This is a genomic window from Flavobacterium sp. UW10123 (genome assembly GCF_040538975.1).
Lineage (GTDB): Bacteria > Bacteroidota > Bacteroidia > Flavobacteriales > Flavobacteriaceae > Flavobacterium.
In genome coordinates, this window is sequence record NZ_JBEWQE010000005.1 from 230,686 (window position 1) to 288,356 (window position 57,671).

The window sequence follows — 57,671 nt, forward strand, 5'->3', positions numbered from 1 at the left end:
ATTTTTTGATAAGCACCTCCTTGAATTTTCATTCCTTCTGCAGCACTTGTTAAAGTCAAATTCCATCTGCGTAGATCCCAAAATCTAAAGCCTTCAAAACATAATTCTAATCGGCGCTCGTTTCTAATCAAATTTCGCATCGCAGATTGATCCGATTTAATAGATTCTAAGTACAAATCAGGCTGGCTTATTCCTGCTCTTTGTCTTAATGCCTGAATCACTTCGTAAGACGAAAATCCTGCAGAACCAGTAGCCAGCGGTCCCCATGCTTCATTTGCTGCTTCAGCATAAATTAAATACAGCTCTGTGTATCTCATACGTGGCTTATAGTGTCTTTGATTATTTATTCCGTTTGGATTTAAATTAACATCCTGGCGCAATAATTTTTTCATATAATAGCCAGTTCGTGTTGATGTACCTACTTTGTTTAGTGCGTCATTTGTGCTTCCGTCACTTGCTGTAGTAATTACTGTATTGTTTACACCCGCCGTAGCCTGATTTACTAAAATAAATTTCTGCAAACGTGGGTCACGATTGGCATAGGGATTTGCGGGATTGTAATTACTGGCTGGATTTGTAATAGGATATCCATTGGCCATAGGGAAAGCATCGACTAAATTTTGCGTTGGATTAACACGTCCTTTTCCAAAAAGTGTTGGTGGAAAATTATCACTCTCTAAAGTATTGCTTTCTGCAATATCCGATCTCCAGATTACTTCTTTAGGATTTACTCCTCCTCCTAAACTGCTCAATTCAGCCGCATTATTATACCAGTTCAATCCGTTTGCATCTATACCAGCAATTCCACCATTAAGATTTAGCAAATCCCCTGCATATTTAGCAGCGTTTTCCCAAGTAGTCGTGCTTCCAGAACTGAAGGCTGGACTCGCAGCCAATAGAGCCGCCTGAGCTCTTACAACTTGTGCAATTCTAGAAGACATTCTTTGTCTAGCATATTGCCCAAAAACACGATTATAATCTGCTAAATTATCATACCCAGGAGGTAAAGCCGTAGCATCTTCAAAATCTAATGGAAGCAATTCTACTGCCTTTGCAACATCTGCATATAATTGTTTCATGCAATCCTCAAATGAACTGCGGGCAACATTAAAGTTTGAAGTTGAAGTCTGAGGCTCTAATAAAACTGGAACTCCCAATAACTCACCATTAGATGCAACACCTGCATGCGCCTGCAATAAATAATACATGTAAAGTGCACGCAAACCATAAGCCTCGCCTTTTAAACGATTTTTAAACAATACACTAACATTCTCATCCTTTGCCCATTTTACTTTATCTGCTTCAGCAAGAAATATGTTCAGATATTGTATAGCGCTTTTTGAATTTGTCCATTGGTCTAATGGATTAAAATTGGCAGTCCACTGTCCTGTTGCTATTTTAAGGTAATTGCTATTGATGTCGTTGGTAACAGCATCATCTGTAGCCACATCATTAAAAGACCAAGAATTTCCTGGTAATCGTGTATAAGCATTTAAAAGAATTCCTTGGGCATATTCTGCTTCAGCATACATATCTTTCAATCCCCTGTTATTTTCTATAGCAGGTTCAATCAAGTCATCACAACTGCAAAAAACAAACACAATTGATATAAAAGTTAATAGTTTTATTTTTTTCATATTAATTAAATTAAGTGTTTCTAAAATTTAAAATAATGCTTTAAGACCTAGATTGAAATATCTCGTTTGCGGAGCACTGCCAATATTCAATTCCATATATTCTCTCTCTTTTGCCACTGTCAAAAGATTTGCTCCTAGTGCATAAACACTTAGACCATTAAAAAAAGTCTGACTCAGTGCTTTTTTTGGAAAATCGTATGTAATCTGAACCTTAGAAAGATCAATTCTATTGGTGCTGTAAATCCAGAAATCAGATGAGCGGTAATTATTGTCGCTATTCAATGACGTTAATCGAGGAAATGTTGCCGTATCTTTTGTTTCTTCTGTCCAACTGTCGCGAACATTTACAGAATATTTATCTTCTCCATCTATCCAGTAGTAAGAGTTGTTTTTCATACCATAAGCACCAGTCTGGCCCGTAATGATTGTAAAAAATGTAAAATTATTCCACTTAGCAGTAAAGTTAACGCCAAAAGTAAACGGAGCTCCGTTCCACCCAGCTTTACCTAAATAAACCTCATCTTTCACATCGATTATACCATCGCCATTCTGATCTTTATATTTAATATCACCTGGTTTAACTTGTCCAAAAGTCTGCGAAGGTGAGTTTTGAATATCATTAGCGTCTCTAAAGAAGCCATCATTTTTAAGTCCCCACAAAGCATCCAAAGGTTTGCCTTGTCTGTTTTGATAAGAGTCTTCATAAAGCTCCGCACGTTTAGAAGCTTCTGTATTTAAATAAGTTCCTGTAAAGCCAAGCGCTAAATCTACAGTTCCAACTTTTTTGTTAAATCTCAAATCAAAATCAAAACCTGTACGTTTATCATCATTATAATTGATGTAAGGAATAAATGAAGTGTTTGGCCAGCTTGTAGTGTAATAATTAGGATATAAACTTGCTGCTTGAATAATGTTTCCTTCAAATTTATTAATGAAAAAGTTACTGTTCAATGTTATTAATTTCTCGAAGAATGAACCTTCCATACTAAAGCTTATCTCTTTTCTTTTTGCGAAAGTAAGATTTAAGTTTTCCCCTCTTCTTGAGTCTGTACTTCTGTTAAGCGCACCATCTCTCCAGCTAAACCAAGCCCCGTCTGTCTGAGTATAGATACTCTGATATAAATAATAATTGTTTACGTCTAGATCTGTATTTAGAACACCTCCTGAAGCTGTCAATTTAAGATAATCGATCGTGCTTATGTTTTTCATAAACTCTTCTTCTGATAATTTCCATCCGACAGACATGGTTGGAGAAAATGCCCCACGGTTTCCTTCTGCAAATTTTGCTGAGTGAACATATGCTCCATTGAATTCTGCAAAATATTTTTGGTTAAAATTATAAGCTAAGTTCAATCCTAAATTAGCATTACTGGTTTTATGATAAACTTCAGATCTTGATTGCTGAAATCCTGAAGCTGTAAGCATAGCCGATACATTATTTTGCTCTTTTATTTTTTTCACATAATTAAATTGTCCTGAAAAAGCCACTGTTTGATCAAAAGCACTATTTCTAATATTCTGCACTCCAGATTTAGCATCTTTTCCATATTTTGTTAAAGAGCCTATCTGATCAAATCCTGCGTAAGTATTCCAATTTGCTTCATAAGTAGCATACAAATTATTGTAAGATTGATTATAAGAGGTAGCATAGTCTACAGCAAAATCAGTATGAAACGAAAGACCATCTAATAAATCTCCTAACTTCACATCAACACCTGTATTAAATTGGAACTGACGGCTTGTAAACGTATTATATCCACCAGCATAAATCGCTGCAAAAGGATTAGTTGGATTAAGCTGTGTACCGCCCAAAAGATATTGATTGTCTATTATATAATTACTGCTATTAGCAAGAGCCAATGTTGCCTTATCACCTGGTTCAATCATACTAATCGGCAACAAAGGACTGAACAGATGCGGTCTTAAAGTTGCTGCATTTTGCCAATAATCAGTATTAACTCCTCTTGTGTTTGAATAAATGGCATTAGCGCCAATAGTCGCAGAAATTCTATCATTAATACTGAGATCTACATTACCTCTAATATTAAATCTATTCATGTTATTTTTTGCGGCTTCACCGAAGTCTTGCAAAGGATCCTGTTGAGATAGAAAATTAACATTTGTAAAATATCTAGCTACTTTATTACCACCAGTAATTTCAACATTGGCATCATAGTTAAAATAAAACTTCTTTATGTATTCGGGTGCATAATAATTAACATTCGGATATCGGTATGGATTTTTCCCTGAAGCAAAATTATATATTGTTTCGTCTGAATATAAAGGGTCTAAACCATCATTAACCCTCGCTTGATTATAATACTGCATGTATTCTGCAGATCCAAGATATTTAGGAAGACTCTTCGGAATAAACACACCATTATCAAGTCTTGATGTAATTTGCTGTTTTTGAATTTTACCTTTTTTGGTTGTGATATAAAGCACCCCTTTAGCAGCTCGGCTTCCATAAAGTGCTACAGCAGATGCTCCCTTCAAAAAAGTAATCTGATCTATTTCGGTAGTAAGTACTGAATTTGCAGGTCTTGGAAAGCCATCTACCAATATCAAATCGCCTCCCATACCCCATATACTTCCATTAAATCCTCCAACAAGAGCCTGAACTCCGTCAAGACTATAAGTTGTATAATTTTTATCTATTATTTGAGGAACATTTATATAAGAAACACCTCCCATAAGATTTTGAGCATCTTCTTTTTTGAAGGCAATCTGTACTTGGTCTGCTGTTATGCGGCTAAGACTTAAATCATCTATTCCTTCAGAAGCTTTAACTGAAAGTGATTGATATCCTAGTGCCTGCACTAACAAATCTGCATCTGGTGTTACCGTAATCGAGTAACTTCCTGTAGCATCTGTTGTTATTGAAACATTATCTGCATTGCTTATTAAAGTTGCATTTTCAATAGGTTTGCCTTCTGCTCCAGTTATAATCCCTGTTAAATTTATTTTTTGATTATTTTGTGCAAGGATTTTAGCAGGTAACAAAGTTAATACTGCAAAACATAGCACTATTTTAAGCTGTATAAATTTCATTATTCTATATATTTTTTAGTTTATTAAAATAGTCTATGAACTACCATCCTGGATTTTGTGAAAACTCCATATACATATTTACGTCTGCATTTTTTAATGGCAGCCAATAATGTTTTTCAGAAAATTTTCTTTCTAATATTACCACCTCACGAATGTTAAGCACTTTATTCTGGCTCGGATTATTTACATCTAATGGACCAGCTCTATCAAATTCGATTGATTTCTTCAAAGTATATGGACTGTCAATTAAAAGCATCCAACGGCGCAAATCATTAAAACGATGTCCTTCAAAGCTTAATTCAACCGCACGTTCACGTCTTACCTCTCCAATAAATGCATCTAAACCACCTGTAAATACAGCTGCAACGTGTCCAACGCCGGCTCTGTCACGAATCACATTTATTGCATCAACAGCTGTTTTTGAAAATAGCGGATCTTTTCCTGCAGCACCCCCGTAACCTACAGCAGCAGCTTCTGCATACATGATATAGATATCTGACAAACGCATCCATGGAAGGTGGATATTAAGATTGTTTCCGTACCCAAAACCATCATCAAATTTATTGGCTGTTCTTGGAATGAATTTATACAACAGGTATCCTGTTCTGCTACCTGAACTTATATTTCTATAGCTTCCATCAGTATAAAGATTGGCATATCTGTTTTGTTCTTCGTTTGCAGGCATTGATCCTGTAACACATTTTACACCATCAAATACAATATCATTATAAAAACGAGGATCTCTTCCTTTCCAAGGATATTGGGGATCATATCCCGAATCTGGATCAGCTTTCGTAATATCTTTAATTGGCATTCCATTTGCCATTCCGTAATTGTCAACATAATTTGCTGTTGGCAAAAACTTCACATCCCCATCACATATTTGAGGAGCTGGCTGATATTGTTTTGAAGTTCCCCAGTTAGATCCGTTTGCTCCATAGTAAGGTCCTCTAAAAATGGCTTCTGTTGATCCAGGCATTCTCCAGTTACCTCCTGTTGTATAAAAATTATCACTGTATTTGTTAAATGGAACCAATTTATACTGAGATGCACCGCTTTCTGTTATAGTCAGAAGTTCAGCAAAAGCTTTCGCCGCTTTTTTACAATATTCAGCATCATACCCTGTATTACCCGTAGACACCTTATTCATTAACGGACTTCCTGCCCATAGATAATTTTTCCCTAAATATCCTAAAGCCATTATTTTATTAATACGCAGATCATTTTTTCCTAAAGTTCTTTTTCCAACATTAGTATCATCCCAATTCACTGGCAGTAAATCGGCAGCCTCTCTAAAATCGCTTCCTGCTTTATCGGCACATTCTTGATACGTAAGTCTTGGCAATTTTAATGGCTGATCACTCGGAAGCACTTGATCAATATATGGAAGTCCTCCAAAATACTGCATGAATTGAAAATGAAACCAGCCTCTAAAAAATAAAAGCTGCCCTTTTATCATTTTCTTTTCTTCCTCAGTATATTCAGTCATTTTATCAATGTTGGCCAGTCCTATATTAGTTTTACGTATTCCTGCCCAGCCTAATGTCCACAAATCTTTAGCAAAACGGTCGCTATTTGTGCTTACATTTCTTCTATTCATCCAGCCAGCTTGCCATCCATCAAAATCAGTCTGCCATCCCCAAAAATCTCCTTTATCTATTTTGCATACAAAATGAAAATCACGAGCCGTCGACTGAATTTCATCTTCTCCCCAATTCCATGAATTAGTCCAATAGGCATTTGTAAAATCAGGAACGCAGTGGTATAATTCTTCCGTAAAGCCTTGAAAATTTTCAAAATTTTTGAATGCTTCTTCTGAAGAAATATCAGAATCAGATGATTTTTCAAGATAATCCTCGCATGATCCCGAAATTAAAAGCACACTTAAAACAATGCTGTACTTTACTATAGTGTTTATATATTTTTTCATAATTCTCAGTTTAAAACATAATATTGGCTCCCAGATTAAATCGCTTTACAGTTGGATAAGCTCCTTGTGATGCCCATCCTGTTCCTGCAAAATTTGATTCTCTATCATCTGGCATTTTTGACCATAGATATAAGTTGTTTCCGTTGATATATACTCGTATGCTTTGAAGTCCTGCAGATTTTACCCATTTTGATTTTCCGTCAAATGTATAGGCAATCTCAGCATTCTTTAAACGCAGGTATGAGGCATCATACATATATCTGCTTCCATTATTAAAACCGCTTGCTGTAGATAGCCAGCGAGGCATTGGAGAATCGGCATTTGTATTATCTGATGACCAGTAGGATCCTTGGTCATAAACCACGTGATTCTGCTCAGATAAACTGGTTAAAACTACTTGTCTGGTAACATTGCTTACTCCATAAAACTGAACAAATGCACTGAAACCTTTCCAGTTTACTCCAAAAGTTGTGTTGTATGTGTTTTGAGGTGTTCCTGAATATCCAAAAGGGATATTATCTTTAGCATCTATAACACCATCTGCGTTAAAGTCTAGGATATTATAATTGCCCGGCAATTTTTGACCGTCATTTGTGCTATGAATAGTACTTGCATATAATTCATCCCATGTATTATAATAGCCATTGCTTACATATGAATAACTCTGTCCGATTGCTTTTCCTTCACCTTTTTGGTAATCTGGCAGTAATTCAGGATTATCAGCACTTATGATTTTATTTTTAGCATGTGTCATACTGGTATTCAGCCAAAGGTTTAAGCCACTTCCAAATGTATAGTTAAATTTAAGCTCCAACTCGAAACCTCTGTTTTGAACTTGCCCAAGGTTGGCAACAGGAGCAACTGCACCATAATAAGAAGGGATTGCTCTTCTAAAGCCATCTAGCAAGATATCTCTTCTGTCTTCACGATAAACATCAAAAGTTCCCGAAACGAGTCCTTTGAAAAAACCAAAGTCAACTCCAATATCACTCTTTTTAGCTACTTCCCAGTGAACATCAGGATTACCTACAGAAGCTTCCTTGTACCAAGTATACGGACTCTGTTCTGCAGCTTCGCCTGTAACTCCCATCAGTGCATTACCTCCATAGCCCCACTGCGACATATAAAGCCATCTTCCGTTAACGTTATCATCTCCAATTTCTCCATAGGTGGCACGTATTTTTAGTAAATCAAGAAATGATGCTGTTCCTTTCATGAAATTTTCTTTGGTAACAATCCAGCTTACCCCTCCAGAAGAGAAAAATGCAAAACGGTTTTCTTTATCAAATTTTTCCGATCCATTATAGGCTCCGTTATATTCTATAAAATATTTGTCTGCGTAGTTATAAGTGGTACGGAAAACCCAATCTTCTCTGAAATGCGGAATTTCACTCCCTGTCGCTGTCTGATATCTGTTAAAAAGCCCCAAAGCACCTATATCATGTTTCTGTGCAATTTTTGTATGATAATTTAATTGCAACTGATAAAAAAGGTTACGCACAGAAGCACCATTGTCTACACTTCCTGCACTAGGCGACCACTTAACACCTTCCTGAAAATCAAATCTGTTATTAAAGTCAAAACTGTTTTTGTAAAGCACTAATCCTGTATTTGGATCTATCCATTTCTGCTGAACATCATTATATAAATCGTTTACCCCTCTATTGTTTTCTACAAAAGTGTTATCAAGCGCAATCATTCCTTTAAAACTTAGTCCTTTAAGCACTTTATCTAAATTTTGTTCTAACGTAAAGTCGGTATTTAGCTTTGTATTGGTTACATACTGCACCCCACTTATGGCTAAATTCAAGACAGAGTTGGATGCCTTACCTTGATTTGGAGCGTAATATCCCCAAGAACCGTCTTCATAATAAGGCAGGAACACATCTGGAGCTGTTGAATAAGCCGCATCCCACATTGGATACTCACTTCCTGAAGCTCCCCACGGACTCTTCTTAACCCCATGAGAACCAGCAAGACCAACTTTAAAAACAGTACTTGGCGTAATTTGAAAATCTAAGTTACTTCTAACATTTAAGCGGTTATAACCATATCCAGCATCATATCCTCTATTATTGTTATACTTTTTAAAAAGATCCCCTTCGCTGACAAAATCGGCACTGGCAAAATACTTAACATATTTGGTTCCTCCACTTACGTTTAAACTTGCATTATAAGACATTGCATAATCTTTAAATAACGTTTTCTGCCAGTCAACATTTGGATAACGTTCAGCCTCAGCAGTATTAGCAGGAAATCTGTATTTATCAATTATAGCTTGGGGCAGATAATCGTTCCAGCTTGAAGGGCTTAAAGCCAATTCGTATTCAATAGCCCTGTTTTTAACCATAAGTGCATCATAAGCATCTAGTTTAGCAGGAAGTTCTGAAGGCACTTTTACGGTAGTATTTACTGTAGCTCTAATTAACGCAGCACCAGAACGGCCTCGTTTGGTGGTTATAAGAATTACGCCATTAGCACCTCTTACTCCGTAAACTGCAGTGGCAGAAGCGTCTTTTAAAACCGAAACAGATTCTACAGAAGTAATTTCGACACTATTCATTGATCTTTCTACCCCATCTACTAAAATAAGTGGCTGTGCATTGTTCCAAGTACTTGCACCACGAATGAAAAGCTGCGGATCTTCTTCTCCTGGCATTCCCGTACTTGCAGAAGTAATTAATCCTGGAACATTACCAGTCAAGGCGGCACCAATGCTGTTCACTCCTCCAGCACGTTCCAGCGTTTTACCAGAAACTTGAGCAATTGAAGCTACCAAACTTGCTTTTTTCTGTTTTCCATATCCCACAATAATTACTTCTCCCAAATCGGTCTGATCTTGACTCATTTCTGCATTAATTTCAGACTTACCTTCTACGGCTATCTCCAATGGTTTAAACCCTACACTTGTGAAAACCAAAACTGATTTTGATGATGGAACTTTTATTACATACTTACCATCTATATCAGTAACAGCGATTGCATTCGGCACGTTTTTTACGGCAACATTTACTCCTGGAATTCCCAAATGATCATTGGCAGAAGTTACACGTCCTGTTATTATAATTTCTTGATTAGTCTGGAATACTGCTTTTTCAAAAGGTTCCGCCTTCTCAGCAGCCTGCAATGCACCTGTAAACAAAAACTGAAACAAAACTCCCAAAGGCAGATACTTCAAGCCATTAAAAATTTCATGTAATTTTATTCTCATATTAATTAAGATGTTTGAACTAATTATTATTATTTATTTTCTACTAATTGATAAGCAGTTTAAAACCAGAAAATAATATCTACTGAAAAATAAAACTGCTTATAATTATCATTCCCTTCATGTTGAATTGTGAGCTATCATTTTTTACTAAAAAAATTCGTTACTAAAAATTTTAAAGATTTCCGTAAGTCTATTGGTGATTTGCAGCGTATTACAGTCTTTTAATGTTTAAAAGAATGTGAATTTTATGTTAACAAAAATATATAAAAAAATGAATCACACAACCGATTGTTTAAAATTATATTGATTATTATTTAAAAAAATACTTAAAATAAAATGCAATAAACATTTTTAAAGCAAAATATTAAATATAATTTATTTTAGAACGAGTTTCCATTAAAAACAATATCGGTTCTTCAACTAATTCTTAAAATCATTAACAATTGTATATTTCACACTTAATAATTAAAATAGTGAAGTGCTGTAAGTATATTATCACAATACTATCATAATATCAGTGCATTACTTCTGAAGTCCAGAACCCAACATCTAATAAAAGTCAATTTAGCATAAAAAAAACAACCGATTGTAATTATTTTATAGGTTTAAAAAGCGAGATATTATTTATAAAGAAAAGCCAGCTTAAAAGATAAGCTGGCTTTTATGAGAATGAATCAATAAAATGTATTAATTTGTGATTACTATCCCTCCATTTTTAGGTATTTGTATTTCTACTTCTTTGTTTTTGCTTATCATCAATGTACTCACTTTTCCGTTTAACTGATCATTGTCTGCAAAGCAATTTACCGCTGAGCCAGGATTAAGCATTTCTAACTTTACCTTTATTTTCAACTTCTTATTTTCACCATTAATTCCAGCGATATACCACTTTGCCCCTTTTCTTCTTGCTAAAACTACATATTTGCCTGGATATCCTTCCAAAAAGCGAACTTCATCCCATATGGTTGGCACTTCTTTCATAAATTTAATAGCCCAATCTGGAGCATCGTTTAAATTATTTGGTGCTAAGGCAAAATGCTGTACGCCGCTTTGAAAAAGCACCGAAACCGCTAAAGCAAATACATCAGAAGTCATTCTTTTTGAACCTTTATTTGCAATGTTATCACTATTATAGAATTTATTTAAAGCGCTTCCTCCAAAATCCATACTACCTACCACATTTCTAATAAAAGTATGTGTTGCTGCGTTTACAGCCTCATTATCACAGCTTTGCTGTCCAAAATGCAAGTTTTCACTTGCCAAAACGGCTTCACTTGATGCATAGTTTGGATACATACGTTCCCAACCACGGGGTAAAGTACAACCATGAAAAACAGCCATTATTCCAAATTCATTGGCATCTGTTAAAATATCTTCATACAATTTCATGGTAACCTGTTTGTCACCTCCAAAAAAGTCAACTTTAATGCCTTTAATTCCGATGCTTTTCATCCATGCCATTTCTTTTCGTCTGATGGCCGCATTATCCATCAATCCTCTCGGGCCTTGCGGAGCATCATTCCAATACCCATTTGAATTGTACCATAAGTAAAGTCCCACGCCTTTCTGTGCACCGTATGCTGCTAATTCTGCTATTTTATCACGGCCTATTTGAGTATCCCAAAGCGCATCAACTAGAATGGTTTCATATCCCATTGAAGAGCTAAAATCGATATATTGTTTTTGCACAGGAAACGTAGTGTTATTATCCATTTTGATAATCCAGCTCCAAGTTCCTTTTGTGTATTGATATTCTTTAGATGGCTCATACTTTGGCTTAACCAGATCAAACGGAATCGTGGTTTCCACTATCGGAGCAAGTGTTTCTCCAATTGTAATGGTGCGCCATGGCGTTTCTCCCGGAAGCGGAATTCCAGGCGAAGTTGTTCCGTTTCCGTTATTTTCACCTGGCATAGGAAATCCAATGGAATATAATCCGTTCTCATGCCCAATCAATCTGCTGGCGCAGTAGCCGCTGTCTACGCCTGTTTCAGAAATTAAGATCCATCCACTATTATTTACTTTAAATAGACATGGAAATGTATATCCATTTCCCCAGCCGTTTTTTCCAACAGCATCATCTAGCGTATATGAAGTCTCGTAACTTGGAGCTGTTTTCGCAAATCCTGTCATTGGATTACTTTGCGGACATAGAAATGTTGTAGTTCCTTTTGGCATCAAAAATCCCGAAACTTCTTCCTGAACCACGCAAGAAAGTGTTTCTTTCTGCGGATATACTTTATATTTAAATGCTAAATCATTATTGCTTACTCTAAAGATTATATCAACAGCTGATTTTCCATCTTTTGTGAACGAAAAAACAGCTTCGTTTGCCATATAATGCACGCTGCTTTTCTTGATGTTTCGCAGCTGATAAGATTCATCAATTTTATTCTGGACAGTATTTGCTTCCAAAGTTAATCCAGAACTAAAATCTCCCGCCGTTGTTTTTAAGCCTAATGGAGATTTTTCTATAAACGTTTTTTCATTGAACATTACACTATACTGAGGCATTCCGTTGTTTTCAGAAATGGATACGGCAAGTTTTCCGTCCGGACTTTTTACTACTGATTGGGCGTTTAGTTTAACAAAACTAACTAAACACAATAATATTATTTTTTTAAGATTCATAACCTTTTAAGATTTATCTTTTTGTTAATGATTGAACTCTTTTTACTGCAAGAAATAATTATGTAATTATTTAGAAAACATCCAATAATCAAAATACATAATCTTTTCAGTGGCATTTCCTTTATATATAAAATAAAGATCGTGCACTCCTGAAACTTTTTTGACATCTGTTGTAACCAACGCCCATCTGTCATTTCCTCCAGTCATAGGAACTTTTACTGTTCCTATCAATTCTCCATCTAAACCATCAAGTCTAATTTCCATTGATACATTTCCATTGTGCGTAGTACCTACACGAGCCGTAAATTTTGAAGCGCCCGATTCACGAAAATCAACATCTTTTACTTTAGTAAAAGCATTGTTTTTCATAGCTGTAATAAAAACGCCTACTTCTTTATTCTGCATTGATTTTACATCCCTAGACCAAGCTATCGTTTCTGCTTCTGACTTAGCGTACGGATTCAGAGTAGCGATTCCTTTTTTAATTCCTTCTGTCATATTCATTTCTTTAACTTTTCCATCAGAATTAAAAAACAATTCTTCAACAGCGACAGATCTTGTAAAACCGCTACCTCCCGGTAAAGCTCCATTATGATAAAAGAAATAGGTTTTTCCTTTAAAATCTACCACGCCAGGATGATTTGTAAAACTCTCTCCCTGTGTAGGCATTACAACTCCTTGGTATTTCCAAGGTCCAAGCGGACTTTTGCTTGTAGAATAACCTATATGTTCAGAAATAGGTCCTGCAGCAAAAAACAGATAATACAATTTGTTTCTTTTATAAAGCCATGGTCCTTCTTCATAAGTGGTAGGTCTACGCAGGTCTTCTTTTCCGGTACGCTTTCCAAATGATTCAATTGTGTTTGGAAATATTTTTACCTCATCGTTATAAGAAATCATATCTTCATTTAATTTCACATAATGGCAAACTGGATTTCCCCATAATAAATAAGCCTCTCCATCATCGTCTATAAAAACGGTCGGATCAATATCGGCGTCGCTATTTTGTACCAAAGGTTTTCCTAACGGGTCTATAAATGGTCCATACGGACTGTCTGATACTGCTACGCCAATACCATTTCGTCCTTGATTATCTGTTATTGGGGCATACAAATAAAATTTGCCTTTTCTTTCTATGCATTGAATTGCCCACGCATTCATTTTAGCCCAGCTAAAATCTTTATACGATAATATCGCCCCATGATCTGTCCAGTTTACCATATCATCTGTAGTGTACAATTTCCAATCATTCATGGTAAACCAAGTAGAATTGTCTTCATCATGCGAAGTATACAAATACAATTTATTATTGTAAACCATTGGAGCTGGATCTGCTGTATAGCTAGTCTGTATAATAGGGTTTTGAGCAAAACCAAATAAAGGAATAATTAATGCTGCTAAAAATCTTTTTTTTATGAAATACATTATCTGATTTGTTAATTAATTTAGGTTAAAAACATTTACTTATTTAATACTAATGAAGCTGCAAAACCTCCCAGATTTAACATTTTGACATCTAGCGTACTTGTTTTATCTACGAGCAAATGCTTCGTAAAAAAAGCCTTATCATGATTTCCATCGGCAATTAAAGTCAGCTTGAAAGTTTGCCCTGCTGGTAGAAAATCAAATTTTAAATTCTGAATCCTTTCTTTTCTTCCAGAATTAATACCCCCAATAAACCAGTCTGTTCCTTTTTTTCTAGCGATAACTGTATATTTTCCTGGATATCCGTCAAGCAGGATTGTATCATCCCAAGAAGTGGGAACATGTTTTAAAAATGTTTTGGCAGCATTTGGCAATTCGTAATAACCTTCAGGTCTATCTGCCATATGCTGTATTCCCGATTCAAAAACTACGCTTAATGCCAATTCATGACCATAAGAAGTAATATGAGGAAATTGCGAATTTGTAAAAGTTACAGGAGTATAGTCCATTGATCCTACTACATTACGTGTAAAAGCTAGCGTATTATTATGTTCTGCTGCCGTTGCGGTTAATTCGGGCCCATTGTTATACCATTCGGCTCCGCGAACAGCTTCGTAAGTCATAAGATGCGGATAAGTTCTCTGCCATCCACGCGGCACCAAACATCCGTGAAAATAGACCATGATTTTATACTTGACCGCGTCTTCTAAAATGTCTAGATAATACTTTATGATTTCTTGTTTTTCACTTAGAAAAAAATCAACTTTTATCCCGTAAACTCCAAGTTTATTTAGCTTTTCAAATTCTTTAACTCGATTTTCGTGAGTCAGCATACGGTCAACAGGTGTCGAGGTGATCCATTTAAACTTACCTGAATTGTACCACATTAAAGGTTTAATCCCTACTGAATGAATATATTTTATTGCATCTTCTAAATTGCCTCCATTTTCCATCTGATCCCATTCCCAATCCAAAAGTGTGTAAGGCCAATTCATGGCAGCCGCTAAATCGGTAAATTGGGTTACGGTTTTATAATCTTTTGTTCCGTGGTTATTCGACCAATAATTCCATGATGCAACACCTGGCTGAATCCAATCTGTGTTATTTAAAACAGAGGGTTTCGATACATCGTCAACCAAAGTAGATTTGACAATATCTCCAAGTTCTCCCACAATTACAACCCTCCAAGGTGATTTCCAAGGTAATGTTATTTTGGCAAAAGGTTCTCCTACGCCCTCTTCTGTTCCAGGAAGGGTAACTTTATACTGGTCTTTATTTTGAGTATTTGTCAATTTTGAGGCTGCGTAATTTCTGTCTAAATCAGCTTCATGAATCAGATACCAGCAAGGGCTGTTTTTTGCCTTAAATAATGCTGGATAACACCAGTCTTGTTGCACATCTCCGCTGTTCATGCTATTGTAAAGTCCTTCATTAGACAAATCAAACTTCTCCAGCCATCTTTCTGCACCTTCAGGAATCGAATAGGCTGTTAACTCATCTGAAATGGTATAAGTTCCTTCTTTTTCTGGAAATTCATAACGAAATGTTACTCCATCATTATACACTCTTACTATTACATTTAAAAGTGATTTTGATTCATTTTCAAAATATAAAACCACTTCATTTGCTGTATTAGAACGCTCCGATTTCTTGCCATGCAATGCTTTGTACCTTTCTTTAATAAGCACTGGCTTGCCTATATTTTTCAGTTTTAAGTCTTTTGAAAAGGTCTGGTCGTTTCGTACAATTCCCAAATCTATTTTTGGAATTATTTCGTCATGTTTATCTTTATTAGCATAATTAACCTGTAAATACCAATTTCCAGAATTAGTATTCTGACTGTCAAATAATGCAATCGTTATTTTTTGATTGGGAGAAGTCAAAACTGTTTTTTGTCCATACGAAAAAACAATAGTAAACAGAACCAAAACAAAACTTAATGTAGATTTCATATTGATATTTTTAAAAAGTTCTACAAGGATTATTTCGTTTCTGAAATCTTTTCATCAATACGGAAATAATCAAAATCAACAAAACCTCCAGCAGTTTTAGTAGCGTAATTAAACAGTCCGAATCGGTAGCCCATAAAATGCGGAATTGTATATGGCATCTTAATAGGTTTTCCTATACTGATCCATTTTTTTCCATCTAAACTGTAATAAAATTGTCCTTTATCTGCTTGGTTTCTAAAATCGCATTCAGCTTTAAAATATATTTTGTCCTGATTTAATGAAACACTTTCTACTTCTTTTGGGTTTCCTTTTTCAGCATCTATCATCACAATTCTTTTTGCTCCGTTATCCACTTTTATTCCAACCAATCCAAAATCTTTTTGCAGCAACGAAAGACCAGCAAAATCTCCTTCTTTCATATTTGAAAGCTCAAGCATAGTAATTGCCGAACATACTGGACCAAAAGTTCTCTGTGTCAAAATATTTTTAACCTGAGTAAAACTGCTGTCTATTCTAGATGTTTTTAATCTTAAATATCCCTTTCTTTCTTTTACCGACCAATTTGCATTATCTGGGTTATGATTCCACTGCCAAACCAAAGGCAGATCACTTTCTTCACTTTTACGATTAAATTCATCTGAGTTTACAATTCCGAGAATAAGGCTTTTATTGGCCGGAAGATTCAGTTTTTGAGGCACTTTACCATTTTCTCCTAAAATTGGCCAGCCGTTTTCCCATTTTACAGGAACCAGATACGGAATACGGCCAACGCCACCCGCATCTCTAAATAAATACGAGAACCATCTCCCGTCTGGAGTATCAATAAGTCCGCCTTGTGCAACGCCTTGATCCTGGAACCCTATTTTTCCTTCCCAAGGGCCTGTAATGTTATCGGCTTTATGTATAATTACAGTACGCATACCATTTTTTGGCCAGCAGATATTAAACAAATAATATTTTCCGTTAATTTTAAAAAGCTGTGATCCTTCTGCAGGCAGCATAATATCGCTCTTCGCTGGAGCATTGGCATTTTCTATTAAAACTTTCTTAGTCTCTTCTTTAACTTCTGACAAGTCTTCTTTTAATTCTACAATTTGAATCTTTCCTCCACCCCAAATAAGGTACGTTTTTCCATTATCATCAAAGAAAAGAGAATGGTCATGATATGAATTGTTCAAAACAGTTCTCTTCCACGGTCCCTTCTCAATATTTTTTGTAGAAAAAATATAAGTTTTGCCCGTTGTTCCCGAAAAAGTGCTAACATAATACACACCATTGTGATAACGCAGACTGCTTGCCCATGAACCTCTGCCGTAGTCATTTTTGCCATGATCTAAATTCAGTCGTTCATCATGATCTTCTAAGGTTTGATAAGCATAATTAATGAGATGCCAATTCACTAAATCCTTAGATTTCATAATCGGTACCCCAGGATTCATGTGCATTGTGGTACTGCTCATGTAGTAAGTGTCATTTACCCTGATTATTGATAAATCAGGAACATCTGCAAAAATAATGGGATTCTTCGCCTGACTTTTTTGTGCCTGACTTGTCACAACGATTAATATAATCGCCAAAACAGTATATATAAAATCTTTTGTTTTCATCTTAGTTTCTATTTTTGATATTTCTAAAGAAAATTTTATGCTTTAATTTGTTACAATTCTAAGCTGAGAAAATTTCGGACTGATTTTTCCTTCTTTTGCTAGAATTTTAATGTTCATAATTTCCTTGTTATCTATTTTTATTTTGATTGTTTTTTTATCGGATGAAGTTATTACAATCGGTTTTTCATTAATTAAAATGGTAATACTGTCCAAGTTGAAGTCATCTAAAACACTGATTTGCAAAAACTGCCCACTGCCTTTTTTGTTTAGCATTTGATACGAAATATAAGAGCGGGTATTTCTCCAAAACTTTCCGTCCCCGTAACCAGAATTGCTTTTTTCACCTTTATACAAATGGTCCACTTCTGGCTGTTGTTCGCCGCAATTTATCTTATCTATTGTTTTAGCCTCCAGCGCCATAGCTTCTATTTCCTGCTGTTTCAACAACTCTTGTTTTTCCTTATATTCTTCTTTGGAATACGTTTGAAAATACATTTGATAACGAGCATCGTGCACTTCAAAAAAAGGTTCTAATTCTAAAGAATCTAAACTATATCTTAAGTCCCCTGTTTGTTTAAGTTTTGAAATATAATCTCCTTTATCTCCAACCAATGCGTAAGCTTTATCAAGTGGTATAAATTTTCCTTTTGTTGCATGTCCCATTCGGCTGTCATCTGCAAACAAGCCATCTAATCCTTCTGTCGAAGTCTTGGCTGCCAGTACAATTGGTCCTTTGACAAATGCACTCCAATTAGAACCATCAGGAAGATTTTCTAAATGTATCGAGGTTTTAAATCGAACTGTTATTTTATCTTCCGATTTCCATTTTCTTGAAATTGATACATATTCAGATGGTTTGGATTCGATCTTTTGTTCTTTTCCATTTAGGAGAATTTCAAAATTTTCAGCCCATTTTGGATAACGGATGTTCAAAGCAAAGCTTTTTGATTTTTTAAGTTTTAAAACTAATTCTGTCTCATTTTCATAAGGAAATTTTGTGGTTTGTTCTACCTCTATTTCCTTTTCTTTCCATTTTACAATTGAAGGAATAAAAAGGTTTACAAAAAGATCATTTTGTGTATGACTGTAAATTAATTCTCCGTATTTGGTGTGATTTTCAAGTCCTGTTCCTACACAACACCACATACTAGTTTGAGGCTGAGAATAAACGCGATAATGATTTGGACGAATAGGCGTAAAATATACAAAACCGCCTTTTTCTGGATGCTGGCTGGAAAGAATATGATTGTACAATGTTCGTTCGTAAAAATCAAGATAATGCACATCGTTTTTATCCAGAAACAGAGCTTTGGCAAGGCGTTCCATGTTGTACGAATTGCAGGTTTCCGGTCCTTCATTTGATTTTACCATTCCACTGAAATCATTAACTGGATTGAAATGTTCCGCAACGCTGTTTCCTCCAAATGCCACTGTGCGTTTTTTGGTTACATTATCCCAAAAATATTGTACGCCATCTGACCATTCTTTATTATCAGAAAGAACTGCGATTTTCTCAAAGCCAACCACTTTTGGTATTTGAGTATTAGCGTGAAGTCCTGTGAGTTTATCTTCTTTTTGCAATAGTGGATTTAAGAAAGCTTTATGCGATAATTTTTCGGCCGTTTCAAGGTACTTTTTGTTTTTGGTAATGATATACAAATCGGCAAAAGATTCGTTTATACCTCCATGTTCTGTAGCTAAAACTTTCTGAATCTGCTCATCAGAAAGCGGACGGATTAATTCTATAAACCAATCTCCTAAGTTTATCACTATATCTTTCGCTTGCTGGCTTCCAGTATATTGATAGGCATCAATCAAACCTGCAAAAAGTTTGTGAATGTTATAAATAGGAACCCAAGTATTGTTGAGTCCAAAACTGCTTCCGTCAATATCTTCCTTATGGATTCGATCCCAAAAAACTTTCCCTTGCGGAATACCGCCAACATAACCATTACCGTTTTTATCCTGACAGCGTGCCAATTCAGAGAGCATATAGTCTAACCTCTCTTTTAGCGATGCATTTCCTGTAGATGCATACATTAAGGACAAAGCGGAAAGATAATGTCCGCCAATATGTCCATCCAAACCTATACTTTCCCAATTACCGTAACGATCTGCTTTTGGCGGAAGCCCAGATTCTAATAAATAGGGCGCTAGAAGTTTGTCAGGATCTAATGCTAAAATATACTTTAAATCTACATCTTGAGCATTTTTAAATGGTCCATCTTTTAATCTTACTTCGCTTAATTCAAATAACTTCATTTGAGCCGATACATTGGCTCCCATCAATAAGGCGAATAGGCAAAACAAAATTCTATTTTTCATTATAAATTGATTTTGAAGTTATTGAAAGTAAAAAGTATAGGTTTTCCCTTTTTCAGTCATCATATCATACAAATAAGATGTTTTAATATCTAGAAGCTGAAGATTTGATTCCTTAGAAATAATAGGTTTTTCGGTTTCCTCAACCTCATAAAATAGATTCGGATTTACTCCTGATGCTATTTTTAAATTTTTGTTCTTTTTTACAATAAGCTCATCAGGAGTTCTTAATCTTAGATTTCCTCCAAGAGCAGATGAAATAGTTAAAGCGATTACTTTTCCATTTTTCCACTTTAACTCTTTTATTTCAAAACCTCCCCTGGCTTTTAAACCGCTTATTGATCCGTATTCTTTTAAAGCATCTGGCAAAGCAGGAAGCAAATGAAGAGCGCCGTCTGAACTCTGCATCAGCATTTCGGTGATTCCAGAAGTACAGCCAAAATTGCCATCAATCTGAAATGGCGGATGCGCATCAAAAAGATTATTATAGGTTCCGCCGCCTTCGTGATTTACGCCAAGCGGTGTCAACTGATTTTGAATTAAGCTGTAAGCATGATTTCCGTCCTGCATTTTTGCCCACCAATTTACTTTCCAGCCCATGCTCCATCCTGTTGACACGTCGCCTCTTTGCAAAAGCGTATTTTTGGCAGCGGCAAAAAGTTCGGGAGTTCTGTAAGCCGAAATCTGATTAGATGGATACAAACCATACAGATGTGAAATATGGCGATGATTATCTTTCGGATCATCAACATCATCAAGCCATTCCTGAAGCTGATTGTATTTCCCTATCAGCATTGGAGGCAGTTTCTTTCTCAATGTTCTAAGACTATCTGCAAATGCTGCGTCCTTCTGTAAAACTTCTGAAGCTTTTATGAGAGTGCTAAAAACATCAAACACAATTTGATTGTCCATAGTTGAACCAGCTGTCATTGCCGAATTTTGATGTGCTATCGGCGTGTTTTCAGGTGAATTTCCGGGTGCTACAACTAGCCGTCCGTTTGCAGGATCTTCGACAAGAAAATCCGCATAAAAAGTGGCGGCTCCTTTTAATATTTCGTAAGCAGACTTTAGATATTCCTTATCTCCAGTATATAAATAATGCTCCCAAACGTGCTGGCTCAACCAACCTCCGCCTGCATTCCAAACTCCCCACGTTGCGCCATCAACAGCTCCATTTATTCTCCAAATATCAGTATTATGATGCGCCATCCAACCTCTCGCACCATACATTACTCTAGCTGTTTCCTGTCCTGTCTGCGAAAGCTCCTGAATCATTTTCAGCAAAGGCTCATGCATTTCAGAAAGGTTTGTTTTTTCGGCTGGCCAATAATTCATTTCTGTGTTAATGTTGATGGTATATTTACTATCCCATGCCGGTGTCAAACCACGATTCCAGATTCCTTGCAAATTTGCCGCCTGACCTCCAGGTTGTGAGGAAGAAATTAACAAATACCTTCCGTATTGATAATACAAGGTTACAAAAGATGGATCTGAAACGTTTCTAAAATTTGACAATCTTTCATCTGTAGACAATTTAGCTTGTTCTGTAGTTCCTAAATCCAGTTTAACTCTTTTGAAATATTTTTGATAGGCAGCAATATGAGCAGTTTTCATTTTATCATAATTCTTGACAAACGCTTTATCCAAATACGATTTAGCCAGTTTGCTTTCATCGCCGCTTATATCATTGTAATTTATAAAGTTTGAGGCTATAGAAACCATGATCACCACCGAATTAGCTTTATCGACGCTTAAAGTATTATTAACGACACTTGCACTTCCGCCTTCAACTTTTAATCTTGCCAGTGCATTAAACTTAACCTTTCCTTCTACTCCTTCGTGATCACTTGTATTTCCCCAAAGTGAGATTTCGTTACTGTTGTTAATTATAATTTTTTGTTTTTTATGTTCTGATGTAAAACCTGCAGTAAATGATAGTTGTCCAAGCTGATCTGCCGAAAGTTTAATGACCAAAACTCTATCTGCAAAAGAGGCAAAAGCTTCTCTCGTAAAAGTTACGCCGTTTACTTTATACATTGTTTTTGCAACCGCAGTTTCAATATCCAGTTCACGATGATAATCTGAATAGTTTTGATCTGAAAAATTCAGTTCCAAGTTCCCTACAGGCTGAAAAATCTGTCCATGAGATTTTTTGGTAATGATAGTCTCATTAATCAGTTTTTCGGCTTTTTTATATTCTCCCTGAAAAAGAAATTGTCTTATCTGGGGCAGTGCTTCTTTTGCTAGCGGATTGTCATTTCTGTTTGGACTTCCACTCCAAACTGTACTTTCATTTAACTGAAAAATTTCATTTCTGACATTACCATAAACCATTGCACCTTGAAAACCATTTCCTAATGGTAATGCATTTTCCCAAACATCTCCAGATGGAGTTTTATACCAAAGCTTTAGATCTGATTGTGCTTGAACTAACATGGAAATTCCGAAGAAAAACAGCAGATTTAATAAATGCTTTTTCATATTTTTTTAGTCATTTTAATATTCTTTTTATCTAAAAAAAGATTTGCAAAAACTTATTCAGCTACTCGATCACTTTCTGGAGCTCCCAAATAAGACGGCTTTAAACCGCCTGTATCGATCATTATTTTTTGAAGCACAATTCCGGGATCTAAAACCTTGAAACGAAGCGTATGTTTTCCTGCTTTCAGAATATTGTGTTTAGTGACAGAATGAATCATGTGTTCTGCCTGCCACTTTCCTAATTCTCCTTTATAATGTCCATTAAAATTTACAAGCTGAGGCTTTTCTCCATCAAAAGAAATTTCATATCGAAGTCCTTTATTGCTATTAAAATTCAGCGTTGGAGCCAATAAAAGTTCAACGGCAAATTCTCCTGTTGAAGCAAAATTTATTTCGTACTCTACAAAGACATTTTCTTCTGACATGGAATAGTTATTTTGAGGAAATGTTGTAATACCGCTCAACGTTTTTCCAAAATCTGGAATCACCTCCCAATGTGTTTTTTTTGAATTATTGGCTTTAGAAAAGTGTTCTGCATGAATCGAAACATACCCATCTTTTTCTACAAAAACTTTCGGAACTATAATTTCGCTATCAGAAAGATATTTTACTTCAGGAAGAATATTTTTTGGGCCATCGTGCCAAGTTTTGTATCCTATTCGCATCTGATCCATCATATGAGGCCATTTACCTCCTGCAATTTCATTATTGTATTTATTTTGAAGAATAGAATCGCGCTCAAACTTTACTTTAACCTCATCTGCATAATAATTGGCAAGACTATTTTTTTCGGCTGCCAATTTTTTATTCTTTGCCTGCGCAAAATACATTTCATAAAGATTGCAGCACGCGTCTATTGGATATAAAACCAATTGAAAATAAGCATCTTTATATTCGTTGGGAAGTTCATTGTAAACTCTATAAGCGTCCAGTGCTAGATTTTTATAGTCATTTACGACATTTTCAAACTCATTATAATTTTCTAAAGAATAGGTTTTGCTATCCAGCATTTCTGGTGTAACACGACGATTAAATTTAGGATAGGTATTTAATAATCTCGCAATTTCTTTAGAATATTTGCTTCCAAACTGTTCTGCTGTCCAGTTTTCTGTGTATCGGAAAAGATTCTGAGAGTTGAAGTTTTTAGGATTCCAAGCCATATCTAAAAAGAAGCTTATCGGGAATTCCATTGGTTTTAAATCGCCAACATTCACAATCCAGACTTTATCGACTCCATTTTCATAACTAAGATTCATTTGTTCCCAAACCCTTTGAATCGGACTTATATTAATCCATTTTGAGTTTCTCGGACCTCCCACATAATCAAAATGATAATACATTCCGTAACCGCCTTTATGCAATGGTTTTGAAAGATCTGGAAGTTTGCGGACATTTCCCCAGTTATCATCACAAAACAAAAGAATTACATTATCAGGAACACGCATTCCCTGATCGTAATAATCCTGAACTTCTTTGTACAAAGCCCAAACCTGAGGTGTTTTATTAGCGCTTTGACCTGTTTCTTTCTCAATAATTTTACGCTGTTCTTTTACAATATTTTCCAACAAACTTATATTGGTTCCTTCACTCATCGCCTCATCTCCATCACCTCGCATCCCGATGGTTACCAGTTTTTCCCAATTTTTGCTTCGCTGAATTCCAGTTTTCCAGAATTCATCCAAAACTGTTTTATTTTTAGAATAATCCCAAATATTAGGTAAATTATTCTTTTTAATATATCGGCGCCAGTCTGTCTGTGCCAAAGCCATTGGTTCATGATGGGAAGTCCCCATTACAATTCCCATTTCGTTTGCCAAAGGTCCGCTGGTCGCATCATCGTCATAAAATGCATTTCCCCACATTGCAGGCCACATATAATTGCCCTTTAACCTAAGTACTAAATCAAAAACTTTTTCGTAAAATTTGCTATTAAAACCACCAAAAGTAGCTTTTGCCCAGCCGCTTAAGGCTGGAGCTTCATCATTAAGGAAAATCCCTCGATATTTTACAGCTGGTTCTCCGTCTGTGTAAATCCCCTTAACGAAATAGATATTTTGTTTGTGCTTTACAGGCACGTCAGCCCAGTAATACCAAGGAGAAACACCAATCTGTCTAGATAACTCGTAGATTCCGTAAATTGTACCACGTTTGTCGCTTCCTGCAATTACAAGTGCTTCGTCTACGCCATTGAAAGGATTTTTAACCTGCTGTATGATAAACTTTTCATTTTTACCTTTGAGTTCTTTTCCTTCTATTTTTTTTTGTTTAATTAAATCATCTATGACCGAATTAGATCCAATCATTCCAATGATAATGAGCGGCGATGATGCATTAGGGTTCTGATTTAAAATAATCGGACGCTGGCCTGTAACTTTTTCAAAATCTGACTGAAGATTATTTACAGCTCGCAAAATACCTGCGTCTAAACTTGAATTTATCAAAAAAGACAGTGACAAAGACTTTTCTTTCAGGACCATAACATTCTGGTTTCGATCTTCTGTTATAAAAGGCTGAGAAGCTTTTGCTATAGTACTTACTAAAACAATAATTACGGTGCTTATAAATTTCAAATAGTTTTTCATCAGGTATTTTTTATCATTCATTCCAGATTGAGCTTACTTAAATCAAAATCTTTTAATGCTGCTTTTTGTTATTTGAACAATAACTGTGAGTATAGAAATAAATCATGTCTCCATACTGGCCAAGTGTGTCCGCCAGAATACTCGCTGTAGCTATATTTAATACCTAATTGATCAAATTTTTGCGTCATAATTTTACAGTTCTCGTAGGCTATGTCTTCTTTTCCTCCCATCGAAATCCAAAAATCCTTCAAGTTGACATTGATAGACTGCGCATTGTTTTTCATAAACTCATATTGAGGATCTGCTAATTTTGGATTGTTTGCCCACCATCCTGAACTAAAAACACCTAGACTTGAAAACATATTTGAGTTTTTTATTCCAGCGTAAAGTGTCTGCAATCCGCCCATTGATAAACCTGCTAAAGCTCTATTTTTACTGTCTGTTGCAACTTTAAAATTACTTTCAACAAAAGGTATTGCTCCGTTTTTTAGTTCGTTTTCGAATGCTTTTAAGGTTTCTTCTCCAAAACTTGAAATTCCGCCTGTATTTCCCATGTTGCCGTCAAGCATTACAATAAGCATTTTCTTTGCCTTGTTTTCGGCAATTAAATTATCTAAAATCAAATTAGCTTTTCCTTGAGTGCTCCACCCTCTTTGATCTTCACCTCCTCCATGCAGAAGATACAACACTGGGAATTTTTCAGATGAAATTTCATATCCTGGCGGCGTATATACATACATTTCACGCCATGAATTGGTTCCTTTTGAAAAGTATTTCATTATTCTTATCTCACCATGCGGAACAGTTTTCAATTCATAGAATTCACCATCTCTTTTCGGAATTTCTATTCCGCTTGCCATACGACTCATCCCATAGAAAGTTTCGCTTGACGGGTCTGCAACTGCCACACCATCAATCAAAAGCGAATAGTAATTAAACCCTCCGTTTATCACATCAGTTGTAACATTCCAAACTCCTTGTCCATCTTTCTGCATATCATATTTTCTTCCAAGGTCAATCTGTACTTTTGATGCTTCAGGGGCATTTACTTTAAAAATCACTCTGTTGTCAGGCAGTATCTGAGGATATTTAGCATTTCGTATGTTGGTTTGAGCTGTGGTTCCTAGAACCGTATATTTTGCAAAATTGGATTCGTCAACAGGTTTAAACAATAACTGCGAGAACATGTATAAGCTGTTTTTCCATACTTTAAAATCATGAACTCCTGGTTCCAGATAATAAATGTGCGGCACATTATTTTTAAATAAATAATCGTGAGTGCGTTTGCTATTTTCAAGCAGCCAATCGTTATCTCCGCAGGAAATCCAAAGCAGTTTCAGCTTCTTTTTTGTTTCCTCTAGATTTGGCACTAATTCCTCTGTTTTCTTAGTATTTGGAGCTGATGAAAATCCTCCAATCCAAGCAAATTTGTCTAAGTTGGTTAATCCGAAATTCAGAGACTGTCCGCCTCCCATAGATAATCCTGCAATGGCGCGATGCTCTCTGTCTTTGTAAACATTATATTTCTTTTCAATAAAAGGAATTAAATCCTTCAATAAATCTTTTTCAAAATCTGAAAATGCCTGCACTTTGTCTGGCGCCATTATGTTTCCAGTAGCGCTGTCATCTTTCATGGCTCTTCCGTTTGGCATTACCACAATCATAGGCTGTAATTTTCCCTCTGCATAAAGATTGTCTAATATAATCTGCGGACTTCCACCGTTAAGCCATTCTTTTTCATCTCCTCCAATTCCGTGCAAAAGGTATAAAACTGGATATTTTTTGCTTTTACTAAATCCCGGCGGCGTATATATAGTTGCTTTTCTTACTGTTCCAACTGTCTTTGAATTATAATTTACTGTTTCGACCTTTCCTGTTGGAACTGCTGGATTTAATTGATCAAAACCAACTGGTGCCTGAACTATAAAAGGCTCATTTGAGCTATCTGATTTATAACCCAATAACGAAAGCATTTTTTCTGCATAACGCTTTCCTAAATCCCTATATCCAGCGGCACTAAAATGCAGAAAATCTGCAGCTACTGCACAGCCTTTTGATGAAATCACATAAGATGTTGGAATAGTCTGAGGCAGTGTTGCAATGATTTTATTCATGCTTGCACACTTTCCATTTTGTTCTTCATGAACAGTTTCTCCAGAAAGCAATGGTACTTTTTTAGGATCAAGGTTCAGGTCTTTCATTAAATTATCGTATACTATTTTGACCTTTTTCGGCCAAAGTGTATCGCCTGTATTAGATTCCCCCTGATGCAGTAAAATACCTTTTATAACTCCTGTCTTTTGCGCAATTTTTGCCATTTCAACAAGTCTTGCATACGGACTTCCATTATATTCTTTTATCATGCCCAGCATCCAATCTGGCGCTGTTTTCATGTAATTCTCAAAGTTATCTTTATCAAAAAGTTCTATTTTGCATCCCCCAACGGCCACATTTACTACTCCTACTTTTATGTTTTTAGGAAGATTGGCAACCATGGTTCTTCCAAAATTGTCTGTTAGTGTTAATCCTGTTTTGCATCGGCATAATGGCGGCACTGCAGCATACCATTTTCCCATTTCGCGATTTAGATCTGGGCAATTTACTGCTTCTAAAACCTGAAAGCGTGGATCTACATTTAATTTATCCTCAGCTTCTATCGGAGCAGCACCTTCCATATTGGACTGTCCAAAACTTAAATAAACATGAAAATTTGGATCCTGAGAATATCCATTCTCTCCTGTTAAAAAAAGAGCTGCTATTACGAAAAATCTAATTATTGATTTCATGATTTCTTATTAAAATTATTTTAATACTAAATGGAATTTCATTTAAATAAATTCAAATCTATTACATCGCCCATTCTCTTATATCCCAATTCATTAGGATGCAAAAAATCGCCATCATGCATATTTGATAAAATGGTTTTCGAATCAGTTTCTGAAGACATTTCTTTATCAAAATCTATCACTGCATCAAAGTGGTTGTTTCGAATCCATGCATTTACAATATCTCTTGCTTCTTGCTTAAAAGGGGCATCATAAAATGATTTTTGAAAAGGCAGTATGGTACAGCCATAGACTTTTATGCCTTTGGCGTGTGCTTTTTCTATCATAATTTGGTAAGCGTCTATAATTTCTTGTGCTTTTATAGGAGCATCTTCTGCACGTTTAATGCCTCCTATATCATTTATTCCTTCCAAAATCACAAGCCATTTTGTACCAGCTTGCGAGAGTACATCACGGTCAAAACGGTCTAAAGCTGTTGGACCTAATCCGCCTTTTACAACGCAATTTCCTCCTATACCTAAATTTAAAACTCCAATATTTTGAGTCGCTTTATTGGTAGCCAATCTAGCTGCTAAAATATCTGTCCAGCGATTTTGTTTGTTTGTTCCTGATCCGCGCCCATCTGTAATGGAGTTTCCTAGACAAACAATATTAGATGTGTTTTTTGACGCCATAACATCGACGCCCGTAATAGAATACCAATGATCTGTTTTTACAGCCTGAGAGAAAGCGACATTACTGACATTATCTCCTTGTAAAATAAAAGATGTTGTTCTAGATCCTGGATGCCCAGTTGTCTTTTGTGACGCAGATCCATAATAAATGGTTATCGCAAGAAGCTGACCTGACTTTAACTGAAAATTCAATTTATCTGAAAACACTTCCTGACCTGGATTTAAAGTTACCTCCTGATTTCCATTAAAACTCAGATCTTTTTGTGTGTTTTTATCAATTGCGGGAGCATCAAGCACATTGGCTATGCTAACCTTTTTTAAAACAGTAGGCTGATCACTAAATACATTTGAAAAACGCAGTCGAATATGCTCTCCTCCAATCGAAACTTTTATAATTTGACGAAGCGTATTTTCGGCCAAACCTGGTGCTGGAGGCATATTGTTTGGTTCAACAAGCATTGGCGCACAAGCCCAAGATCCCACCCAATTTTCAACTTTCGTCTTTTCAGAAGAATTTGCTAAAGGCTGATTGGTCCTACATCCTATTATTAAAGTGAAAAGCTGTAAAAGCAATATATATTTTAAATATCTTTTTATCATTTCTACTAAAATTTGATGACTGCTGTTATTCTAAAAAACAACTCCCATAAATCATTATTTAAACTGAAATAAATGGGAGTTTCAAATTTTTATTTTGGATGTGAATTATTTGATGAAGTGGCATATAAACCTACCAAAGCTCCTGTAAATCCGCCAGCGACATTTGTCGAAAGTATGTCTCCTGAAACTGGATTGCCCAGATTTTCAAAATCAACACCATTTAAAGCATAGCTAAACTGATAATTATCGCCAGTTGCTTTAACTTGTAAACCTAATGCTCCTTTAATTTCTATTTTTGCGCTTGCTATTATTTCTGACTTTCCATTTTCTGTTCTCTCCAGTAATATATATGTATCTTTTCCTTTCTTCGTGACACCAAAAACATAATTGTAATGCTCATTCTGCAGACATACGATTCCTGCCAAATCTTTTTCTGATTCAGGTTTGTACTCTAATGTAGTAGAAAAAGAAAAAGTGTTATGCTGCTGTCTGTAGAATAATGTAGATGTTGGTTTTAATTCTTTAATGTTTACTGCAAATGGAGTTATCTGTAATCCTTTTTTAACAATAGAAATAAAATGTTCTCTTGGTCCTCTCAATCCGATCCATCTGTAATCTAATTTCTCTGATGTAAAATTTTCTGTAAATGTAAAGTTGCCATTAGGGAAAAAACCATCTTTGCCTGTTTTGTTTACAACACCATTTGGCATTTTTAGTTTTGGTCCCATTGGCACTAAACCATTTTCAAAAACAGGAAAAGTACCCGACCAATCTACTGGAAGCATAAAGGTTTCTCGTCCCGCATTTACTCGATCTTTTTCGTTTGGACGAATTCCTAAAAATACGCCATAATATTTGTTATCAGGACCAAGCACTAAATCTGCATGTCCTGCCCAATCTACTTTGTTTGGTCTATTTTGAGGGAAATATCTCTGTGTAAGGATTGGGTTATTAGACGACGGTTTGAAAGGCCCTTTTGGACTATCGCTAATAAAAACAACCTCGCTATGATTTCCTCCTGTACCGCCTTCGGCACACATTAAATAATAATGATTATCTTTTTTATATAAATGAGGAGCTTCTATCCAAATTGGTTTTTTAGAAAGGTCAACTCCACCATCTACAATAATTTTATCTGTTCCCGGGATAACCTGATCTTTTTCTAAATCATATTCCCAAACTTTAATTACGCGATGTCCATTGTACAATTCTTTTCCTTTATCAGGAGCATCATTGTGCACTACATAACCTTTTCCATTGTCATCAAAGAAAATAGAAGGATCTATTCCGTCAAAAGCTAATTTAATTGGACTTCCCCATCCTTTTTTAGGATCTTTAGTTTTTACGATGATATTCCCTAGACCACCTGTAAATGCAGTGACAATCATGTAAAAAGTATCGTTATGAGGATTATAAGTAATTCCTGGGGCGTAAACCCCAGCACTGATTCCTGTATCGTGAGGATTAAATTCTGATACTTTATTTAATACACCTCCTAAATCAGTCCAGTTTACTAAATCTTTAGAATGAAAAATGGGCACTCCAGGAAACATGGCAAATGAAGAACACACCATGTAATAATCTTCACCTTTTCTTGTAATAGCTGGATCAGGATAACATCCCTGTAGAATCGGAGAATAAAACTCATCTTCTTTTAGCGGATTGTTTTTATAAATCTGGTCATCTCCTGCGTAAGTTGCTTTTGAAAATATAGGATCTTTACTGCTATTCTTTTTTTTGATAGTGCTTTCCTGAGCCTGCGTAAGCATAGAGCATAACAGAATAGCAGCTGATATAAGAATCTTTTTTTTATTGCTCATTTTATATTATTTGTTAAAATACATTCGAAAAAATATTAAAAAGCCGAGATGGTTCCCGGCTTGTTTAAAACTAATTTAATAAACCCAAATAAGATAATTTATAAAATTGATTTTATTTGCTTAGAATTAGTTTTTAGAAAAATGAAACTTAATATCCTGGATTTTGGTAAGTTGCCTTTTCATCAGCAGACATTTCCATTCCATCGATTTGTCCTTGCGGAATTGGTCTTAGGTAGTGGTGTGCATCAATTGTTCTGGTTACTACTTCTGGTGTGTGTTGTCCGTAATTAGATCCTCCTATAGAATATTTTCCAGCAATTTCATTCCACTTCTGTGTTCTTACTAAGTCATACCAGCGGTATCCTTCACCAAAAAACTCACGTGAACGTTCAGCAAGAATGTAGTTAATATCAATTATAGCTGGAGTTGCATTTGTCATAGCGGTACTATTATCCTGAATTTTAGCTGTATTTCCGTTATTGTCCCATTTCCATTTTCCTGCTCTTGCTCTAAGTACATTTACAAGAGATCTGGCACTCAAAGATCCTGTCGCCCCTTTAACGGCTGCTTCTGCAGCAACCAAATACAATTCAGAGAATTTTGCTACTGGGAATGGCCTTGTGCTTCCTGCATTAGGCTGCCCTAATCCTCCTGCGTTATCGGTTCTGTAAGGTCCAAGTTTCCAAAACCCTGGATATACAATTCTGCTAATACCTTTTGGAGAAATCACATAATCTGCTCTTCCTGGCAATTCTCCCGCACCTACTCCACTGTCGCCTTGCCCAGAAGGATAAGTTATTGGAGCTAACGGTTCATCATTAAGAAAGCTTAACACAGCATCTCCGGGTTTAATTGTCAGACCATTTGCATTCGCTAGTGTTGCTACACCTGTAAGACCAGTTCCAGTAAGATTCCAGTTTCCTCTGAAAACTGTTGTGAATGTTCCATCATATCTTGAATCATTCGTCTTATCTGCAAAAGTATTGGTAAAAACTTCAATAGGCGGAGCCATCCTTGTCCATGGACGTCCTAAAAACTGATTTGCTTCCCTCTGTACTGAAGAAACAGCTGCTGTTCCGTTTTTACTTCTTATAGCAGTATAATTCCAAGTAACCATCCAGCCTGAAAAGTTATCTGGAGCACCACCACTTCCGTACGTAAGACTAGCTCCATTGTAATATTCGCTTTCTTGCGTATGATCTGCAAAAAGCATCACTTCTTTATTTCTGTCATTTGCTCCTGCATTAACATCATAATAAGAATCAAGCAATCCGTAAGACCCTGGATTGTTAATTCCTTCTACAGCCAAATCATAGGCCTTTTGGAAATACCATTGTGCATTATGTCCATCAGGATCTGTTCTTGGAGCATCTGGATAGGTTGGAATATTATTTGGGTTTTCTAACCACCAAGCGTAAGTAAGATATGCCTTTGCCAAAAATAATCGTGCTACAGTTTTAGTTACTGTTCCTGTCAATCTAGGTGCATCTGGAAGATCATTAACTGCAGTAACCAAATCTGGAAAAATGGCTTTTGTATAAATTTCAGGAACTGTATTACGTTTTGAATATCTTGAAGGCTTACTGTTAAACTTTAATTCTCCAGCTCCTAAATCCAACGGTACACCTCCGAAGGTTTGCACTAAAAGGAAGTAATCAAAACCTCTAAAAAATTTAGATTCAGCAATCAAACTGCTCGCAACCCCAACGGCTGCACCATTCTCGATAATACCGCTCGCAGTATTGATATCGTAATAAGAGTTATTCCATAAAACATCTGAACGGCTCGAATTTGGATTTATAACCCCTACACCCGACAAATCGTGATCTTTAAAATTCCCGTCTGCACTTTGTGCGTACGTTGCTTCATCTGTTCCTGTTTGGCAAGCATTGTAAAAATAAGCCTGTCCGTAAATCCAACGTAAATGTGCATAGTGAGAAGTTAATCCCTGTTTTACACCTTGTTCGGTTTTGAAATAACCTGGTTCATAAAAATCATGAGGTTTTTCCTCTAATATATCGGAACAGCCTGCTAATGAAAGTAAAACCGTTGATCCTATAATTAAATTTTTAAAAATATATCGTTTCATATCTGTTCTGATTAAAATGTTAAATTAAGTCCAAATAAATAATTTCTGGTTGCAGGAGTGTTTGTACCAATAACAGAAAATCTTCTCTGATAAGAGGCAACAGCCTGATTTTCATCACCGAATGAATTCGTTTCAGGATCCATTCCAGATTTATCATGATATGGAGAAAATAAAACAAACGGATTCTGCACTGTGAAATAAAGTCTTAATTTATCGATGCCTAAATTTCTTGTAAAGTCTTGATCAAGAGTATAACCAAGAGTCATTGCTCTAATTTTTACATAAGAAGCATCAAAGTACCCCATAGTTGACATATACTTTGGATTATCGCCGGCTCTGATACCTCTCGGATTAGGAAATTCTCCATCTCTGTTATCTGGAGTCCAGTAATCTACATCAACGTTGCTTCTACGTCCATTTAAAAGATTCATGTAGCTTGCTCCTCCATATAATGTGCTTATTAATACACCTCCGCTTTTAAAAGCTCCTACTGCATTAAAATCAAATCCTTTGTAAGTTAGATTGGTATTGAAACCTCCCTGAAAATCTGGATCTGTTTCTATGATCTGACGATCGCTTGCATTAATGGCACGAGATGGCGAACCATCTGGTTTATAATCTCCTGTGTATTTCACTTTGATCGATCCTACAACTGTTCCCTGCTGATTAATTCCAGTTGGCCCAGGCTCTAAAGTTGACATATATGGATCGCCTTCTTGCCAGATTCCAATCTTTTCATAATCAAAGATTGAATTAATATTATATCCAACAAACCAGTTATTGGCTTCGTCACGGGTAGCACCTGATGCTAAAGCAACAAGTTTGTTTTCGTTTTTATAAAAGTTAACTCCTACAGACCATGTAACACCTTTAGGATTATCAAGAATAACTCCGTTCAATGAGATTTCGTAACCTTTGTTCTGTGTTTCTCCCACATTAGCCACATAACTGCTTACACCAGATGTTGCTGGAAGTCCCACACGTTGCAATAGATTTTTTGTATTTGTTTTATAATATTCAACTGTACCAGATAAACGATTGTTGAAAAATCCGAAATCTAAACCATAATTCCATGTAGTTGAAAACTCCCATCCTAAATTAGGATTTGGAAGCTCTGTAACATATACTCCTGTTGAATTATTGCTTCCAAAATTGTATGGTCTTGTACTTAACGCACCTAGAGTTGCATAAGGAGATACTGCCTGATTTGAAGTTTCTCCGTACCCCGCTCTCAATTTCAATAAATTAATGTATTTAACATCTCTAAGGAATGACTCATTTGAAAGTGTCCAACCAGCAGATACTGCAGGATAAGTTACCCACTTATTCCCAGGAGACAATCTTGATGAACCATCAGAACGAACTGTTCCAGATATAAAGTAACGATTATCATAAGAATACATTAATCTAGCCATATAAGATGTCAATCCCCATTGTGTATAATCCTGATCTGCAGGATTAATCACAGCTTCTTCTTCGCTTTGTCCTAAATTATAAAATTGAAAAGCATCAGAAGTAATACCGTTTCTCGTCACTCTCGAACTTTGTCCTGTGTATTGTTCATTTGAATACAATCCGACAAAATTTATTGTATGTTTTTGTGCAAACGTTTTATCATACGTCAGTAAATTTTCCAACAGCCATTGTGTAGACCAACCATTTGTTATTGCCGCATTAGAAAGTGTTGTCGGGTTTACATCAAAAACTCCCTGACCTTCATAATATCCAGCATTTGACGTACGTAAATTCAAACCCGTATTAAGTCTGTATTTAAGCCCATTAATACCCGGAATTTTAACTTCGGCAAAAATGTTATTATAAGAACTGAAAGCTCTATTTAAATTCACATAGGCATCTCCTAAATTTTCAATAGATTTTCTAGTATAAACCCATTGGTCATCTGCTGCCATGCTCACTGTTCTTTTCAAAGAACCATCTTCATTGTATGGATTAGCAAGCGGTGAAGTCGCCAAAACAGTTCCTGTTCCGATATTATCACCGTTTGTAATGCTGTAATTGCTATTTGTATTGAATCCTATACGAATAGATCTATTAATCTGCTGGTCTAAACCTGCTCTAAGACTAAAACGCTCATAGCTCTGGCCAGGAAGAACTGATTCTTCTTTGTAATATCCTAAACCTGCATTGTAAGCACCGGTTTCAGTTCCCCCCGAGACACTAACATCATGGCTAATCATTACACCAGAGCCATACAATGAATCTTGCCAATCTGTATTTACATTTCTTTTCTCGTCAACACCATCTACATATAAACCTGTATAATCACGAAGAGCAGCAAATTTAGCAGCGTCCATCATAGGATATTTTGAGAAAACCTGTTTAATTCCGCTAAAACCATTGTATGAAAATGTAGCTTTCTGATTTTTCTTTCCTTTTAAAGTAGTCACTAAGATTACACCATTGGCCCCACGAGAACCGTAAATAGCTGTAGCAGAAGCATCTTTCAAGATATCCACAGATTTAATATCTGCAGGATTAATATCCCCTATAGAACCCGCGAACGGAACTCCATCTAAGACTACCAAAGGATCATTACTACCAGTAAGAGATCTTGTTCCACGAATCCTTATCTGCATCGCGGCACCAGGTTTAGAAGAAGTTTGCGTCATCTCGACCCCTGCAAGTCTTCCTTGTAAAGCTTGAGTAATATTGGCGGCTGGCACTTCATTTAATTCTTTTCCTCCTAACGAAGCAACCGATCCTGTAACAGCTTCCTTTATTTGAGTACCATATCCAATTACAACTACTTCTTTTAGATTATTTGAATCTTCCTCCAAAAGCACATTGATTTTCGTCTTTCCATTAACACTAATTTCTTGACTTTTAAAACCTATAAAGGTAAAAACAAGAACGCCATTTGAAGGAACACTTATAGAATAATTACCGTCGAAACCTGTACTTACTCCGTTTTTTGCTCCTTTTAGATTAACATTCACACCAGGAATTGGACCTTTCGCATCCGAAACTATTCCTGTAACTGTTGTTTGTGCCTTAATTTGCATTGAGACCAAAAACAATAGGATCAAAAAACCAAAACTTTTGATATGTTTCGATTTACCTGTAATAAAAAAATTATTCATAAAAACTGATTTAATTATTAAAATTGGTTTTTGTTAGTTAGTTTTTTTTAACACTTACTAGTTAAAGCATACATCAACTGTATAAGTGTATTATTTACAAATATAAAAAAATATTAACCAAACACAATCGGTTGTGTAGTTTTTTATTGAGAAGTACAAAAAAAAGACCCTGCAAAAAAATATTTATTTTATATTTTATCTTAAAAAAATAAAAATATAACAAATTAAACTATAACGTTGTAGCTATATTTAGTAAAAATTTTAAGTTCTTATAATATTCTTAAAGAAAACATAAAAATGAAAATATTCGATTTTTCATATAAAAAAATTAAAATTCTTTTGCTTTAAAGATTTAAAACAAGTTACAAATTCCAGTAAAATCGTACATTAACAATTAACTACCCGATAAACAAATCTCTAAAGCTTAAAAAATGTTGCAAAAAACAATCGATTGTTTGTTTTCATAAAAAAACCCTTCATTTTTCATGAAAGGTTTTTAAAAGTAAAATCTAACAAATGCTTTTATACTATCTTCTAAAACAATTTGCCCGTAACTTAATCTTTAAAATAAGGCAAGATTATCTCAATGCTAATCTTTATAAAATATTCAAACGGATAATAAACATATTATTTAAGGCATAAAATAACGTTCTTAGACTATAATATATGCTAAATTAGAAATAAACAACTTAACTCAATCTAATCAAAATAATATTCTCCTTAAAAGTTAAAGTTGAATTTTGCATTCCAGAACAGTTCATCTTTTGGCACATTCAAACTATAAAATTCAGCAGCTCTGTTTGATACGCCTTCTTCTTTTTCAGCGAGACCGCGAACTAACCTTCTCTGTAAAATCTTTCTTCTAAAATTAGTTTTATTGATTTCAATGCCTAATATTTCTTCATACAAATGAATTACTTGAAGCAAAGTAAATTTTTCAGGAAGAAGATTGAAACCAACCGCACTACAGCAAATATTCTTTCTCAGTTCTTTAATGCTAAAGTCAATTACCATCATGTATTTATCCTCTAGATCTGCTATGTTATTAATATCGATCCAAATTATATCTGAATGAAATTCTTCATCATCCTCTTTTTTTTTCTCTCTTCTCACCATTGCATAATATCCGATTGAAATATTCTCTTGAAATGATGTTGATGAATGATACCCAAATGCCCGTAACTGCTCTAAAAAGAAATCATCTTTTGAGATATGCTTTTTCAAAATCTTTTGTGCCGTTTTTAATATTGTCTCTCCGTGCTCCAAACTGGCACTTGGCAATCTCCAGTTACCATTCATTGCATCATTTTCATTTTTGACAAGCAGGACTTTCAGGCTTCTGTCTTCAAAACAGAATATTACACAGTCAATTTCTATCTTATTTTCTTGGCTTAAATTAAGACCTAATCTCTCTTCTGATTTTTCTTTTTTCATAGAAAATAAAATTAAAACTGTCTTTTAATCGAATAATCTTCTTATTCCGTAAGGATCAATTGTGACAATAGAACCGTCTTCTAAATAATCTATTTTAGTCACTTTCATGCTTCGAAGATGCGTCACGCCTTTTGAAAGGCTTGAATCGTGGTAGAACAAATACCACTCACCTTCCACTTCACAAATAGAATGGTGCGATGTCCACCCGATAACAGGATTCAGAATTCTTCCCTGATATGTAAAAGGCCCATACGGACTGTCTCCAATGGCGTAACATATAAAATGCGTATCTCCGGTTGAATACGAAAAATAATATTTTCCGTTGTATTTATGAACCCATGAAGCTTCAAAAAAACGGCGGTCGTTATCGCCTGCCAAAATCTCATTTCCGTTTTCATCCAAAATTTGAATTTCTTTTGGCTCTTCGGCAAATTCCAGCATATCGTCTCGCAATAAAGCCACGATTGGCCCTAATGCTTTTTCTTTTGCCAAAGGCTCTTCGTTATTCTGATCATATCTGTTATTTCGATATTTCTGAAGCTGTCCGCCCCAGATGCCTCCAAAATAGATATAATGTTTTCCGTCTTCATCTTCAAAAACAGCAGGATCAATGCTATAGCTGCCTTTTATGGCGTCTTTTTCTGCAACAAAAGGCCCAACTGGAAAATCTGAAACCGCAACCCCAATCTGAAAAATTCCGCTGGCGCGCTTGGCAGGGAAATACAGATAGTACTTTCCGTTTTTGTGCGCAGCATCGGGCGCCCACATCTGCTTTTCGGCCCAGGCAACATCATCTACATGCAAGGCAACGCCATTATCGACAGCTTCCGATGAAATGTCTTCCATCGAAAAAACATGGTAGTCTTCCATTCCGAAATGGTCGCCGTTGTCATTGAACGGAATCCCCGCATCGATATCATGCGACGGATAAATGTAAATTTTTCCGTTAAATACATGCGCCGAAGGATCGGCCGTGTATATATGGGATACTAAAGGCTTTGAAATTGCCTGATTGTTGATTTCTTCAAAATTAATGTGGTCAATGCTGTCTTCAGGCATAGGTATATTTTCTTTAAATAATTAACTTCTTCTTTCAGTTTTGATTTATTCTTGATTGTTATAGTATACCAGTACTAGTTCCAAAAAACATGTAAAATCTAAGTTCTCTGCTCTTAATTTTATTCTCTGCTTGCAAATGAAATTTGCCTCTCTTTTTACTATTACTAAGTTGTCGTTTTTAGAAATGACGAAAATAGTGCTGTTATATTTAAAAAAAACAATCGGTTGTGTAAAATTATGCAAAAAAACATATAATGCAAATTTAGTTTGCTTTATTTAGTTAATTTCCACTTAACAACCGATTGTTAATTAATTTACTAAAACCGACTTTATTATGGTTTTATAAGCCTTTTGTGCCTTCCAATACAAACACTAATAGCAATCTTTCAGTTAAAATTTAATTTGATATATCAAAAAAAAACTGCTATTACATAAAATGCAGTAGCAGTTTCTTTCAAAAATGAAAATTTTTAAACTTTCTTTGAAGATTCACGCACGAGTACTTCAGTATTTAAAAAAGTAATTTCCTTTGCTTCTTCCTCTTTATGAGATTCTATAGTATCAATAATAATATTGGCTGCCGCTTTTCCCATTTTTTCTGCAGGATGAGTGATAGTAGTAATATTGGGCTCGATTATCTCTGAAATGGGATCATTGTTAAAACCAATTACAGCAAAATCTTGTGGAACTCTAATTCCTTTCTTTTTTGCTGTTTGCACAGCACTTACAGCAAGAATGTCTCCTGGCGCAAAAAGCCCGTCGGGTGGAATTTTTAGTCCAAATAATTTATTACAGGCTTTAACTCCGGCATCATAAGTCATAGCTTTCAGATTTATAATCAATTCTTCTTTTAATGGGAGACCATGATCTGCCAATGCATCTATATAGCCTCTTTTTCTTTCATTATAAAGATTACCAAATTCTGCACCTGCAGTCATATGCGCAATTCTTTTACAACCTTGGTCGATAAGATGTTTTGTTGCTTTATATCCCGCTGTATAATTATCAATTACTACCCTAAAAGTATTAAAATCCTTAGGCACACGGTCTACAAATACCAGAGGAATATTATTATTTGAAAATTGCTGAAAGTGAGAAGTATCTTTTGTCTCCATGGCCAGCGAACAAATAACACCGCTAACTCTACTGCTATAAAGCGATTTAGTCATATTAAGCTCTTCTTCATAAGAATCATGCGACTGCATAATAATGACTGAATAATTAGATTTTCTGGCGGTAATTTCAATTCCGCTAATCAAAGATGATAAGAAAGGCTGTGTGATAGTCGGAATTAAAACACCAATCGTTTTAGATTTATTGCCTCTTAATCCCGCTGCTAAAGTATTTGGAACAAAGCCCATTTCTTCGGCTGTCTTTTTTACTTTCTTAATAGTCTTATCACTTATAGTATGATGATCTTTTAGAGCTCTTGAAATTGTCGATGTAGCCAGATTAAGCCTCTTTGCAATGTCATAAATTGTTACATGTTTATGTTCATCCATTACTATTATGATTAGTGGTAAATTTTAGATATAATTTAAAAAATTGTCAAAAAACGCAATACTTCCATCTTCTTTATTACACAACCAATTTACCTATAAACATCATAAAACACAATATTTATCATAAAAAATCATCAATAAAACATAAAAATGGCATTATTTTTCAAACAATGATCTAAAGTTAAATTATTTTTCTTTTCTTTACACAATCGGTTGCATTTTATTTTTTGATAAAAAATTACAGCACTCCATCAGTCGCAACATCCGTAAAAATTATTCATATGAAAACAAAAAAATTGAAATATCAGATTTTGATATTAATCTCGTTTTGGTGCACTGCACAGAAAAATGACTCTAAATTTCCATTTCAAAATACTGATCTCACTTTTGAAGAACGAGTAGAAAACTTAGTGGGACAATTAACATTAGAAGAAAAAGTAGCGCAAATGCTAAATGCAGCACCTGCCATACCTAGACTGGGTATTCCTGCTTATGACTGGTGGAACGAAACGCTTCATGGGGTGGCAAGAACTCCTTTTAAAACAACCGTTTTTCCACAGGCTATTGCAATGGCTGCGACTTTTGATAAAAATTCACTTTTCAAAATGGCAGATTATTCTGCTCTAGAAGGCAGAGCTATTTACAATAAAGCCGTTGAACTTAATAGAACAAACGAACGCTATTTAGGACTTACTTACTGGACACCAAATATTAATATTTTTAGAGATCCAAGATGGGGACGCGGACAGGAGACTTATGGAGAAGATCCTTTTTTGACAGCGGTTTTAGGCGATGCATTTGTAAAAGGTCTTCAAGGAGATGACCCTAAATATCTAAAAGCGGCAGCCTGTGCAAAACACTATGCTGTACACAGTGGACCAGAATCTTTACGCCACACTTTTGACGTAGATGTAACTCCTTATGAGCTTTGGGATACCTATCTGCCTGCATTCAAAAAATTAATCACCAGCTCTAAAGTTGCAGGGGTTATGTGCGCCTATAATGCGTTTAGAACACAGCCTTGCTGCGCCAGTGATATCTTAATGAATGACATTCTAAGAAATGAGTGGAAATTTAATGGTTATGTCACATCTGACTGCTGGGCAATTGACGATTTTTTCAAAAACCATAAAACACATCCTGATGCGGCATCTGCTTCAGCCGATGCAGTGCTGCATGGGACAGACATTGACTGTGGAACAGATGCATACAAATCACTGGTTCAAGCTGTTAAAAATGGGCAAATTACTGAAAAACAAATTGATGTTTCTGTAAAACGTCTTTTTATGATCCGTTTTAGATTGGGAATGTTTGATCCTGTGTCAATGGTAAAATATGCTCAGACTCCAAATTCCGTTCTAGAATCAAGAGAACATAAAGAACATGCTTTAAAAATGGCTAGACAATCTATAGTACTGCTTAAAAATGAAAAAAATACGCTCCCATTGAGCAAAAAGCTGAAAAAGATTGTTGTTTTAGGTCCAAATGCAGATAATTCAATTTCAATACTTGGAAATTACAATGGAACTCCATCCAAACTAACAACAGTTTTACAAGGCATTAAAGAAAACGTTAGCCCTGAAACTGAAGTAGTTTATGAAAAAGCCATTAATTTTACTAATGACACTTTACTGGTTTATAAAGATCTTAAGAGCCGTTATTCTTATGACGGAAAACAAGGTTTTAAAGCTGAATATTTTGATAATAATACACTATCTGGTGAACCTGAAACTACAAGAACCGAATCTGAAATAGATAATTTCTGGCAAGAAGGAGAAATGGTTACGAAAAACATTAAAGCAAATCATTTTTCGGCACGCTATACAACTAATTTTAAAGCTGATGAAGATGGTTCTATCACTTTTGAAGTTACTGCAGATGACGGTTATAGGTTTCTAATTGACGGAAAAGAAGTTATAGACGCTTGGGGAAAAAACAGATGGGGAGCAAAAACCTATAAGCTGCAAACCAAAAAAGATTCTGTTTATAAACTAGTACTGGAATACTGGCAAGGTGAAGGAAAAGCGGAAGTATCTCTACAAACAGGAAATTTTATAAAAACAGATTTTGCTGATTTAATTGAGCGACATAAAAATGCAGACGCTTTCATTTTCGCTGGAGGCATTTCCCCTCAGCTTGAAGGCGAAGAAATGCCTGTTGATGCACCTGGATTTAAAGGCGGAGACCGTACTTCTATACTACTTCCAGAAGTACAGACAAGACTTCTAAAAGCACTCCAATTGTCTGGAAAACCAGTAGTTTTTCTTATGATGACCGGTAGCGCAATAGCAGTGCCTTGGGAAGCTGAAAACATTCCGGCTATACTTAATGCATGGTATGGCGGGCAATCTGCAGGAACGGCTTCTGCCGATGTCATTTTTGGAGATTATAATCCTGCAGGAAGGCTTCCGGTAACCTTTTACAAAAACGATTCTGATTTACCTTCTTTTGTTGATTATAAAATGGATAATAAAACATACCGTTACTTTAAAGGCACTCCACTATACGGATTTGGTTATGGCTTAAGCTATACTGAATTCAAATACAGCGCACTAAAAACTCCTGCCAAAATAAAAAAGGGACAGTCGGTTACTATATCTGTAAAAGTAACCAACACTGGAAAAATGGAAGGAGAAGAAGTTGCACAGCTGTATCTAATTAACCCAAATACATCAGTAAAGTCACCTTTAAAAAGTCTTAAAGGATTTGAAAGGTTCAATTTGAAACCTAGCCAGAGTACAATTGTCAATTTTACTCTTTCTCCAGAAGATCTTTCTTATGTAACAGAAAGCGGAAGCTTAAAACCGTATGAAGGCAAAATTCAAATTGCAGTTGGAGGCTCTCAGCCAGATGAGAAAAACCAAGCAAAAAGTAATATTATAATTCAAACTTTAGAAATAGAAAAATAATTAATTATTAGTGTCTTTAGCTTTTAATTCTAGCCAAAGGCATGTTATAGCATTTATTAAAAAATTTAAAAATGAACAAAACAATAGACCAATTATCAGCAGATAATATTAGAGCTTTAGCAATATCTATGGTTGAAAAAGCCAATTCTGGCCATCCAGGAGGATCAATGGGTGGAGCAGATTTTATGCATATTTTATATTCTGAATACTTAAAATATGATCCAACTGAAATGAACTGGATTTACAGAGATCGTTTTTTTATGGATGCTGGACATTTATCTGCTTTAATGTATGCTCAATACTACCTTTTGGGAAATTATGAAAAAAAAGATCTTGAAAATTTCAGACAATGGGGTTCTGTAACGCCTGGTCATCCTGAAGTTGATGTTGAAAGAGGAATAGAAAACACGTCGGGTCCGTTGGGACAAGGACATGTTATGGGCGTTGGAGCAGCAATTGCAGCCAAATTTCTATCTGAAAAATTTGATAATTTATTCGATCACAAAATATATGGTTTTATAACAGACGGAGGTATACAAGAAGAAATTTCGCAGAGAGCAGGAAGAATTGCAGGACATTTAGGGTTAAACAATTTTATAATGTTTTATGATTCTAATGATGTGCAATTATCTTCCATGACCGACGAAGTGACCAGTGAAAATACTGCTGCAAAATATGAATCATGGGGATGGAAGGTCATCACTATTGACGCTCACAATCATACTCAGATACGCTCTGCATTAAACGCCGCAAATGCCGAATTAAAAAGACCTACGCTTATTATTGGAAGAACGATAATGGGGAAAGGCTGCGTTACTTCTGATGGCACATTATACGAAGGACAATGTGAACTTCATGGCAAACCAATTGGAGCAACAAAAGCAGATTTTATTAAAACACTTGAAAACTTGGGCGCTGATCCAAAAGATTCTTTTGCCATTTACAACAGCGTTGAAGACCATTATAAAAAAGTTTTAGAACAAAAAACTAAAGATGCTGCAGAAAGGAAATCAAAAATTTTGGCTTGGGGAAATCAAAATCCTCAGTCTGCTAAAAAGATCCAGCAGTTTTTCAGCGGAGAACTTCCTGAAATGGACTTCAGTTCTATAACTCAAAAAGCCAATGCGGCAACACGAGATGCTTCTGCGGAGGTTTTAGGTTATTTGGCTGAAAGAGTAGAAAACATGATTGTTTCTTCTGCAGATTTGTCTAACAGTGACAAAACAGACGGTTTCTTGAAAAAAACTTCAGTGATGCAAAAAGGCAATTTCAGCGGAGCATTTCTTCAAGCTGGTGTTGCCGAACTTACAATGGCCGCAATTGCAAACGGAATGGCTCTGCATGGCGGAGTAATTCCTGTTGTAGCCACTTTCTTTGTTTTTTCTGATTATATGAAACCAGCCATGCGTCTTGCTGCAATTCAAGAACTTCCTGTAAAATATGTATTCACGCACGATTCGTTTAGAGTTGGAGAAGATGGACCAACGCATCAACCAATTGAACAAGAAGCTCAGATTAGACTTTTAGAAAAAATTAAAAACCATTCTGGCCATCAAAGCTTTTTGGCATTGCGCCCAGCCGATGCAACTGAAACTTCGGTAGCGTGGCAAATGGCAGTTGAAAATAAAACAACTCCTACCGCATTAATCCTTTCAAGACAAAACATCAAAGATCTTCCTTATAAGGATCCAAAATTCGAAACGGCGTCACAAGCTAAAAAAGGCGGTTACCTCATTAAAGAAAGCCAAAACCCAGATCTTACTTTAATTGCAAACGGATCTGAGGTTGCCACTCTTTTAGAAGCAGCTTCTGAATTGGAAAAAACAAAACAATTAAAAATAAATGTTGCTTCAATTATTTCTGAAGGTATTTTCAGATCTCAACCAAAAGAATATCAAGAAAGTATTATTCCAAAAGACGGATTGGTTTTCGGTCTAACGGCAGGACTTCCTATTAATCTTGAAAGTTTAGCAGGTTCTCGAGGAATTGTATATGGATTAGATCATTTTGGCTACTCTGCTCCTGCTTCAATTTTAGATCAAAAATTTGGTTTTAATGCTGAAAATATTAGCAATGAAATATTGAAGTTTTTAGAAATCTGACATTTAAACTAACATTGAAAAAAAGGGTTAAAATATTAATAAATATTTTAACCCTTTTTTTCGTTTTAGTCTTACATTTCTTTACGACACTTGCTTTTTTCTTATCATTTACTAAAATCGTAGCTTAGCGAAGCACCAAGTCCAAACTGAAATGTTGATGCATAATCAGTAACTGCAACCGGTCCCCAATAATAGTCCCAGTAATAATCATATCCAACAGCTGCCGACATAGATTGCAGATATGCATGAAGATTAATTGATAATGGAGAGTTGGTTTTTACTTTTACACCGCCTTTAATCTCCCAAGCAAAATACGTTCCGTTGCCACTTCTTGGCGTTTCAAGAATTGCTACCCCTAAACCTGCACCAAGAAATGGAAGCGCTTTTTGGGAGCTTGAACCAAAATAATAAGTATAATCTGCCAATATGTAATTGATAGCACCTTTATCGTCTCCTGCATTAAGTTGAGTCCCAGCAGGAATAGGATTGCCATTATTAGGCAAAAGAACGCTTGTATACAAAGGCATGTGTGTATCCAACCTATTATACTTTAATTCTATCGAAGCGTTATCCATTATAAAATATTCCAAACCTATACCGTACTCAAAACCATCTTCTACCTTTCCATAAGAGGAATCGAAATCTACTCTGTCGGAAAAAGTATATCCTCCGTACAGATTAAGCAAAAATGACTGGCTGCTTTGCGCTGACATTACCAGTGAAAAGAAAAAAAAGACAACTAATAAATGATACTTTTTCATAATTTTTAATTTTAGTTTGTAATAATGGGAGTTATTATTCTCAAGCCCGTCAGTTTAATTGAAAATTAATTATAGTCTGTATTAAGGCCTTATTTCTATTCAAAGTTATTTTACAAAACTGATTTTCAGCTAAAATACAAGACCAAACATGTTCCAAATTATAAAATGAAACCATATTATATCACATTTTTAAAAAATCATGCACACTATTTCAAAATTAAATCCCATTAAACTTTTTTTTTAGTTTAACTGATCACAAAAAAAGAGTTAAAAATACTTTGACATATGACGTATACAGACGTGCATTTCTAAACGAGTATTCTTATCACCTGCCAAAATCAAACTAAAACAGTACCACCAACCTCTTCCAAATTGAAATCAGACTCGTTTAAACTTGGTCAAAAATGTTTTTAAACTGGTAGAGTACCCTTTCGATTAGACGCAGGTCTTCGGTTATAATCTCTGCGCCACCCTTCATCTCTTGCTGGAAAACAATGTGCTTATCGTATGAAGTTTTCAACCCGTTTAAAAGAGCCACATCTATTAGCAGGTTTCCGTCTTTATCGGGTACGAGCGAGATATTTTTGATTTTGCCTTTTAAAACGCCAAATTCCCTATCAGGAAAGTTGACCAGACGAATATTGATGCGTTGTCCCTCTTTGATTTTCCCTGAATTCAGTGCGGGAGCTTTCACCTTTCCTATAAGACTGTTTTTAACATCGGGAATTATAGAAAATACATTATCTCCAGCGTTTATGGTTTGATTTTCATTCCAGACCTGAAGAAAAGTCACTCTACCACTGATGGAGGATTTTAAAGTATAAACTAATTCCCAGTCCCGAATCACTTTTTTCAGCTGATAGAAGGACTGCGATACATTTCGTCTGAGGTTAGCTTCTTCCTTTGTCTTGTTTATCTGCGCATTCTGGCTTGATTTTGTATTGTCAATCTGAGAAGACCTCAATTGAGAAATCGAAGACAATAGACTTTTGTAATTCTTCTGAGCCCGAAGGAAACCCAGTTTTTTGGCTTCCATTTCCTGAGCAGAAATAATTCCCTTATTGAATAAGGTTTCAAAGCGTGCTACTTCATTTTTCTGAAGCTCTAATTCGCTTTCGTTAAGCTGTTTTTGCTGCTGCAAAATATCCAATCTCTCCTTTATCTGATTTTTTTCCAAACTCTGTGCTTTGCTTTCAATTTCGAAAGGATGCAGGCTTTCATTAAGCCGCTGTGCCTGATAATCTTTCTGAAATAAAGCAAAAGCACTTTCGATTCCCCCTAACTGTGTGTTTTGAAGAAGCTTAAAAGGAAACAATTTTTTTGAGTTGTTTATATCATAGCCGTCCACAATCTTTTTCAGTAAAAAAACATCTTTATAATTGGCGGTGTTTTCAATTATGGCAAGCGTATTGCTTTTTTTAACTAGTTCTTTATTCCTGACCAAAATAGCTTCAATGCGTCCAGAAGATTTTGAGACAATCTTCTCTGGCGGAATATCGGTCGTAATTATGATTTCTGTTTTGACAGTATCCGGATATTTCACGAACCAAGAAACAAAAAAAAGCATCACAATTAGAGCAAATATCAATACTGTCCCCCATCGTATCATCCAATGCGGCACTTTGGTCAGGATATCCTGAACCTCTTCGCTTCTCAATTCAAAAGTATCATTGTCTTCAGCCATAACTAATTTCCTAACTGCAATTGATTTCTAACTAGTTCAAAATAATCCCCTTTCAGCTCAACCAGAGTTGTATGATTTCCAACTTCGATAATTTTACCTTTATCCAAAACCACAATCTGATCTGCATTCATTACCGTACTTAATCGATGCGCAATTACTATTACTGTTTTGTTTTTAAAGAAAATACCTAGCTTTCGCATTATTTCTTTTTCATTATTTGCATCTAGCGCTGATGTCGCTTCATCAAAAAACAGAATTTCCGGATTTTTGTACACTGCTCTGGCAATTAGTAAACGCTGCTTTTGTCCGGTGCTCATTCCTGTGCCTTCTGAACCGATTTTAGTATTGTAACCCAGAGGAAGCTCACTTATATACTGTTTAATATTTGCCACATCTGCCGCATAAGCCAATCGTTCTTTATTAATTTTATCCGCTCCGATTGCAATGTTATTCGCGATTGTATCGCTAAAAATAAATCCTTCCTGCATTACGGCTCCTATATTGGATCTCCATGCATGTTGCGATATATTTTTAAGCTGGGTATCTCCAATTAAGATTTCTCCTTTTTCGGGTTCATAAAATTTAAGAAGCAACTTCATAAGTGTTGTTTTTCCACTTCCGCTCACTCCTACAATTGCAGTTACTTTATTGGCAGGAATTTTTAAACTCAAGCTGTCTAAAACGGGAATGTCTGAACCTAAATATCGATAAGAAGCATTTTTTAATTCGATATCCGAATTATAAGGAACATCATTGGACTGATGCTGCTCCTGCTCTGCTTCATCTTCTTTTTCGTGAATTTCTGATAATCTTGCCAATGAAATTTTAGCATCCTGAAGCTCTCTCACAAATTGGATAAGTTGCATAATTGGCCCATTTAAACTGCCTACAATTGAATTAATGGCTAGCATCATTCCAAGCGTGATTGAACCATCAATAACTAATTTTGCCGATAAAAAAGTAATGAAAATATTTTTCAGTTCATTTATTACCGACGAGCCGATTGTTTGCGACTGTTCTAAAACCAATCCTTTTATCGAAACTCTGAAAAGTCTTGCTTGAACATACTCCCAGCCCCAGCGCTTTTGTTTTTCTGCATTATGAAGCTTAATTTCCTGCATTCCGTTTATCAGCTCCATCACTTTTCCTTGTTCGTTAGAAACTTCTGCAAAACGTTTGTAATCTAGAGTTTCTCTCCGTTTTAAAAACATGCTTATCCAGCCAAAATAAAGAAGGCTTCCTGCAAAAAACACGAGAAATATCTTTAGATTAAAATAAGCCAAAACGCCTCCCAATACAAACATATTGATAACCGAAAAAAGCACATTCAGAGATGATGTTGTAAGTATTTTTTCTATTCTATGGTGATCATTTATACGTTGCATAATATCGCCCGTCATTCTCACATCAAAAAAGGAAATCGGAAGATTCATAAGCTTGATAAAGAAATCCGAAATCAAAGAAATATTAATACGCGTGGAGAGATGCAGCAATATCCAACTCCGTATGAGCTCTAAGCCTATTTTACCCGAAAAAAGAAACAGCTGGGAGAAAAGGATCAGGTAAATGAAATGAATATTCTGGTTCTGGATTCCGACATCAACTATACTCTGTGTCAGAAATGGAAAAATCAGGCTAAGCAAACTACTGGCAAATAAACCGATACCTAATTGAAAAAGGTAGGATTTGTAACGGATCACATATTGTGACAATATTCCAAAATCTACCCCTTTCTTATCTTCTTTATCAAAATTAGGATGAAAAAAATTTGGTGTTGCTTCAATCAGCAACGCAATTCCTTCCTTTGTTTCATTGCCGGCATTGTTGCCAATCCAGAACTTTAAAAAATCTTCCTTATTGTATTCAATCAGTCCGAAGGCGGGATCAGAAACATAATAGACCTCCTTTTTTATTCTGTAAAGCACAACGTAATGATTATTATTCCAATGTAGAATAGATGGCAGAGGTGCTTCCTCCAACCTTTCTAAGCTTAGTTTTACTCCTAAAGTCCTAAATCCGATTTTTTCTGCGGCATCACTCAGAAATAAGAGATTGCTCCCTTCTCGGGTTGTCTCACTAAATTCCCGCAACTCCTGAATATGGATTGTTTTACCATAATGTTTGGCAATAATTTTTAAACATGTAGGGCCACAGTCTTTATGATCTGCCTGCTTATAATGAACGAATTTTTTCAATTTATTTTGTGAGTTTTTTTGCTTGGAGCCAAACAAAACATTTTTCATTTGTAATAACAGCTAACATAAGTTTAACGGTACATAAATTCCAGCTTATTAAATTAGAGATCGAAAATAGTTTAAACACCTAACTAATTATTTCAATGTATTTTTGAGCAATAACTAAGTAATCAAAATTTTCTTCTGCATATTTTCGTATTTGCTTTCGATACATATAATTTTCACTAATTGCTTTTTCGGCATACGCTGCGACTTCATCAACAGTATTGCATAAATATATCCAAGGAAGATTCAGGTCTAAATTGGCAGAGGCCTCCATTGAAATCACAATTGAAAGCCCTGCTGCCATAGCTTCTAATATTACTAAAGGGTGTGCTTCACCATCACTAAATAAAATTATACAGGAATAATTCGTTAGATTTTTATGGACAGTCGCCCTATCCCACTCACCTAAATAATTGACGTACTTATTATCTGTTTTAAACACAAGAGAGTTCATTGGGCCGACAAAATCACAAATCAGATTTCTTTTTTCTAAAATCTTTCCGGCTATTTCTTCTTGTCTTTTTCTTTTTTCCATTCTGCCTAAACAAATTGCATTCTTCAACAAAGCGGATTCATTAAATATAAAATTCTGAACTTCAACACCATTAGGAAGAACATCAATCTTTCCTAAATATCCATTTCTTTTAAAAACATTTAATATATCTTCACTCAAAACAATTAATCTTTCGCTTCTCATTAAAAACTTAAAAATCCTTTCATAACCATAATGCCATTTTTCCGGGTAAGCGGCATATCCATAATGACTTGTAACAATTAATTTAAAATTTAAACGAACAGAAAGCGTGTTCCAAAATTTAGTTAGCGGATCAAAATGAACATGAACCACATCATAACTCCAAGGTTTTGCTAATAATGCAGCCACCAATCCTCTTTTATTTAAGATATCTACTTTATGACCAAGCGCCTCACAATATGTTTTTTGATTCCAGATAAGTGTTTCAACGGCACCCCATCCGTTTGATGGAATTGGCATCATTCCAGGTCCTACAAGGAGTATTTTCATAAAAATGGTATTTAGGTAAAAATTAGTATTCGTTATTTTAATGACAAATCATTTATCAGAGACTCTTGATCATAATGAACTTCGAATAAGTGCAATCATTTGCTTATGATGAGAAAATCAGATTTAAATAGACTTCTCAAATTTAGAATAGGCTTTACTATGACCTGTACTGCATACAATATGAAATCTATTATATGGCGTGGATTTATACTTATCAATTTTTATCATTAATCCATAATAAATATTGAAAAAGTAATTTTTATTAAAACTCATCTCATATATAGAAATAGCTGAAGAACCTTTCCAGATTAAGAAATTTGTCCCGTCATCATGTCTTCCAATTACTATTTTTTGCTTATCTAAGTGATAATAATACTCTCCTGCTTCTATTGTTTTAACTTTCTTTTTAAATAAGAGATAGGAAAAAAAACAATCCATTTTTTTTCCTAAATTCCAGAAAAAAGGTTTCAAATTATCAGTATAAAAAACTTCAAAACGAGTACGAATAGAATCAGTTTTTCTATAGTCAAATTTATCAATATAGAAAACATCTGGTATTTGATTCCACTTTAAAGAGTTATTGGCAAAAATGTTGCATTTGTAATATAATAAATGATACAGCATAAATTCAAATTTGCCATCATAAGAAAAAATACCATTTTCCCATTTCAACTTTCCAGGCGTTCCATCTACTAGCAATAAATCAAAATGAGCTTTTAAATTTCCTAAATCTCCCTCTTTTACTATTACGTGCTGAATACTCTCGATCTCACAGTTTCTCTTGAAAATATCATGTATCTCAAAAAAGCTGTTTCCATTTTCAAAATTAGTTTCATCAAAAGCATAATTTTTAGATGATGTAAAAATTGCTTTATAATCTTTACTTTTCGTGTATAAGTTATTTATATATCCATTATTTCTATACAACATACAACAAGCAGTAATAAAAGCATGTCGTACACAAATAATATCATATTCCTCTAAAACTTCATCGGTAATAAATTCGCGTATTCTCCCATAAATTACGTCAATGTCTGTAATGCCCCAAAAATCATATTCTGTTAGGTATTCAGAAAATAAAAACCCGAAAGCAGGTCTAAAGTCACAAAGTTTATAACCTTTTTTTACATCGATATCAAATCCAAGTTTTTTTGTTGCTAATTGATTAAAATCTGATAAAGAAAAAGGAATAATCTTAACATTATAAGTTACAGGGTAATCCATGGTTTGATCAGTAAAAACAAAAAAATCGACCATAGGGTTAGCCTCACATGATTTTAAAAAGAATTTAAAAAACCATGGCGTTTTTCCAATATAAATATTAATTAGGCTTATTTTTTTCATAAAGCAAATGAAAGATCTTACCGAGTATAATGCTATTCCTTCTTTTTTAGAAGCAAATATCTTTCGCTTTTAACATATAAATTAATTCTATATTATCCCTTAAGTATACAATATTATCCAAAAGACAATTTTCAATTAATCTCTCGACTACTTTATATTTTAAGGCATTTTTGATAATCAAAATCAATTTGAACAAAAAAACCAATCATTATACTATGCATACCTTTAAAAGTCAGAATATGGATAATTTAGTACTAAAATCTGCATATTTTTAAGTAAGTTTTTAATTACACAGTAAATACTTTTGAAAAAAAAATATTTATACACTTCAGATGCAAACTAGGTCAATGTTCCAAACTTTAAATTACACATGCAGGTTATTGAGTAAAAAATATATTGTACTGCTATTGGTCGTATTTTGCAATTTACATGTAGTACAAAGTCAAGATATTCAGCCTTCAACATTAAATAAAAATGAAATACAAAACTTATCTAATCTTTGTAAAGTATGGGGATTTCTTAAGTATTACCATCCAAATGTTGCTAAAGGAAATTTTAACTGGGATGAACAATTACTAACTATTATTCCTAAAATTGAAAAAGCCACAAGCAAAGAAGCTATATCTAAGATCTACATAGATTGGATTGATTCTCTGGGAGAAATAAAAACATGCCGTTCTTGTAAAGAGGGTAAACCTAAAGAATATTTTGACAAAAATTTCAATCTTTCCTGGACACAAAATATAGAAGAGTTTTCTGCTGAACTTTCAAAAAAATTAAAGCTAATAGAAGATAATCGGTTTCAAGGAAAAAATCAGTATGTCTCTACTGCAAACGCTGGCAATGTAGAAATAATCAATGAACCTCAATATGTGAACTTTGAATTTCCCAATGAAGACCATCGATTGTTAAGTTTATTTAGATACTGGAATGTTGTTGAATATTTCTACCCCTATAAATATATAACTGATGAAAACTGGGATGAAGTCTTAAAACAAATGGTCCCTAAATTCAAAACCTCAAAAAACAAAACAGAATATCACTTGGCTATGCTGGAAACAGTGGTTAAACTCAAAGATTCACATGCAACCTTGTACACAGGCCCTATCGAAGATTATTTTGGAAAAAAATTTATTCCAGCGTTTTTTAATATGATAGAAAACAAATTGGTTATTACTGGTTTTTACAAAGATTCCTTAGCAAAAATAAATGATTTAAAAATTGGAGATGTAATTGAAAAATCGGAAGGAATAGATGTAGAAAAATTAATAGCATCCTATAAAATCTATAATAGAGGATCAAACAATAAGGTGCAGGATACTCACAATGGATATTTTGTAACGTCTGGAAATACAGATTCTATAAAGCTAAATATTAAACGCGGGAATACCGAAATTGTTAAAAATTTCGGGCGTTATGATATAAAGAATTTGAGAAGTCCATTTCCTAAAAATAAGGAAAAATATAAAATTTTAGATCATAATATCGGATATGTAGATATGTCTTATTTAGAAATGAAGGACGTTGATAAAATGATGTCAGATCTAAAATCAACGAAAGCAATTATAATTGATTATAGAGAATATATGAAGTTTACTCCCTATATGATTGCGAGAAGACTAATACGAACTGAAAAAGAGTTTGCAAAATTAATACAACCAGATCTTTCTTATCCTGGAAGATTTCTTTGGAAACAAAGCGAGACAATTCCTCCTTTAAAAAATCAATATTATACGGGTAAAGTTATTGTTTTAGTTAATCAAAATACACAAAGTGCGAGTGAATATGCAACTATGCTATTACAAACCGGTGACAATGTTACCACAATTGGCACCCAAACTTCAGGAGCTGATGGTAATGTTTCTTATAATGAATTTTTAGGCTATAAATCAATTATTACTGGACTGGGCGTGTTCTATCCAGACAAACGCGAAACCCAAAGAGTGGGAATAAAAGTTGATGTTGCTGTTTATCCTTCTATTAAAGGCATCCAAGAAGGAAGAGACGAGATTCTCGAAAAAGCGTTGGAATTTATACAGAAACAAAATTAATTAATATTAATCCTTAAATATAATAACAATGAAATTAAACAAAATGAAGATTTCTCGCTTGACAAACGCTCAAGCAAAAGCAGTAGTTGGAGGTGGTTACACTGGTGACAGTACAAAGCATAATTTTACATGTGGCTGGTGCACATCTAATGACAGTACTTTTCAAATTGATTGCAAGACTAAAAATAATGAGTCAAATACTTGTTTTCATTGTCCTACAACTGTACAATAATAACTAGTACAGTCTAAATAGCTAAAAAGTAATGAGATAATAGAATCTCATTACTTTTTTTAATAGAACATCATTTCATAAGTAAGTACCAAACAATTTAATTATTAGGAAATAATACTTATTCATTTATCAATATATTTTAAGAAATGGAAGATAAAACAATTAGTAAAATAAATGCCATAAACGATTACATTAATCTAAATATCGAGAATAATTCTAATATTTCATTATGCAACGGAATCGGGTCATTACCCGTGTTTTATTATCTGCAATACAAATTAACCAATGAGGAGGAATATCTAACTAAAATTCATGATGCAATTTCGAAAATTATCGAAATCATTAATGAGACTGATGTTCTATTATCCTATTGCAATGGTTTAGTTGGAGTTGCGCATGTATTTGATTATATTAAAAATAAAAACATTTTAAATTCTGAATCGTTACTTGACGTTGAGGATGCCCTTTTAACTATTGACGAGGGAGTTGCTGATTATTATATTAATCACACAAGAATTATTGAGGATATTGATTTCTTGCATGGCACATTTGGCGCTGCATTTTACTTAATTGAAAGATTTACTAATAACAAAAACTTCCTGCTTAAAGAGAAACTTATACAACTATTTGAAATACTTGCTGTCATTGTTTTAGCTGATATTGAAAAAACCAATAGTGTCAAAGATCTTTATAATACAACCGAAGACACTCATGTGACAAATTGTGGATTAGCACATGGGCATATTTCTTATATAATTATTTTCTCAAAATTTTTGAAGCAAATTCCCGAAAATAATCTAATTCGAGAAACTTTAAACAAAAGTGTCAACTGTGTTTTAGAATTTGAAAGCAACAATGAAAATAATTTATCACAATTTCCAAGTATTGCGACAAACAAAATAACTGCTCATTATAACACCAATCTTGGCTGGTGTTATGGAGATCAGACCATTTCTTTAGGCCTTTATAAAGCATCATGCATATTAAATGATAAAGCACTAAAAGAAAAGGCATTAGCTTTAGCATACAAAAATTTACAGCGAAATACTTTTGAAAAAATGTTTTCAAGCTCAAATGGTTATGATGCTTGTTTTTGTCATGGTCTATCAAGCATAGCATACATTCATAAAAAATGGTATTTAATTTCTAAAGATGAGAAGTTTTATCATGAATATGAGAAATTAACCTCTGCAGTTTTGAAATTTGGCGAAAATGAAAAAGGCATTGCCGGTTATCAAAAATATCAAGGAAATGGAACCTATATTGATTCGATAGGATTGTTGGACGGAGTAATTGGAATCGGTATGGTTCTAATAGACTATTTACTTGAATTTGATGATTGCGGATGGGATAATTTATTCTTATTAGATGTAAATAATAACTAACGCAAAAATGTCAAAAGAAAACACATACAAATCATTTCCAAATTTTGTTCTCAGAGCACCGCTTTTACCCTTTAACTTTTTTGAAGAACTAACTTCACAGCAAGATATATCTGATGATGAATTTAAAAAACTCTTTGGCAGAGCTGAAATAAAGGAAGCTGTCTTTTTAGCCACACCTATTTTATATAATGAATTAGAAAAATGGCTAAATAATAAAATTGAAGATCCTAATAAAATTGAAAAACTAAAATATTCTTTACTTAAATATGTGTCCAGAATGTCGTCAAGAGCAACACCTTTTGGAATATTTGCTGGATGCAGTGTGGGTACAATTGATAGTGTTACCAAAATTAAACTTGATAATATCTCTAAAAATAAAAGGCATACTAGGTTAGATATGAATTACCTCGTAGCATTGTCTCAGAATCTTGTGAAAATTGAAAATATAAAAAAACAAATATTATTTTTTCCAAATACAAGCATTTACAAATCTGGAAAACACCTTAGATATGTCGAATTTGAATACGTCAGCGGTATAAGACAACACAATATGATGGCTGTTGATGATTCAGTCTATCTTCAAAAAGTTCTAAAAGCTACTGAAAAAGGGATGTTAATGAAAGATATCATTGATTTATTGGTAGACGATGAAAATTCTTTTGAAGAAGTGAATTCTTTTGTTGATGAATTAATTTCTAGCCAAATCTTAATAAGTGAACTTGAACCATCTGCTACCGGAATTGAATTTTTAGACCATATTAAAAGTGTGTTATTAAAAATAGAAAACTCTAATGATTTGATAAACCTGCTAAACTATATAGAATCTAGTTTAGCAGAAATGGATAATCAAATTGAAAACAATCCCAAAAAATATATTGACCTCAGTAATTCTGTAAAAGAATTGGGAACTGATTTTGACATTAAGTTTTTATTCCAGACAGACGTAACACTAAGCACAACATCGAACTTAATCAGTAATTCTGTAGTTGATTCGGTAAAACGAGGAATGTCCATATTCAACAAACTTACTTATCCTAAGAAAAATACTACATTACATCAGTTCAAAGATGCCTTCTATGAGCGTTTTGAAGATAGGGAGATTTCATTAGCAAAGGCATTAGATGTAGAAATGGGAATTGGTTATATACAAAATCAGGAAATTTTAGACAGCAACCCATTAATAGATGATTTAATGTTTAACGCAAAAGAAGATCTAAATTCCTTTAAACAAATTCAATGGACTAAGGCCAATTCAATCTTTCATAAAAAAATTACGGAAGCTTTTGTTAACAAAAGTTATAGCATAAAACTTAGTGATAAGGATTTTGAAGAACTGGAAGAAAATTGGACAGATTTGCCAGATACAATATCAACCATGATAGAAATTGTAATAATTAATGGTGAAGAGAAAATAATTGTAAGCGATGCCGGAAATTCAAGTGCAGCAAATCTTTTTGGACGCTTTTGTCATGGTGACAAAACTCTAGAAGAGTTTACGGTAAGTATAACTAATTTGGAGAAAGAGATGAATGAGACCAAGATTATTGCAGAAATTAATCATTTGCCAGACTCAAGAATAGGAAATGTTTTACTTCGTCCCCATTTTAGAGAATTTGAAATTCCATACTTAGCTAAATCTACTTTGGCCATTGGAAATCAATTAAAAATTAACGATTTATATATTTCTGTAAAAAACCAGAAAGACATTTATTTACGATCTGTAAATCATAATAAAGAAGTTCTTCCTCGTCTTTCAAATTCACATAATTATTCGTCAAGTTCTTTACCTATTTACCACTTTCTATGTGACATGCAATCACAGAATAAAAGAGCAGGAATAGGAATAAATTTAGGGCCTTTTGCTAATGATTATGAGTTTATTCCAAGAATTGAATATGAAAATCTGATTTTATTCCCGGCTGTATGGAATATAAAAAAATTCGATATCGCATTGTTTCTAGATAAAAATAAAAGTGATGCCGAATTGATTCAGAGTTTTCAATTATTTAGAAATGAGAAAAAAATACCCCAATATGTCATGCTTA

30 protein-coding genes (2 of these 30 only partly in view) are annotated in these 57,671 nt (G+C 34.7%); 6 read left to right on the plus strand and 24 right to left on the minus strand.

The annotated features are described in order from the left end of the window. The 19 genes from ABXT06_RS08005 to ABXT06_RS08095 form a co-directional block, all read right to left on the minus strand. Positions 1–1,637, minus strand: partial view of a RagB/SusD family nutrient uptake outer membrane protein gene (locus ABXT06_RS08005; protein ID WP_354590277.1) — the 5' portion only. The gene continues 103 nt to the left of window position 1, outside the view; only the first 1,637 of its 1,740 coding nucleotides appear in the window; its start codon is at positions 1,635–1,637; its stop codon lies off the left edge, out of view. Between the two features lie 27 nt (positions 1,638–1,664). Next, entirely contained in the window at positions 1,665–4,688 is a 3,024-nt protein-coding gene (locus ABXT06_RS08010; protein WP_354590278.1) for a SusC/RagA family TonB-linked outer membrane protein, read from the minus strand. 40 nt (positions 4,689–4,728) lie between these two features. Then, a complete protein-coding gene (locus ABXT06_RS08015; RefSeq protein WP_354590279.1) occupies positions 4,729–6,618 on the minus strand; it encodes a RagB/SusD family nutrient uptake outer membrane protein in 1,890 nt (629 codons plus the stop codon). A gap of 10 nt (positions 6,619–6,628) precedes the next feature. After that, entirely contained in the window at positions 6,629–9,829 is a 3,201-nt protein-coding gene (locus ABXT06_RS08020) for a SusC/RagA family TonB-linked outer membrane protein (protein WP_354590280.1), read from the minus strand. Positions 9,830–10,516: 687 nt separating this feature from the next. Continuing rightward, positions 10,517–12,460 (minus strand): glycoside hydrolase family 97 protein, encoded by a 1,944-nt coding sequence (locus ABXT06_RS08025; protein WP_354590281.1) that lies wholly within the window; start codon positions 12,458–12,460, stop codon positions 10,517–10,519. 66 nt (positions 12,461–12,526) lie between these two features. Continuing rightward, positions 12,527–13,885 (minus strand): glycoside hydrolase family 43 protein, encoded by a 1,359-nt coding sequence (locus tag ABXT06_RS08030; protein ID WP_354590282.1) that lies wholly within the window; start codon positions 13,883–13,885, stop codon positions 12,527–12,529. Between the two features lie 35 nt (positions 13,886–13,920). Continuing rightward, on the minus strand, positions 13,921–15,837 hold the full coding sequence (locus ABXT06_RS08035) for a glycoside hydrolase family 97 protein (RefSeq protein WP_354590283.1): 1,917 nt from the start codon (positions 15,835–15,837) through the stop codon (positions 13,921–13,923). Between the two features lie 29 nt (positions 15,838–15,866). Further along, complete coding sequence (locus ABXT06_RS08040; protein ID WP_354590284.1) at positions 15,867–17,444, minus strand: glycoside hydrolase family 43 protein; 1,578 nt, start codon at positions 17,442–17,444, stop codon at positions 15,867–15,869. 42 nt (positions 17,445–17,486) lie between these two features. Beyond that, positions 17,487–19,769, minus strand: coding sequence for a glycoside hydrolase family 127 protein (locus ABXT06_RS08045; protein ID WP_354590285.1), 2,283 nt, complete (start codon positions 19,767–19,769; stop codon positions 17,487–17,489). An 18-nt stretch (positions 19,770–19,787) separates the two neighbouring features. Further along, positions 19,788–22,247, minus strand: coding sequence for a glycoside hydrolase family 95 protein (locus ABXT06_RS08050; protein WP_354590286.1), 2,460 nt, complete (start codon positions 22,245–22,247; stop codon positions 19,788–19,790). Positions 22,248–22,300: 53 nt separating this feature from the next. Next, a complete protein-coding gene (locus ABXT06_RS08055; protein WP_354590287.1) occupies positions 22,301–24,829 on the minus strand; it encodes a glycosyl hydrolase 115 family protein in 2,529 nt (842 codons plus the stop codon). Between the two features lie 68 nt (positions 24,830–24,897). Further along, positions 24,898–27,615 carry an alpha/beta hydrolase-fold protein gene (locus ABXT06_RS08060; protein WP_354590288.1) on the minus strand — a complete coding sequence of 906 codons (2,718 nt, stop codon included), beginning with the start codon at positions 27,613–27,615 and terminating at the stop codon, positions 24,898–24,900. A gap of 38 nt (positions 27,616–27,653) precedes the next feature. Then, positions 27,654–28,889: an SGNH/GDSL hydrolase family protein gene (locus ABXT06_RS08065; protein ID WP_354590289.1), complete on the minus strand. Its 1,236-nt coding sequence runs from the start codon at positions 28,887–28,889 to the stop codon at positions 27,654–27,656. Between the two features lie 89 nt (positions 28,890–28,978). Further along, the gene (locus ABXT06_RS08070; RefSeq protein WP_354590290.1) at positions 28,979–30,709 is read right to left on the minus strand and encodes a glycoside hydrolase family 43 protein; all 1,731 of its coding nucleotides are present in this window, start codon (positions 30,707–30,709) and stop codon (positions 28,979–28,981) included. Between the two features lie 148 nt (positions 30,710–30,857). Continuing rightward, positions 30,858–32,798, minus strand: a complete 1,941-nt coding sequence (locus ABXT06_RS08075; RefSeq protein ID WP_354590291.1) for a RagB/SusD family nutrient uptake outer membrane protein — start codon at positions 32,796–32,798, stop codon at positions 30,858–30,860. An 11-nt stretch (positions 32,799–32,809) separates the two neighbouring features. Then, positions 32,810–35,899 carry a SusC/RagA family TonB-linked outer membrane protein gene (locus ABXT06_RS08080; RefSeq protein ID WP_354590292.1) on the minus strand — a complete coding sequence of 1,030 codons (3,090 nt, stop codon included), beginning with the start codon at positions 35,897–35,899 and terminating at the stop codon, positions 32,810–32,812. Between the two features lie 720 nt (positions 35,900–36,619). Then, positions 36,620–37,333, minus strand: coding sequence for an NUDIX hydrolase (locus ABXT06_RS08085; RefSeq protein ID WP_354590293.1), 714 nt, complete (start codon positions 37,331–37,333; stop codon positions 36,620–36,622). Between the two features lie 24 nt (positions 37,334–37,357). After that, complete coding sequence (locus ABXT06_RS08090; RefSeq protein ID WP_354590294.1) at positions 37,358–38,392, minus strand: glycoside hydrolase family 43 protein; 1,035 nt, start codon at positions 38,390–38,392, stop codon at positions 37,358–37,360. Between the two features lie 470 nt (positions 38,393–38,862). After that, a complete protein-coding gene (locus tag ABXT06_RS08095) occupies positions 38,863–39,894 on the minus strand; it encodes a LacI family DNA-binding transcriptional regulator (RefSeq protein WP_354590295.1) in 1,032 nt (343 codons plus the stop codon). Between the two features lie 281 nt (positions 39,895–40,175). Here ABXT06_RS08095 and ABXT06_RS08100 point away from each other — a divergent pair, with 281 nt between their 5' ends. Beyond that, complete coding sequence (locus tag ABXT06_RS08100) at positions 40,176–42,803, plus strand: glycoside hydrolase family 3 C-terminal domain-containing protein (protein ID WP_354590296.1); 2,628 nt, start codon at positions 40,176–40,178, stop codon at positions 42,801–42,803. A gap of 71 nt (positions 42,804–42,874) precedes the next feature. Beyond that, positions 42,875–44,905, plus strand: a complete 2,031-nt coding sequence (locus ABXT06_RS08105) for a transketolase family protein (RefSeq protein ID WP_354590297.1) — start codon at positions 42,875–42,877, stop codon at positions 44,903–44,905. Between the two features lie 104 nt (positions 44,906–45,009). Here ABXT06_RS08105 and ABXT06_RS08110 read toward each other — a convergent pair whose 3' ends face one another. The 5 genes from ABXT06_RS08110 to ABXT06_RS08130 all read right to left on the minus strand — a co-directional run bounded on the left by ABXT06_RS08110 (position 45,010) and on the right by ABXT06_RS08130 (position 51,958). Next, a complete protein-coding gene (locus tag ABXT06_RS08110; RefSeq protein ID WP_354590298.1) occupies positions 45,010–45,666 on the minus strand; it encodes a putative outer membrane beta-barrel protein in 657 nt (218 codons plus the stop codon). Between the two features lie 388 nt (positions 45,667–46,054). Further along, positions 46,055–47,350, minus strand: a complete 1,296-nt coding sequence (locus ABXT06_RS08115; RefSeq protein WP_354590299.1) for an HlyD family secretion protein — start codon at positions 47,348–47,350, stop codon at positions 46,055–46,057. A gap of 2 nt (positions 47,351–47,352) precedes the next feature. Then, positions 47,353–49,545, minus strand: coding sequence for a peptidase domain-containing ABC transporter (locus tag ABXT06_RS08120; protein ID WP_354590300.1), 2,193 nt, complete (start codon positions 49,543–49,545; stop codon positions 47,353–47,355). Positions 49,546–49,672: 127 nt separating this feature from the next. Continuing rightward, entirely contained in the window at positions 49,673–50,614 is a 942-nt protein-coding gene (locus ABXT06_RS08125; protein WP_354590301.1) for a glycosyltransferase family 4 protein, read from the minus strand. Positions 50,615–50,737: 123 nt separating this feature from the next. Next, positions 50,738–51,958, minus strand: a complete 1,221-nt coding sequence (locus ABXT06_RS08130) for a DUF6625 family protein (RefSeq protein ID WP_354590302.1) — start codon at positions 51,956–51,958, stop codon at positions 50,738–50,740. 380 nt (positions 51,959–52,338) lie between these two features. On the opposite strand from ABXT06_RS08130, the gene ABXT06_RS08135 reads away from it, so the two are divergent. The 4 genes from ABXT06_RS08135 to ABXT06_RS08150 form a co-directional block, all read left to right on the plus strand. After that, complete coding sequence (locus ABXT06_RS08135; protein WP_354590303.1) at positions 52,339–54,009, plus strand: S41 family peptidase; 1,671 nt, start codon at positions 52,339–52,341, stop codon at positions 54,007–54,009. A 28-nt stretch (positions 54,010–54,037) separates the two neighbouring features. After that, a complete protein-coding gene (locus ABXT06_RS08140) occupies positions 54,038–54,241 on the plus strand; it encodes a hypothetical protein (RefSeq protein WP_354590304.1) in 204 nt (67 codons plus the stop codon). Between the two features lie 146 nt (positions 54,242–54,387). Continuing rightward, complete coding sequence (locus ABXT06_RS08145) at positions 54,388–55,626, plus strand: lanthionine synthetase LanC family protein (RefSeq protein ID WP_354590305.1); 1,239 nt, start codon at positions 54,388–54,390, stop codon at positions 55,624–55,626. A gap of 7 nt (positions 55,627–55,633) precedes the next feature. Further along, positions 55,634–57,671: the 5' portion of a lantibiotic dehydratase family protein gene (locus tag ABXT06_RS08150; RefSeq protein WP_354590306.1), read on the plus strand. 209 nt of this gene lie beyond the right edge of the window; 2,038 of the gene's 2,247 nt are visible here — the first part of the coding sequence; its start codon is at positions 55,634–55,636; the stop codon falls past the right edge of the window.

Bases quoted from the DNA above. Each gene is read 5' to 3' on its own strand.
- ABXT06_RS08040 (WP_354590284.1), bottom strand. From the start codon at position 17,444: ATGAAAACAAAAGATTTTATATATACTGTTTTGGCGATTATATTAATC.
- ABXT06_RS08085 (WP_354590293.1), bottom strand. From the start codon at position 37,333: ATGAAAAAAGAAAAATCAGAAGAGAGATTAGGTCTTAATTTAAGCCAA.
- ABXT06_RS08020 (WP_354590280.1), bottom strand. From the start codon at position 9,829: ATGAGAATAAAATTACATGAAATTTTTAATGGCTTGAAGTATCTGCCT.
- ABXT06_RS08075 (WP_354590291.1), bottom strand. From the start codon at position 32,798: ATGAAACGATATATTTTTAAAAATTTAATTATAGGATCAACGGTTTTA.
- ABXT06_RS08045 (WP_354590285.1), bottom strand. From the start codon at position 19,769: ATGAAAAATAGAATTTTGTTTTGCCTATTCGCCTTATTGATGGGAGCC.
- ABXT06_RS08080 (WP_354590292.1), bottom strand. From the start codon at position 35,899: ATGAATAATTTTTTTATTACAGGTAAATCGAAACATATCAAAAGTTTT.
- ABXT06_RS08025 (WP_354590281.1), bottom strand. From the start codon at position 12,460: ATGAATCTTAAAAAAATAATATTATTGTGTTTAGTTAGTTTTGTTAAA.
- ABXT06_RS08145 (WP_354590305.1), top strand. From the start codon at position 54,388: ATGGAAGATAAAACAATTAGTAAAATAAATGCCATAAACGATTACATT.
- ABXT06_RS08095 (WP_354590295.1), bottom strand. From the start codon at position 39,894: ATGGATGAACATAAACATGTAACAATTTATGACATTGCAAAGAGGCTT.
- ABXT06_RS08050 (WP_354590286.1), bottom strand. From the start codon at position 22,247: ATGAAAAAGCATTTATTAAATCTGCTGTTTTTCTTCGGAATTTCCATG.
- ABXT06_RS08010 (WP_354590278.1), bottom strand. From the start codon at position 4,688: ATGAAATTTATACAGCTTAAAATAGTGCTATGTTTTGCAGTATTAACT.
- ABXT06_RS08060 (WP_354590288.1), bottom strand. From the start codon at position 27,615: ATGAAATCAATAATTAGATTTTTCGTAATAGCAGCTCTTTTTTTAACA.
- ABXT06_RS08055 (WP_354590287.1), bottom strand. From the start codon at position 24,829: ATGAAAAACTATTTGAAATTTATAAGCACCGTAATTATTGTTTTAGTA.
- ABXT06_RS08125 (WP_354590301.1), bottom strand. From the start codon at position 50,614: ATGAAAATACTCCTTGTAGGACCTGGAATGATGCCAATTCCATCAAAC.
- ABXT06_RS08035 (WP_354590283.1), bottom strand. From the start codon at position 15,837: ATGAAATCTACATTAAGTTTTGTTTTGGTTCTGTTTACTATTGTTTTT.
- ABXT06_RS08015 (WP_354590279.1), bottom strand. From the start codon at position 6,618: ATGAAAAAATATATAAACACTATAGTAAAGTACAGCATTGTTTTAAGT.
- ABXT06_RS08100 (WP_354590296.1), top strand. From the start codon at position 40,176: ATGAAAACAAAAAAATTGAAATATCAGATTTTGATATTAATCTCGTTT.
- ABXT06_RS08090 (WP_354590294.1), bottom strand. From the start codon at position 38,392: ATGCCTGAAGACAGCATTGACCACATTAATTTTGAAGAAATCAACAAT.
- ABXT06_RS08070 (WP_354590290.1), bottom strand. From the start codon at position 30,709: ATGAGCAATAAAAAAAAGATTCTTATATCAGCTGCTATTCTGTTATGC.
- ABXT06_RS08115 (WP_354590299.1), bottom strand. From the start codon at position 47,350: ATGGCTGAAGACAATGATACTTTTGAATTGAGAAGCGAAGAGGTTCAG.
- ABXT06_RS08110 (WP_354590298.1), bottom strand. From the start codon at position 45,666: ATGAAAAAGTATCATTTATTAGTTGTCTTTTTTTTCTTTTCACTGGTA.
- ABXT06_RS08065 (WP_354590289.1), bottom strand. From the start codon at position 28,889: ATGATAAAAAGATATTTAAAATATATATTGCTTTTACAGCTTTTCACT.
- ABXT06_RS08030 (WP_354590282.1), bottom strand. From the start codon at position 13,885: ATGTATTTCATAAAAAAAAGATTTTTAGCAGCATTAATTATTCCTTTA.
- ABXT06_RS08130 (WP_354590302.1), bottom strand. From the start codon at position 51,958: ATGAAAAAAATAAGCCTAATTAATATTTATATTGGAAAAACGCCATGG.
- ABXT06_RS08105 (WP_354590297.1), top strand. From the start codon at position 42,875: ATGAACAAAACAATAGACCAATTATCAGCAGATAATATTAGAGCTTTA.
- ABXT06_RS08140 (WP_354590304.1), top strand. From the start codon at position 54,038: ATGAAATTAAACAAAATGAAGATTTCTCGCTTGACAAACGCTCAAGCA.